Raw genomic sequence first — 41301 nt, forward strand, 5'->3', positions numbered from 1 at the left:
CCTCCTCGGTGCCCAGCGTGCCGTCCTCGCCGGCATGCGGATTGAGCCCCGACATGGCGATGCGCGGCCGCGACACGCCGAAATAGCGGCGCAGGCTGGCGGCGACGATGCGCGTCGTCGACGTGATCAGCGGGCTGGTCAGCTGCTCGATCGCATCGCGCAACGCGACGTGGATCGTCACCGGCACCACGGCGAGAACAGGCGACCACAGCATCATGACCGGCTGTGGCGTGGCTCCGCCATCCGCGGCGAGCTCGGCGAGAAATTCGGTATGGCCGGGATGCGAGAAGCCGGCGCGGTAGAGGACGGCCTTGGCGATCGGGTTGGTCACGACGGCGCTGGCGCGTCCGGCCCTCACGTCGGCCACGGCCTCCCGGATCGAGCCGATGGCCGCCTCGGCACTCGTCATGTCCGGGCGGCCCGGCAGGGCCGTCACGGCGTGCCCGGTGGAGACCACGGGCAGCGCGGTCGCAAACGCCTGCGCCGCTTGTTCGGGACGAACCTCGTCCACAGTGACGGGGAGGTCGAGCAGCTTGGCGCGCTGAGCCAGGAAGGCCGGATCACCGCGCACGTAGAAGGCGGGGAGTCCGAGCTCGGTGCGGCGCAGCCACGCCTGCAGGGTGATGTCGGGGCCGATGCCTGCCGGTTCCCCCAGGGTCAGCGCGAGCGGCTTCGTCATCAGCGATATTCGATCATCGCCGCCTTGCGGACTTCCTGCAGATAGGCCTTGGAGGTGGCCTCGTATTTCTTGGTATACATCTGCTCCTTGATCTCGCGCTTCTTCGGCGTGTCGATCGTGGTCGGAGTCCGCGAGCAGAGCGCCACCATCTGAATGCCCTGCCGTGTCGCTTCCGGCGGAGTCAGGTGGCCGATCGGCGTGTCATCGAGCAGCTTGCGCAGATTCGGCGGAATGTCGGCGGACGTCTTGACGACGATCTCCTTGATGACCGCATTCGCCGTCGTCTTGAAGATGTTGTTGGCTTCGGCGCAGGTCTGCACCCGTGAGCGCAGCGCCTCCGCCTCCTTGTGACGTGCTTCCATCAAGCCCTGGTTCGAGGAGTTCGACACGATCAGCACGATCGGCTGCATCTTGTACTCGAACGCTTGGCCCTGCTGATCGCCGTCGCCGCCGGCGGCGGCGACAGCCGCGGCGACGTCCTTGTCGGAGACGAGCAGCCGCTCCTTGTAGCGGCCGCGCACCAGGCTGCTCCAGACGATCTCGGCCTTGATGCGGGCCTTCAGCGTCTCCGGCCGCACGCCCTGGCTCTCCAGCGATTTGGTCAACTGTTCCGGGTTGAGCCGCATGCGAGAGCCCATGCCGGCAAACGACTGGTCGACGTCGGAGGCAGTCGGCTCGACGCCGTACTTCTTGCCCTCCTTGATCTTCACCTTGTCGTCGATCAGCTCGTCGATGATCTCCTGGCGGGACTGATGCTTGCGAGTGCTCAGGAAGTTCAGCTTGGTGCGCTGCTCGATGTCATAGTCGGTGATGGGATCGCCATTGACCATGACGACGATGCTCTGAGCGCGAGCCGACATCGTTCCGATGCCGCAGACGAGTGCGGCAAGAGTGCAGATGGCCAGGGCCCGAAGGCGAGGAGAGAACGCGATCGTCATGACCAAGCTTCGCTGTCGCTATTGATCCAACTGGAAACCGCGCCACGGCTCCCGACGAGGGACTTTCGAACCCCACGGAGCGGCCCGTCGGAGACTGGCGCGCGCTACTGAAGGCCCCCAGCCCCGGTTCCCGTGGACGAGGAATTGGCCAGCGTCCGGAGTCCGATCTGGAGCATATAGGCATGGCTCAGAACGGGGGGAGTGGTGCCTGCCGTATAATTATACGACGTTACATAGTTGGCGGCCAGCACGAAACAATCATCCACATAGCCGGCGCCGATCACATACTGGTTGATCTTGTTGGCTGCCAGATCCCAGCGCGCTGCACCCGTGACGACCCAGTTCGGCGCCACCTTGACCGAGCCGCTGCCGAGGATGCCCTCACGCCGGTCGAGATAGCCGAGCGCCGGATCGGCGGCATAGTTGCCGTAGGTCAGGGCCACCGACCAGCGGTCGAAGTTCGCCTTGGCTTCCGCCTCGAAGCGCTGGATGTTCAGGGTCTGCTGGTCGAACCGGCTGCGCATGCTGAACGTGTAGGTGCGGTTCGGCGAGTAATCGACACGCGCCACGTAGTCCGAGACGTTCTTGTCTAGGCCGGAGCCGATGGCGGTGTTGTTGGCATCCTGCACCGCGAACGAGTTCATCCCGAACAAATGGTAGGACTGGCCGAACAGCACGTTGATGGTGCCGCCGCGGTCGAACTGCGTCGTCGCCTGGACGCCGACATTGGCGCGGCCGCCGCCTTCGACGCGGTCGTAGCCGGAGAACTTGTCGACGCTGAACAGGTTGCTGGCGTCGAACACCATGCTCTGGGCGTCCTCGTTCGGCAGCCGGCCGGCATAGGTTTCGTTCGGCCGGATGATCACTTGCGCGATCGGCTCGATCGTCGTCGTGCCCCATGGCTGCACGTTGATGAACGGATAGCGATATTCCAGGCCGACCGTCGGCATCAGCCGCAGCGCCTGGGTGTCGCCGGTCTGCAGGAAATTACCGACGCCCGGCTGGTTCGAGACGTTGGCGTTGATCGCATCCGCGCGCAGGATCGCGAACGGCGTCCAGATCTGGCCGTAGGGATCCGTGAACGACCGCCGCCACTCCGCCTGCGCGGTCAGGCGGGTGTAGGTGCCGGGCGTGGCGCGCAGCAGGCACTGGTTGGGCAGACGCGCCCGCGGATCGGCAGACACCGTCGTACACAGCCCGGCGGTGTTGGCGGTGGTCGTGATCGGATCGAACACCGCCGTCTGGCGGCTCAGATTGACGAAGTTGGTCTTGTAGCTGAACTCGCCGCCGAACACGGGGTAGTTCAGCACGTTCGAGTAATCCAGCACCGGATAGACCACCGGCACGGTCTGCTGGTTGCCCGAGAAGCTTAGATAGTGGATCGCCCTGACGTCAAAGAAGCTGCGACTGCCAACGCCGGTCAAATACAGCTGCGAGATCGCCTCGGTCGGCAGGCTCATGAACGAGTTGAACGGGTCGCGGTACTGCGCCAGCCGGTAATCCGACAGGAACATGTAGTCGGACAGCAGGATGCCGTCCCAGCCCCAGACCCACTTGTCGTTGAGCGCGAACTGGCCCTTGGTGTCGACGCCGCCGCGGAACTGGCGATCGCCCGGCTGGCCGGCGAAGGCGTTGCGGTCGAGCTGATCGATGCCGTACAGGCGCACCTGATAGCCGCCATTGCTGAGGCGCTGGCGGAACTCGGTCTGCAGCAGCACGCCCTGCTTGGAGGTGATGCGCGGCGTGAAGGTCGCGTCGTAATCCGGCGCGATCGCCCAGTAATAGGGGATGTCGACGCCGAAGCCGTAGCCGCCGGTCTGGGTGACGCCGGGCATCAGGAAGCCGCTCTTGCGCTTCACGGTCGGATCGGGCGTCGAGAAGTAGGGGATGTAGGCCAGGGGAACGCCGAAGAACTCGAGCTGGGCGTTCTCGAAATACAGCATCTTCTCGGTCTGGTCGTGGATGATGCGCGCACCCTTGACCTGCCACAGCGGCGGCTTCTTCGGATCGTCCTTGCAAGGCGCGCAGGCGGTGTACACGCCGTTCTCGAAGACGGTGTAATTCCCCTTGGAGCGGTCGGCGCGGGTCGCCGCCATCCGCGTCTGGTCCTCGGTCTCGACGCGCAGCGAATCGACGAAGCCGTCACGATAATCGTCGGACAGGTCGAGGCTGTTGGCGTAGGTGATCTTGCCGTCGGCGTCGGTCATGCGGATGTTGCCTTCCGCATGCAGACGCTTGGTCTTCTGGTCGTAGATCACCCGGTCGGCCTCGACCGAGGTGCCATTGTAGAACAGCTGCACGTTGCCGACCGCCGACACGCGCGAGTTGTTGTAGTCGTAATCGACCTCGGTCGCCTGCACCAGCATCTGGTTGTCGTTGGCGACGCGCGGCGGCGGCGCCTTGGGCGGGCGCGGATTGTAGGTGAAGCCCTGCGCGGCGGCAGGACTCGGCGCCACGACCCCGGTCGCAGCCGCAACCATCAGGCCGAGCCCGCAGGCCAAAACGAATCCAAGCACGCCAGACCCGGCGCGACGCACGCGCACGCAACCGCGGCGCGCAACGGCATGCTGCCGAAGCGCGGCGAGCGCTGTCTGACGGACGGCAACGAACGACACTAGCCGTCCTCCTGGTAGAGCAAAGCCATGAAACCGGTGAGGCCGCCGACGAACACCGGCAGCCACGCCGCAGCGATCGGATTCATCAACTCAGCCTTGCTCAAATCTTCAGTTACTTTCGACAGAACGTAGAGCAGAAACCCGGCGCCCACGCCACTCAAAACCATTTTCTGTACGCCACCCATTCGGAAGAACCTGAGCGACACGGACGCAGCCAGCATGACCATCGCAGCCAGCAAAAACGGCTGCGCGATCAGCTTATGATACTGCAGTCGGTACCCCGCGGTCGCGAAGCCTGAGCTCTCCGACGAACGGATGTATGTCGGCAGTTGCCAAAACGACACAGTTTCGGGGGTGGAGAAGCTGTTTCGGACCTGCGCCGGCGTCAGGCTGGTCGGAAGAATGAACGTCGGTTCGTCGACAGGGGGCGCATCGAGGGAGAATCGGCGCACCGAGCGGAAGACCCACCGGCCTTCTTCGAGGGTCGCCTCGCGGGCTTCGATTCGCTCCTTGAAGTGCTTGTCCGTATCAAAACGGAACAGGGTCAGTCCGGTCAGGCGGACGCCCTGCTGCTCGCTGCGGGCGGCATTGATGATCACGGAGCCGTCCGGGTTGATCTGGTTGAGCCAGAAGCCGGCCGCATCCTGCACGCCGCCGCCGGGGGCCGCGCCGAACAGCTCGGCCTCCATGCGCTTGGAGAGCTCGCGCAGATTGGCCGACATCGGGTTGTAGAGGGTCGTGGCCATCAGCCCGAGCACGATGGCGCTTGCCAGCGCCGGCGCGATGAACTGCCAGGCGGAGACCCCGGCTGCGCGCGCCACCACGAGTTCGAGCCGGCGCGACAGCGCGAGATAGCAGGTCATGGCGCCGATCAGGACGCAGAACGGCATCATCTTCTCGAGCAATTGCGGCACCCGGAACAGCGACGTTTCCGCCACCATCAGCGCCGAAGCGGAGGCGAGCCCGGAGGTCTTGCGCACCATCTCGATGTAGTCGACGAGCACGAGCAGGATGAAGATGCTCGCGAACACGCCGACCGCCGAGACCAGGAAACGGCCGGCGAAATAGCGCCCGAGCGTGTTGGTGACCATGCTCATGCGGTGGCCGGCCTTCCGAACAGGCGTGCGATCCGCGCGTTCGAGCGGTTGATGGCTTCCATCAGCCGCGCCGGCGGCTCGACCACCACGCCGCCGATGATGATCCAGATGCTGAGGCCGAGCACGCCGAACAGCATGAGGTACTGCACCAGCGCCGCCATCGGCGTCTTCACCGTCATGACCGAGCAGGCGAAGCCCGCCATGCGCACGCCGAAGACGGCGAGGATCGCGCTGCCGAACGAGAAGTTGCGGCTCTGGCGTGTCGTCCGCGGCGCGCCCAGGAATGCGAAGGTGAGGGCTGCGAAGGCGAACGGATAGATCGGTGCCAGGAAGCGGTCGTGCAATTCCTGCCGGAATTGTCCCGGGATCTGCTTGTAGATCGGATCGTTCTCGGCGGGGGCCATCAGCTCCCAGAGATAGCGCTCGCGGATGCCGAGCGTGACGTCGCGGCCCTGATTCGAAAACTTCGACATGTCGAAGGCGTAGCGGGCGAACGCGACCATCGCCGGCTCGCGCTTGCCGAGCTCGAAGCGTTCCAGATTGCCGTCCTCGAGCACCAGGAACGAGCCGTCGGCATTCTTCACGACGGTGCCCTTCTCGGCGATGATCGTGATTCGCTCCTTGGGGTCGCGGCGGTCGTCGATCAGGATGCCGGACAGCTCGCCGCCGGGTTGGCGCTCGCGGATCCGGATGGTCAGGTTCTGGTCGAGCTGCGCGAACCGTCCGGGCTGCAGGATGTTGGCGAGCACGTCGGCGGTGATCTCGGCATCCCACTGCTTGATCCGGCGCAGGCCGTCGGGGGCGAAGAAGGCGGCGATCACCGTCACCAGCACGGCCACCGCGCAGGTGGCATAGGCGAACGGCACGAACAGCCGGATCGGCGACATGCCGGCCGCGTTCATGACGATGATCTCCGAATCGGTCGCGAGCTTGTTCAGCGTGTGCGAGACCGCGATCATCAGCGCAATTGGCGCGATGACGCCGAGCAGGGAAGGAATCACGAGCCCGGTGATGCCGAGGAAGGTCAGGATCGTCTGGCCCTGGCTGGTCATCAGGTCGATGCCGCGCAGCGCCTGCGTAATCCAGATCACGCCGGTGAGGCTGATCAGGACCAACGCGAACGACGCCAGCGTCGTGCGAAAGATGTACCTGTCGATGGACCCCATCGTCTGCGCTCGATCCCCAATCAGCAGTCCCGGAACGAGCGCTGCAGCCCCCCTTGAAACGGGTCCCCCAAGGCCGCTGTCGCCGTGACGTTCCAAGAGCAGTGAATATCATTACCATCTCGTTGATCCGTCGACAAAATGGCTGTGGCGTGGCGCCCCGAAAATACGGTCAAAATTTCATGATTGTGACTGGCCCGCCACGCGGCGCTTGGCAGCCGCGGCCCGGGCAGGTCATACTGCTCCCAAGTTGGGTTCCGAACTGCCGCCATCCGCGTCTGGTCCTTGAGGTTTTCGGCCGGGCGTGGCGGCTCATCACGTCGAAATTTGGAGGATTGCTTGATGTCCGACGCCGTCAAGGTCGGCTTCGTCCCGCTGTCGACCGCCCCGCGCGGCATCGTGGTGGCGTTCTGCGATGACACCCTGCGACTCGGAGTCGCGACCGAGAAGGCCCTTGGGGGAGCCTCGGACCTGATCAAGCGCGCGGCCGCCACAGCCCGGTTCAAGGGCAAGGACGGCGCGGTGCTGGACCTGCTGGCTCCTGAGGGAATCAAGATTCAGCGCTTGATCGTCATTGGCACCGGCAAGGGCTCAGATCTCAAGGACAAGGATTTTCTTAAATACGGCGGTACTTTAGCCGGAAAGTTGAACTCCGGAACTGAAGCGGTCGCGGTGCTGGCCGAGTTGCCTTCGGGACCGCTGTTGCCGGATCAGGTCAGCTCGCTGGCCACCGGGATCCGGCTGCGGGCCTATCGGTTCGATCGCTACAAGACCAAGAAGAAGGACGAAGAGGGCGCCGTCAGCGCCAATGTCTCGATCGCCGTGGCGGATGCCGCGGCGGCCAAGAAGGCGTTCGCGCCGCGGTCCCACGTCACTGACGGGGTGATACTGGCGCGCGATCTCGTCAACGAGCCGCCGAACGTGCTCTACCCGGAGGAGTTCGCCAAGCGCGCCGCCGCCTTGCGCAAGCTCGGCGTCACCGTCGAGATCCTCGACGTGCCTGCGATGAAGAAGCTCGGCATGGGCGCGCTGCTCGGCGTCGGCCAGGGCTCGGCACGGCCGAGCCGCACCGTCGTGATGCACTATAATGGCGGCAAGCGCGGCGAGCAGCCGGTCGCCTTCATCGGCAAGGGCGTGTGCTTCGACACCGGCGGCATCTCGATCAAGCCGGCCGGCTCGATGGAGGACATGAAGGGCGACATGGGCGGCGCGGCCTGCGTGGTCGGCCTGATGCATGCGCTCGCCGCGCGCAAGGCCAAGGCCAACGTGATCGGTGCCATCGGCCTGGTCGAGAACATGCCGGACGGCAATGCGCAGCGTCCAGGCGACATCGTCACCTCGATGTCGGGCCAGACCATCGAGATCATCAATACCGATGCCGAGGGCCGGCTCGTGCTCGCCGACGTGCTCTGGTACGTCGCGACCAAGTTCAAGCCGAAGTTCATGATCGACCTGGCAACCTTGACCGGCGCGATCATGGTCGCGCTCGGCACCGATCATGCCGGCCTCTTCACCAACAATGATGATCTCGCCGACAAGCTGTTCAAGGCGGGGCAGGAGACGGGTGAGAAGGTCTGGCGCATGCCGCTCGGCCACGAATACGACAAGCTGATCGATTCGCAGTTCGCGGACATGAAGAATACCGGCGGACGCCATGGCGGCTCGATCACTGCTGCGCAATTCCTGCAGCGCTTCGTCAACGACACGCCGTGGGCGCATCTCGACATCGCCGGCACCGCGATGGGCGCGCCGAAATCGGAGATCAACCAGAGCTGGGGATCGGGCTATGGCGTCCGGCTGCTCGACCGGCTGGTGTGGGATTCCTACGAATCCAAATCCGACGCCAAAGCTGAAGCCAAGTCCGGCGCCAAGGCGTGATGCGGGACGATGACAGAAGTCCTGTTCTACCATCTGCAGAACATGACCATTGAAGGCGTGCTGCCGCCGCTGCTCGAGAAGTCGCTCGAGCGCGGTTGGCGCGTCGTGGTGCAGTCGACGTCGGAGGAGCGCGCGGATGCGCTCGATGCGCATCTGTGGACCTATCGCGACGATTCGTTTCTGCCGCATGCCACCTGGCGGGTGGCCGATGTGGCCGACCAGCCGATCGTGCTCGCGGTGGAAGAGAGCAATCCCAACGGCGCAAACGTCCGTTTCCTGGTGGACAACGCGCCGCTGCCATCGGACTCGCACAGCTACGAGCGCATGGTGCTCGTATTCAACGGCGATGATGCGGACGCGCTCGCGGCTGCGAGATCGGCGTGGACCGATTGCAAATCGCGAGGATTCGAGGTCACCTACTGGCAGGCGGATGAGCGGGGGCGTTGGCAGCGCCGGCAATGATGCGGAAGTCCGTGAAGCGCCAATGATGGCAGCGCGGCGCGATTCATGATAAACTGCCGATTTACCGGCAGAGCGTTGGCAAAGTCACGAACGTGCCGCAAAGTGATGTTGGGACAACACGTTAGAGTGTCCACAGGTTGCAATTCAGCAAGGTTCATCGTGCGAGACCACAACAAACAGCTGACGCGCGCTCTGGCGTTCCTTGTGCTTGCCCCGGTCGTCGCCGGATGCTCGAGCACGCCCGATTTCCTGTCCAAGGACGCCGAGTGGTTCAACCGGCCGCAGCGCCTGTTCATCAGGAACATCTCGATCGACGCGCCGCCGCTGACGCCGGATAAGCCGGTCACGGCTGAGGACCTTGTGAGCGCCGAAGGCGCATGCCCGGGCATGGCGCCTGCGGCCGGTGCTGCGGGCGCGAACGCGCTGGCGAATGATCCCGCCGCCGCAACGCCAGCCGTCGGCGGCACCGTCGCACTCGGCCATACCGAATGCGACGTGGTGCGCGGCATCGGTGCACCCGACAACGTCAACATCTCGAGCAATGGCGGTGAGCGCGTGGCCACGGTGACCTGGCTGCGCGGCGCGCGCTCCGGCGTCTACACGTTCAGCTCCGGCCGCCTGACCTCGGTCGAGCGAGCGCCCGATCCGGGACCCGCGCCGAAGACGGTCAAGCCGAAGGCGAAGAAGCGCGCGACCTGAGTGTGCGCTGAAGTTGCCGAGAGAGTAGTTCGTCGGACGAACGTTGGTTCGTCGCGGATTGCTCGATCAGCCGGTTGCCTCGTCATACAACGTGCTCGCTTCCAGCCATTGCTCCTCGGCGCGCGCCAGCGCGTCGGCGGCATTGGCCCGTGCCTTCGACAATTGCGCCGCCTGTTTCGGGTCGCGTGTGAAGATGTCGGGCAGCGACAGCGCGCCGTCGATCTTGGCGATGATCTCGGTGATGCGGGCGATCTCGGCTTCGACCGCCGTGATCTTCTGCTTCAGCCCGCTCCGCCTGTTGTCGCCGCGCGGCCGCTCTGCTTTCTCGGTCACCTGCGGACGTTCGGTCTCTCGGGTGCCGGCGCCGCTGCGTGACGACAGGACCATGCGCCGGTAGTCATCGAGATCGCCATCGTAGGTCTTCACCGTGCGGTCGGCGACGACCCAGAGGCGGTCGGCGCAGGCCTCGATCAGATAGCGGTCGTGCGAGACCATGATCACGGCGCCGGGAAATTCGTTGATCGCTTCGGCGAGCGCGGCGCGGCTGTCGATGTCGAGATGGTTGGTCGGCTCGTCCAGGATGATCATGTTGGGGCCGAAGAAGGTCGCGAGCCCGAGCAGCAGCCGCGCCTTCTCGCCGCCCGACAGGCTCTTCACCAGCGTGTCGGCGGCCTTGCCGGAAAACCCGATCGCGCCGGCGCGCGCGCGCACTTTCGACTCCGGCGCGTCACCCATCAGCTTGCGCACGTGACTATACGGCGATCCGGTCTCGTCCAGCTCATCGAGCTGGTGCTGGGCGAAATAGGCGATCGACAGCTTGTCGGCGCGCGTGACCTTGCCGGAGAACGGCGCGAGCCGGCCGGCCAGCAGCTTCACCAGCGTGGACTTGCCATTGCCGTTGGCGCCGAGCAATGCGACGCGGTCGTCATTGTCGATGCGTAAGGTGACGCGGTTGAGCACCGGTTGCGCGGGGTCGTAGCCGACCGAGGCGTTGTCGACCGCGATGATCGGCGGCGACAACAGTCGCTCCGGTGCGGGGAACGTGATCTCGTGCACGTCCTGGGTGACGAGCGCGGTGATCGGCTTCATCCGCTCCAGCATCTTGACGCGGGACTGCGCCTGGCGCGCCTTCGAGGCCTTGGCCTTGAAGCGCTCGACGAAGGCCTGCAGCCGCGCGCGCTCCGCTTCCTGGCGCTTGACCGCCTTGGCATCGAGCATCTCGCGGGTGGCGCGCTGCTCCTCGTAGGAGGAGTAGCTGCCGCGGTACAGCGTGAGCTTGCAACGGTCGAGATGCAGGATCTGGTCGACGGAGGTTTCCAGCAGATCGCGGTCATGGCTGATCACGATCACCGTGCGCGGATAGTGCGCCAGATGATCCTCGAGCCACAGCGTGCCCTCGAGGTCGAGATAGTTGGTCGGCTCGTCCAGCAGGAGCAGGTCGGGTGCGGCGAACAGCGTGGCCGCGAGGGCGACCCGCATGCGCCAGCCGCCGGAGAATTCGGCGCAGGCTCGCGCCTGATCCGCGGCGGAAAATCCGAGGCCGCTGAGAATCGCGGCCGCGCGCGCCGGGGCGGAATGCGCGTCGATGTCGACGAGGCGGGTCTGGATCTCGGCGATACGGTCTGCGTCATGGGCGGTCTCGGCCTCGTGCAGCAGCGCGTGCCGCTCGAGGTCGGCCCGGAGAACCACCTCGATCAGGCTTTCGGGCCCGCTCGGGGCTTCCTGGGCCAGGCTGCCGATGCGCCACCGCGGCGGCACGCTGATGCTGCCGGTCTCCAGCGACAGTTCGCCGCGGATCGCTTTGAACAGGGTGGACTTGCCGGTGCCGTTGCGGCCGACCAGCCCGACGCGCGCGCCCGGCGGAATCTGCACCGAGCTCTGGTCGATGAGAAGCCGTCCGGCGAGGCGGATGGAGATGTCGGTGATGGAAAGCATGCGCGCCTTGTCACCGCGCGCGCGGCCAAAGGCAACCGCTTTGTCGCGGTCTCAGCGGCCGGATAGGCTCGTCCCGGCCTCGTCGCGCTTGCGCAACTCGTTCATCAGGTCCGCAAGGGAAGCTGGCAGGTGAGAGCCGTCCGGCGGCAGGCTGCGTTGCAGGCGCTCGCCGACGGCCTCGCAGATCGATCGGCTGGTCTTGCGATCGAGAGCCTCGCTGAAATTGGCGGTGCGGCCAGACATGACGGAATTCCACGAGCAGTTGCAGGACGATGCCGTAACAAGTCGTGGCCGCTCGATTTGTTTCCGGCTCCTGACCGGAATACCCCGAAATGAGGTTGAAACTGCACAAAAAAAGCCCCGGCGTGGGGGAGACGCCGGGGCGATGCGAGTTCGGTGCGGCGGGGGGCGGGTGCCGCGCCGAGGCTCGTATCAATAGCAGCGGTTGATCAGGCGCCAGCGCGGTCCCCACGGGGTCGGAACCACGCGGCGCACATAGCAGCCTCCATAGCCGTAGCTGTAGGCCGGGCCGCCGACGAAGAAGCGGGGGCCGTAGAACGGACGGTGCCAACCGCCATGCCAGCCGCCTCCGTGCCAACCACCGCCATGCCAGCCACCGTGCCAGTGAGCCGAGGCGGCGGTCGGGGCGAGGGCGGCTGCGCCGAGGGCAACGGCGGCCGCCGCGATGAGGGAGAGTTTGCGCAACATGATCGTCTCCTGGATGACAGCGTTGGAGGCGCCGAAATTGTCCGACGGATGAGGCTGGGAGAGGGCGGCCACCGGAACGCTGCTGGCTCGTCCTCGCCCGATACCGAACACGTTAAGACATGACAGCTGAATGATGGTCGCACGAACCCTTCAGGCTATGTTCAGAAACGTGAAATTGTCGTAAGGCGTTGCGCCTCCGGGCTGGGTCCCGGTCGCTTGCCGTCGACCAATCGCGTCGATATAAGCCCGCAACCCACCCAAATCCCGCACCTCCAAGGACGACATCATGGCGATTGAGCGCACCTTTTCGATTATCAAGCCCGACGCGACCGAGCGTAACCTCACCGGCGCGATCAATGCGCTGATCGAGAAGGCCGGCCTGCGCATCGTGGCTCAGAAGCGGATCCGCATGACCCGCGACCAGGCCGAGACCTTCTATGCCGTGCACAAGGCGCGGCCGTTCTTCGGCGAGCTGGTCGATTTCATGATCTCCGGCCCGGTCGTCGTCCAGGTCCTCGAAGGCGAAGGAGCCATCCTGAAGTACCGCGACGTGATGGGCGCGACCGATCCGTCGAAGGCCGCCGACGGCACCATCCGCAAATCGCATGCGAAGTCGATCGGCGAGAACTCGGTGCACGGCTCGGATGCCGCCGAGACGGCTGCGGTCGAGATCGCGCAGTTCTTCGCCGGCAACGAGATCGTCGGCTGAGCCATGATCGCTGCGGCGGAGCCTCGCTCCGCCGCATGCCGACGTGCTCAATCTTCGTTGAACCGATCTGAAAGGCTTGGCCGTGAACTGGCTGTCGCAACTCGCTGATCCCGCCACTTTCGGCCATTTGCTCGCTCAATTCGAGGCCGACCTGCAGAGCCCGGGCTTCTGGCTCGCGCTCGGCAAGATCGTCTGGATCAACGTGCTGTTGTCGGGCGACAATGCGCTGGTCATCGCGCTCGCCTGCCGCGGCCTGCACGGCAAGCATCGCGTCTGGGGCATGGTGGCCGGCTCCGGCATTGCCGTCGCACTGCGCATCGCCTTTACCGGCATCGTCGCCACCCTGATGGCGCTGCCGTACCTGAAGCTGATCGGCGGGCTGGCGCTGATCGTGATCGCCGCCAAGCTGCTGGTGCCCGAGGACGAGAACGACGAGATCGCAGCCGGCACGACGCTGTGGCATGCGGTCCGCATCGTCGCGCTTGCCGACCTCGTGATGAGCCTCGACAACGTGATCGCGGTGGCTGCGGCCGCGAACGGCCAGGCGTCCCTGCTGATCATCGGCCTCGCCATGAGCATCCCGCTGATCATCGCCGGCGCCGCGCTGATCATGCTCGTGCTCGATCGGGTCCCGCTGCTGGTCTGGCTCGGCGCGATGTTGCTCGGCTGGGTGGCCGGCGAGGTGATCGCGACCGATCCCGCGATCGAGCCGATGCTGCACCATCTCCTCGACGGCACCGTGGTCATCAACATCGAGGCGACCTCGGCGCTGTTCGCCGGCAAGACCAATCTCGCGAGCCACGTCGATGTCATGGAGGCGCTGATGTCGCTGATCGGCGCCGGTGTGGTGCTGATCGCCGGCTCGATCTGGCGCGGCCGCGCGCTGCAGCGCCAGGCCGAGAGCGAGCTGGTGCCGGCGCGCGGCGTCGATCTGCCGTAGCTGATCGTCAGGAGGCGTCGCGTCCGACCGGGCGGCGTCAGGACTCCGCATCCAGCCGATCGAGGAATTCGCGAACGGTGTGGACCGATCCCGTCGCGGCTGGCTGGTAGCCGGGCAGGGCAGCGACGGCGCGATGGAATTCGTCGCCCTTCATCACCTCGAGCACCCGCCGCATCGGGTCGGTTTCCAGAAACGATTTATGGCAGGCGAAGAAATAGTCCTCGGTGAGGATACGGATGAAGTCGAGTCCGAATTGCCGCGCGGCGGCCTCGACGCCGAAGCAGACGTCGGCCATGCCGCTCGCGACATAGGCGGCGACGGCTGCATGGGTGAACTCGATCTGCTGCGCGCCATTAATGCGCGCTTCGTCGATGCCTTGTGACGCGAGCAACTGATCGAACAACAGGCGGGTGCCGGAATCATGATCGCGATTGACGAAGCGCGCCCTGCCGTCGGCAAGATCGGCCAATGAACGGATGGACAGCGGATTGCCGCGCTTGACCATCAGCCCCATTTCACGGGTCACGAAGCTAATGACGCAGTCCTGCTTGGGATCAAGCCAATCCCTGCAGGCCCGGATGTTCTGGGCACGCAGCTCGCCGCGCGGCAGATGCAGTCCCGACAGGTCGCATTCGCCTTGCGCCAGCGACGCCAGCGAATGCTGGCTGCTGACATAGCGGACATCGACCCCGACGCCTGGCTCGCGATCCAACAGCTCGCGCAGCTTGGCGACGGCAAAGCCGTGGCTGGCGTGAACGCGGATCACGCCGGGATGCGGCTGCAGGAACGGCTTGATCTCGGTCACCAGCTCCTGCGCCAGATTGTCGAGCTGCGGGCCGAGGCGGGCGTGCATGCGCTCGCCGGCCCAGACCAGCTTGTCTCCGAACGTGGTGAGCTTCGATCCCTTGCCGCGCTGGGTCTCGACCAGCGGCACGCCGAAGAATTCAGACCACTGCTCGATCAGATTCCAGACGTGACGATAGGACAGATGCGCGTCGCTGGCCGCGCTGGTGATCTTACCCGTCCTCCTGATTTCGCTGAGCACGCGGAGCATCACGACGATGCTCTGCGGGCCGTCGTCCTTGTAGAAACGCCAGACAGGTTCGATCGCGATCCGCAACATCAGGGCCCGCTTGTGAAGTCGGCTTCATATGACCGCCGGCCATAGGCAACAGATATCATATTTACGAACAGATATTTGTTCTTACCTTCATTGGTATACAACAAACGGAGGAAATATGATGTCGATTGCATATGATTACGAGCGCGGCTCGAGGACGACGTCTTATCTGACGAAGCCGTTCCAGCTCCTGATCGGCGGCCGGCATGTTCCCTCGGTTTCGGGACGCACCTTCACCTCGCTCAATCCTGCAACCGAGCAGGCGATTGCGACGGTCGCCGAGGGCAATGCCGAGGATGTCGATCTCGCGGTCGCCGCGGCCCGCAAGGCCTTCGAAGGGCCGTGGCGAACGATGCGTGCGGCGGAGCGCGGCGCGATCCTGCTGAAATGGGCGCAGCTGTTGCGCGACCATGCCGACGGGATCATCGAGCTCGAAAGCCTCGATGCCGGCAAGCCCGTGTCGGCGATCCAGCGCCAGGATCTTCCCGCCGCCATCGATACGCTCACTTACTACGCCGGATGGGCCGACAAGATCAGCGGTGAAGTCGTCTCTACGCGCGATGATGCGCTGACCTATACCGTGCGCGAGCCGGTCGGCGTGGTCGCGGCAATCGTGCCGTGGAATTTCCCGCTGATGATCGGGATGTGGAAGCTCGCGCCGGCGCTGGCCTGCGGCTGCACCGTCGTGATGAAGCCCGCCGAGCTGACGTCGCTGTCGGCGCTGCGGATCGGGGAGCTCGCGCTCGAAGCCGGACTGCCGCCCGGTGTTCTCAACATCGTGACCGGCCCTGGGCGCACCGTCGGCGAGGCGCTGGTCAACCACCCCGATGTCGACAAGGTCACGTTCACTGGCTCGCCCGGCGTCGGCCGCGGCATCATGAAGGCGGCGGCCGGCAACTTCAAACGCGTCTCGCTCGAGCTCGGCGGCAAGTCGGCCAACATCATCTTCGACGATGCGAACATCGAGGCCGCCGCGAAGGCTGCGGCCAGCGGCATCTTCTTCAACACCGGGCAGGTGTGCTCGGCCGGATCGCGGGTGCTCGTGCACGAGCGCGTGTATGACGAGGTGGTCGAGCGCCTGACCGAGCGCGCACGGGCGCTGCGGATCGGCGATCCGCTCGATCGCGCAACCTCGCTCGGACCGGTCATCTCCGAACGGCAGATGAAGACGATCCTCGACTATGTCGACATCGGACGCAACGAAGGCGCCACGCTCGTCACCGGCGGCCAGCGCGCGGCCGCCCGCGGCTATTTCGTCAGCCCCGCCGTCTTCGCTGGCGTCACGCACGACATGCGGATCTCGCAGGAGGAGATCTTCGGACCCGTGGTCAGCGTGATCAAGTTCAGGGACGAGGCCGAGGCGCTGCGGATGGCGAACGGCACGGCTTACAGCCTGGCCGCGGGCGTCTGGAGCCGCGACATGGGGCGCGTCCATCGCTTCGCTAAGCGCCTGCGCGCCGGCACCGTGTGGATCAACACCTATGGCTACACTGATGTGCGGCTGCCTTGGGGTGGCGATCGTGACTCCGGACTGGGCCGCGAGCACGGCACGGCCGCGCTGGACAACTTCACGGAGCCGAAGTCCGTCTGGATGAACCTCGCGGTGTGAGCCAGGCGTCGGTTGACGCGGACGGCCGCCATTCGCATCGGCGGCCGTCTGCGCGATCCAACGGATCAGTCGGCCTTGGCGCCGGTCGGCGGCCGGCGTGTCGGCGTCTCCGATGGCCTGTGAGAAGCACGATGGCCGTCGTGTTTGTTGCCGTTGCCGTCTCCGATCGCTGAGTCGGTCAGTAATCGTCGCGGCAGGATCACAAGCCAATCCACAGTGCTGCGGCACGGTGCCGCGCCTTTGACAAGTACCGCAGGGCGTGGTCGTCTGCTTCTTATAATGAACCCGTTCGCGTCGCCGCGACACCACTACGTCGAGCTCCACTGATCGGGCCCTGATTGGAATTGTTTCGAATTGGACTTGCGCATGTTGACTGCAGATGAGATTGCGCTCGTCAAGTCGTCGTTCGACTTGGTATTTGCCAATGCTACACAGATGACGACGACGTTCTATGATCGCGTGTTCGAGCTCTTGCCGGAATGCCGCGCGATGTTTCCAGCCGACATGGACGTGTTGAAGCGCGATTTCATCGCGACGCTCGCGGTGCTCGTCGGCAGCCTCGATCAGATGACCGGACTTCTGTCGAGCACCGACATCCTCGGCCGCAACCATGCGCGCTACGGCGTCAAGCCGGAGTACTATCCGGTGGTCGGGGAGGCGCTGCTGTGGAGCCTCGCCAAGGGGCTTGGTCCGCATTGGAATAATGAGGTGGAGCAGGCCTGGCGCAAGGTCTACGGCATCATCGCCCAGCGGATGATCGCAATTTCGGTCGGCGCTCGGCGGCCCTGATCCGGATCTAGCTGCGCACGATCGAGCCGGAGCGGCCGACGAGACGCGCGAGCTGCTTGAAGCGTCCGCCGACACGGTCGGCGACGAGGTCGACCATCTGGTGCTCGAACACCAGCATCAGCTTGCGATCCTGGGTGCGGAAATGCGTTGCGGGCAGCACGCCGGGCCGCGCCGCCGAGATCAGATGCGCGACCCGAAACGCGGTGCCGAGCAGGCGCGCACGATCGATCTGGGCCGGGCTCAGCTGCTCGGTGAGGGCAGGCGCCGCCGCCTCGTCGCGCAGGCCCTCGTAGCGGAAGAACACCGACAGCGCGACGAAGATGCGGCCCTCGTGGTTGATCGAGCCGAAATTGCCGTTCAGAACGATGCCGTAGGTCTGCTCGCCGCGATGGTCCGGATGCATGCGCCAGCCGATGTCGGACAGCAGGCAGGCGGCGTGCCGCAGCCGGCGCTCGTCCTCGGTCTCGCGCATGTGCATCACGCGGAACAGGCGGTCGGTCCAGTCGATCAGCTCGCGGGCATGCTGGGCCGAGCGCGACAACAGCTCGTTGAGGCCCTGCGCCGCGCAGAGCAGCCCGTCCTTGGCGCGCTCGGCGTCGGGAAGCTTGGAGTAGAGCAAGCCCTCGCGCACGCCGAAGGTCGAGAACACGACCGTCGTCGGCCTGGCGACGCGGATGATGTGCTCGAGCACCAGCGCGGCATAGGCAAGCAGCGGGCGCCGCGCCTCGGCGATCGCTTCGATGTCGGCCAGCATGTCGGCGGCGACGAGACGGCGCAGCCGGCGCACGAAGGCCAGCGCATCGGCCGCCGGAATCGCATAGCCGTGCATCACCCCGAGCGGATAGCCGCTCTGGATGATGTGGATGCGCGCCAGCGCGCGCCAGGTGCCGCCGACCGCGTAGAAGGTGCGGTTCTGGCCGGCCAGCAGTTGCGGCAGGTCGGTCAGCGCCTCGCGCGCGATCCGCTCCGCCTTCTTCAGCGATTTCTCGGCGAGATCCTGCAGCGCCAGGCTGCCGAGCGGCAGGGTGACGCCGCTGCGGACCTGATGCCCGCGCACGTCGATCAGCTCAAGTGAGCCGCCGCCGAGATCGCCGACGATGCCGTCGGGCTTGTGAATGCCGGAGATGACACCGAGCGCCGAATAGCGCGCCTCTTCGGGGCCGGTGAGGATCTGGATCGGGGCGCCGCAGATCTTCTCGGCCTTGGCAATGAAATCAGCGCCGTTCGAAGCATCGCGGCAGGCGGCGGTCGCGATGGCATGAACTTGCCCCACCCGCTGCACCTTGCACAACGCGCGGAAGCGCTTCAGCGCCGTCAGCGCCTTGTCGACGGCATCGGCCGCGAGCAGGCCGGTGGTCTGGACCTCGCGACCGAGCCCGCACAGCGCCTTCTCGTTGAACACGGTGACGAGACTGCGTTCCATCGCCTGGTAGACGACGAGACGGACCGAGTTCGAGCCGATGTCGATGACACCGACGCTCGCGGCCCTCGTGCCGGGCCGCTTCACCACGGCATGTCCCGGCGCAGAAGGCCCCGGTGCAGACAGCCCCTATGAAGGAGGGCGTTCATTCCGGCGCGTGAGCCGGCGCGGCGATGATTCCTTGAGCGACTTTCCACGGCCGGACAGACTCGGATTCGTCATGAAGTAATTGTGCAGGTTGAACGGCTCCTCGCCCTTCGCGGCCTTCATACGCGTTGACGACCCATCCGGCAACAATTGCCAGCTCTGCTCGGTGTCCTTGAGGTTCGCGACCATGATCTGTTCCAGAACCTGCTGATGCACGGTAGGGTTCTGAAGCGGGCACAGCACCTCGACGCGGCGGTCGAGATTGCGCGGCATCATGTCGGCCGAGGAGATGTAGACGGCGGCCTTGGCGCTCGGCAGGCCCTGACCCATACCAAAGCAGTAGATGCGGCCATGCTCGAGGAAGCGGCCGATCACCGATTTGACGCGAATGTTCTCCGACAGTCCGGGGAGGCCGGGACGCAGGCAGCAGATGCCGCGCACGATCAGCTCGATCGACACGCCGGCCTGCGAGGCCTCATACAGCGCGTCGATGATGTCGGGATCGACCAGCGAGTTCATCTTCATCCAGATCACGGCGGGCTTGCCCTGGCGGGCGAAGCTGGTCTCGCCGTGGATGTGCTCGATCATGCGCTTGCGAAGCGTGAGCGGCGACACCGCCATCTTCTCGATGTCGATCGGCTCGGCATAGCCGGTGATGTAGTTGAACACCCGCGTCACGTCGCGGCCGATCACCGGGTCGGAGGTGAAGTAGGACAGGTCGGTGTAGATGCGCGCCGTCACCGGGTGATAGTTGCCGGTGCCGGTGTGGACATAGGTCGTGAGGCTGCCGCCCTCGCGGCGTACGACCATCGACAGCTTGGCATGCGTCTTCAGCTCCAGGAAGCCGTAGACCACCTGCACGCCGGCGCGCTCCAGATCGCGGGCCCAGCGGATGTTGGCCTCCTCGTCGAAACGCGCCTTGAGCTCGACCAGCGCCGTCACCGACTTGCCGGCTTCGGCAGCTTCCACCAGCGTGCGCACGATCGGCGAGTTGTTGGAGGTGCGGTACAGCGTCTGCTTGATTGCGACGACGTCCGGGTCGCGCGCCGCCTGCTGCAGGAACTGTACGACGACGTCGAACGACTCGTAAGGGTGATGGACGATCAGGTCCTTCTGCCGGATGGCGGCGAAGATGTCGCCGCCATGGTCGCGGACACGCTCAGGATGGCGCGGCACATAGGGCACGAATTCGAGGTCGGGCCGGTCGACCCGCGTCAGTTGCGACAGCTCGTTCATCGCCAGCACGCCGTCGACCAGGAACACCTCGTCATCGGTGGTCGAGAGCGCATTCTGCACGAAGCGGCGTAGCTCCTCCGGCATGTTGGCCTCGATCTCGAGCCGGATCACCGAGCCGCGACGGCGCCGCTTCAGCGCGGTTTCGAACAGCCGCACCAGGTCTTCGGCCTCTTCCTCGATCTCGATCTCGCTGTCGCGGATGATCCGGAAGGCGCCCTGGCCCTTCACGGTGTAGCCCGGAAACAGCCGGCCGATGAACAGGCCGGTCGCCTGCTCGAGGGTGATCAGGCGGATCACGCCATCCTTGGAGCCGGGGAAGCGGATGAAGCGGTCGATCTTGCCGGGCATTCGAATGAGGGCGTTCATCGGACGCCCGTCGGCGGAGCGGATCAGCTGCAGCGCCACTGTGAAGCCGAGGCTCGGGATGAACGGGAACGGATGCGCCGGATCGATCGCCAGTGGCGTCAGCAGCGGGAAGATGTTGGCGAGGAAGTGGTCCTCGATCCAGGCGCGCTCGCTCTTGGTGACGTCCTGGCCGTCGACCAGCACGATGCCGAGCTCGCCGAGAAACTTGCGCAGGTCGCGCCAGATCGCCTGCTGGTCGATCGCGAGCTGTGAGACGGTCTCGTTGATCAGCTTCAACTGCTCGGTGGGTGTCAGCCCATCCGGGCTGCGCTCGGCGATGCCCTCGCGGACCTGGGCGCGGATGCCGGCGACGCGGACCATGAAGAATTCATCAAGGTTGTTGGCGGAAATCGACAGGAAGCGCACCCGCTCCAGGGCGGGATGGCGCGGATTGACCGATTCCTCCAGAACGCGGCGGTTGAAGTGAAGCCAGGACAGTTCCCGGTTGATGAATCGCTCGGGGCTCGAGGCAATCTCGAAGGACGGCGCCGCGACCGATTCTTTCTCTGAAATTTCAGTAACTTGCTCGGTATCCATCGGAATTCGATCCATATCCATCCAGTCGCGAATGGTCGACCGTAGCCCAATCTGGGTAACCAGGGGATGACGTTGCCGGCACCATTGAGGTTCCGTCGCCAACCGCCGTCAAGATGGCCGCCGGTCACAGCGGGCGGAGCAGCTCCGCCGCCAGCGCCCGGGTGACCGGCCGTCCGAGCCGCAGGGACTCGTTGTCCAGCAGCGCGATGGTCTGGCGTGCCGCCGCATAGGAGCGCTCGATGTGGCTTGCGAGATAGCTGACCACGGTCTCGTCGATCGCCAGTTGCCGGTCGGCGGCCAGCTTGACGATCAAGGCACGGAACAGCTGGTCGTCGGGCGGCAGCAGCGTGACGACCGGGACGGCGCGCAGCCGCGACCTCAGATCGGCCAGGGCGATGGGCAGGGCCGCCGGGGCCTCGCGCGCCGTGATCAGCACGAAAGCCTCGTCCTGGCGGGCCAGGTTCAGCAGGTGAAACAGCGCCCGCTCGTCGAGATCGGTTGCCGTCAGATCCTCCAGCACCAGCGCGCCGGTGGCGAGCGCCCCAGGGACCGCGCTCGCCTCGAGGGCATGCGCGGACAGGGATCGGGCTCCAGCCTGCTCGGCCCAGATCGCGGCGAGGTGGCTCTTGCCGGAGCCGTCGGGGCCGACCAGGAACATGGTCCGCGCCGGCCATTCCGGCCAGGCGTCGACCAGAGCGAGCCCGGCCGCGTTGCCTGGACCTTCGAAGAAATTGTCCCGCGTCAGGCTCTCCGCATGCGGCAGTGCGAAGGCCAGCTGACGAGGGGGGATATGGCCGGCCAAGGTCGAATTGCTCCGTATCGTGGGGTGCGTGAGGTCAGGACGGGCCCTCAGCGGAGGATCACCGGACCTCGATGGTGCTCATGTGGCGCACCCAGTCGACGAGATACAGCCCGACCGACACGAGGGTAAAGACCGTGACCAGCGCCATCAGCACCACATCGTAGGGCTTGGGCTCGAAGCCGAAGCTGAGCGAGGCCAGCACGAGCGCTGCGAATCCGACCTGGGCGACCGTGTTCAGCTTGGACACCATCAATGGCTTCATCGCGACCGGCCGGTCGAACAGCCAGGACACGATCACCGCCGAGACGATCATGATGTCGCGCGAGACCACCAGGATGACGATCCAGCGCGGGATCGCGCCCCAGATGCCAAGCGTGACGAAGATCGAGACCAGCAGCGCCTTGTCGGCGAGGGGATCGAGCAGGGCTCCCAGTTCGGACCGCAGGTTGAAGCGCTTTGCCAGGAAGCCGTCCACGGCGTCGCTCACCCCCGCGACCACGAAGACCAGAAACGCGATCTCCATCTCGCCGGCCGCAATGGCCCAGACGACGATCGGAACCAGCAGGATTCGACCGAGCGTGATCAGATTGGGGATACTGTGGGGAATGGTCACGCAGCGGGTCCCGACGACAACGATCAAAAGACAACCCGATTCCGAAACAGGGCGAACCGGTACGGTTCCTAGATAGTATGGGGACGAGCCCCTTGCGAGCCATTGCGCGCGGCCGGATTCCGACGTAACCAGCGGCCAGATTAGGGGTTTTTACCATGACCGAGCGCAAGAACGGGCTCACTTATGCAGATTCGGGCGTCGATATCGATGCCGGAAACCGTCTGGTCGATCTGATCAAGCCCATGGTGCGCGCAACCGCCCGCGCCGGCGCGGATGCCGAGATCGGTGGCTTTGGCGGCCTGTTCGACCTCAAGGCCGCCGGATTCAAGGATCCGGTGCTGGTCGCCGCGACCGACGGCGTCGGCACCAAGGTGAAGATCGCGATCGAGACCGGGCTGCATGGCGGCATCGGCATCGACCTGGTCGCCATGTCGGTCAACGATCTCGTCGTGCAGGGCGCCGAGCCGCTGTTCTTCCTCGACTACTTTGCCTGCGGCAAGCTCGACCCGGAGGCGACGGCCTCGATCGTCGCCGGCGTCGCCGAAGGCTGCCGGGAATCCGGCTGCGCGCTGATCGGCGGTGAGACCGCGGAAATGCCGGGCCTCTACAAGGACGGCGACTACGATCTTGCCGGTTTCGCGGTCGGCGCCGCCGAGCGCGGCACGCTGCTGCCGTCGCCGGACATCGCGGCCGGCGACGTGGTCCTCGGCCTCGCTTCATCCGGCGTGCATTCCAACGGCTACTCCCTGGTGCGCAAGATCGTCGCCCAGTCCGGCCTCGGCTTCGATGCGCCGGCACCGTTCGCGCCGGTCCTGACTCTCGGCGCGGCGCTGCTGACGCCGACCCGGCTCTATGTGAAGTCGTGCCTTCGCGCCATCCGCGAGACCGGTGCGGTCAAGGGGCTCGCGCACATCACGGGCGGCGGCTTCACCGACAACATTCCGCGCGTGCTGCCGAAGCATCTCGGCGTCTCGATTGATCTGACGGGCCTGCCGGTGCTGCCGGTCTTCAAATGGCTGGCGGAGCAGGGCGGCATTGCCGAGCGCGAGCTCTTGCGCACCTTCAATTGCGGGATCGGCATGATCGCGATCGTCAAGGCCGAGGCCGTCAATACCGTCATCGAGGTATTCGCCGCCAATGGTGAGCACGTTGCCCGGCTCGGCGAGGTCGTTGCCGCCGCGGGCGATGAGCGCGTGATTTACACCGGCGCCCTCGATCTGGCCCTGTGAGACGAGTGAGCCGATGAAGCGCCGCGTCGCCATCCTGATCTCGGGCCGTGGGTCGAACATGGCCGCGCTGATCCACGCGGCGGCGCAGCCGGATTTTCCGGCCGAGGTCGCCATCGTGATCTCCAACCGAGCCGATGCGGCCGGACTGCAGAAAGCGCAGGAGAACGGCGTCGCGATCGAAATCATCGAGAGCAAGCCGTTCGGCAAGGACCGCGCGGGGTTCGAAGCCAGATTGCAGCAGGCGCTCGATGCACGCGGCATCGAGATCATCTGCCTGGCCGGTTTCATGCGCCTGTTCACGGCGGAGTTCGTGCAGCGCTGGTACGGAAGGATGCTCAACATTCATCCGTCGCTGCTGCCATCATTCCCCGGCCTCGATCCGCACGGCCAGGCGCTGCGTGCCGGCGTCAAGCTGTCAGGCGCCACCGTGCATTTCGTCATTCCGGAGACGGATGCAGGTCCGATCGTGATGCAGGGCGCGGTCGTGGTCAGGGACGACGATACGCCGGACACGCTGTCGACGCGCATTCTTGGCGTCGAGCATCGCATCTATCCCGAGGCGCTGAAGCTGCTGGCCAAGGGCCTGGTGCGGCTCGAAGGCGATCTCTGCCGGACGTCGTCCGTGGTGCAGGCCGATCACGCGCTGATCTGGCCCGTCGTCCGTTAGCTGTCGCCGGACGAAAAAAATCCCCGGCGGGGCCGGGGCACATCAAGGCTGACGAAGTCTGATCATCCGCGGCAAGCGAGCGTGACGCGGAACTCGTGAGTTGGCTTTCGAACGCGCGCTGTGGCGCCCTCCGCCGGGACGATGCTCACGAGAGCTTCAGGTTCTCTGCCGACGTCTTGCCGCGGCTCTCCACCAGATCATATTCGATCGTCTGGTTCTCGTTGAGCGTGGTCAGTCCAGCACGCTCCACGGCCGAGATATGGACGAACACGTCCTTGTCTCCGCCAGCCGGTTTGATGAAGCCATATCCCTTGGTCGGGTTGAACCACTTCACGCTGCCCTTGTAGGTCGGCATCGCTGTCTCCTCGTCTAGACGAAAAAAAGACGCGGCCACGCTCACGCGTGCCACGCCACAAACGGGCTTCCGGGGATCTGCTCAATTTCCGAAGTCGCGAAACGCACAGTCGAACGGCCAATCCGATTGTGCTGGAGATTGCAACACGATTTTCCGCCGATATCAAGTTTGGCGGATCGATGAGAACGCGTCGCGACGTCACGTCACCGGCTGCTGCTGCACTGCGTGGCTTGTGGCGCTGGAACCACAAATCCTTGCGGTGCAGCCGCGGCATGGTCAATCTCATTGACCGCGATCGGGAACTGCGGACAAATCGACGCGGCAATATGAAGCGAATTCGAGCGGGCGGCGAACGGGGCATCGATGCGCGGGGCATCTCAGGCCAAGCGGGGCAGGCGACGGTGCACCCGTGTACCCGGGGCGGCGCTGCTGGCCATCGTCGCCTTGGGTATGGCCGTCGCGTCTTCGCCGTGCGCCGCGCAGGCCGGCCTGCCGAGCATAGCCGCTAGCCCGACACCAACGCCGAGCCCATTGCCCAGTCCTGCACCCGGCGCGATCAGCTCCGAACGCTCGTCCGGCCAAACCGTGCTCGATCTCGGCTCGAGCTTCCTCGAACGGCTCGGCACCCAGGCCACGCAGGGCGTCACCCGGCTGCAGCGGAGCAATCCGGGGGGCGGGGGTGCGCCGGAGGCTTCGGAACAGGCTCGGTTCCGGACTTGGGGCGAGATGTATGGCGTGACGGTCCGCAGCAATGCGCAAGGCGACTTCGTTGGCGACAAGAGGACGACTTGGGGCGGTGTCGCCGGTATCGGCATGCGCCTCGTGCCGGGCGTGAACGTCGGACTATCCGTTGACCAGAGCCGGACCAGGGTCGATGTGCCGCTGGCGCTGCAATCGGCGACGCTCGATCTCACACAGTTCGGGTTCAACGCCTCGGTCGACCGGGGACCCTGGACCTGGGCGATCGCGATCGTCCATGGCTTCGGCGGGATCAATGCGCGGCGCGACACCAGCCTCGGTGCGGCGACGTCGGTCTACGGCGCCCACATCACGGGCGTGCTGAGCGAGCTCGACTACTACTGGAGCATCGGTGAGAGCCGGATCGTTCCGAAGCTCGCCTTCGAATACACCCGCGCCACGACCGCGGCATTCCAGGAATCGGGCGGGCTCGATCCGCTGTCGGTCAGCGGCACCTCGCTGGAGCGCGCCCGCGTTCTCGTCGGCGCCGAATTCGGCCGCTACTTCATCGTCGACGGCAGGGTCCTCGACGTCTCGGCCTATGGCAAGCTCGTCGACAATTTCAGCCAGAATCTCGGCGCGGTGACCGTGAGCCTCGGTCCGCAGAGCATCACGCTGCAGGGCCTTGGCGAGGGCCGTTACGGCGCCGACGCCGGCGCGGCACTGTCGCTATCCTTGAACCGAACGTCACGCCTCTATCTGAACTACGATGCGAAGCTGCGTTCGGCGCTGCAGTCGCATCAGGGGACGCTCGGCGTCGAGTTGAAGTGGTAGGTCGTCAGACCGGTTTCGGCGCGACGTAGCCGCCGAAGCCGACGACATCCCGCGCGGACGCCATCAGAGGCACGAGCTCCAGCGGATGGATGAACTCGTCCCGGAAGCAGGCATGGACCTTCGGATCGAAGATGCGCTTCAGCCAGTCGATGACGACCTTGTGCCGGTCGGAGTTGCGAAACTCCTTGTGATAGGTCAGCCACAGATCCATGTGGTAGTTGATGCCGAGATCGACCGGAACGAGCGGCGCCCCGAGCGCGACCGCCGATGTCGGCAGGAAGCCGATGCCGGCGCCGCGCTCGACCGCGTAGAGCACGGCAACGCTGGAATTGGTGGAGATGCCGACGATGCCCTCGAGCGACTCCAAGCCGAGGATGCGCGCATAGCCCGTCTCGTCGAGCTGCACGCCGTGCTGCTTGATGATGCGGTGGTTCTTGAGATCCGCCAGCGATGTCGGCAATCCATGTGCGTCGCGATAGGCTTCCGACACGAAGCCGTAGATGTGCAGACGGCCGAGCTTCACAACGATCACGTCGGGGTTGGTCGGCCGTTCGAACTGAATCGAGATGTCAGCCTCCAGCCGCGACACGTCGGCCTGCTGCATCGCGCAGCTCAGATCGACCGTGATCCTGCGATAGGTCTTCTGGAAATCGATCAGTCGCGGCAGGATCCAGAAATTGCCGGGGCCTTCGGTCACGGCGACGCGCACCGACCCTTGAGTGTCGGTCGACAGCGAGGCGCGCCGGAAGATGTTGAAGCTCAGCCGCTCCATCTGCTCGACGTCGAACAGCAACGATCGTCCCTCGTCGCTGAGCGACAGGCCGGATTGATCACGGATGAAGAGCTTGAATCCGAGCTCGTCCTCGAGCCGGTCGATCTTGCGCATCAGGGTTGTGCCGGTCAGTCCGAGAACATCCGCCGCGTTTCGGAAGCTGCGGTGACGTGTACAAAGCAGAAATGCTCTCAAATCCTCCCATGAAGGGTTAAGCGTTTCGTCAGACTTCCTGTGCTGCGTGGATGCAGCACCCCGATGCAAATGTTGCCGCATACACTCCAGCCCCGACAAGTATGATGACGTTATCAAAGCCAAGCTGGAAACATAGATGCAGAACCTGCACCGCGGAAGCACAGAATTCACGCTGCGACATCAGCTCGACGCGCTGCCGCGGACGGATCGGGTCACGGCTCAGGCGGTCACGCTCGATCGGCTCGGCGAGCTCGCGGCGCTCGCGCGCCGGGAAATACCGGGCGTTCGTGCCTCGGAACACGAACTTGCGGAGTTCTTGCGGCACGATCCGGACTCGATCTTCGCGCTCTACCGCGGCAGGAACTTGCTCGGCGGCATAGCCTTCCTCTATCTCAACTGCTCAGGCCTCGATGCGTTGCTCCTGGATGAGTTCAATTTGAATGATCCGCCGCGCAGATTTCTGGCGCGGCCGGACGAAGACGTAGCTGCCATCTATGTCTGGGCGCTCGTGGCGCAAGGGCGAGGAGCAATCGGCCTCGGCAACGTCGCGCAGGCGCTGCAAGGCGCGAGATTTCGCGCCGCCGATTACTACGCACAACCGTCGAGTCCGGAAGGGCGCGCGTTTCTCGGCGCACTCGGCTTCACGCCGGTTCCAAGCTTTCAGCCCGATCTCTGGTGGTATCAGCGGCCGTGGAACCGCCTGCCCGAGATGATCGCGCCTTCGATCCAGTCGATCACGAGTTTCGGACAAGGGAGCATCGCGGATGCAAAGCATTAGTTCGGCCAGGGCGGCAAAGACAAATCCGCGCGCGATCACGGTGCGCATCGCGCGTGATCCGAATGACCTCATGCTCGTCACGGCGATCCGCTCGGCGGTCTACCTGACCGAGCAGGATTGTCCGATGGAAGAGGAGTTCGACGGCAACGATCTGGTTGCAGCCCACTTCCTCGGTTTCGTCGGCAACGAGCCGGCTGGATGCGTGCGCGTGCGCTTCTTCGGCGACTTCGCCAAGGTCGAGCGGCTCGCGGTGCGCCATCAGTACAGGCGCTCGCGACTGTCGTTCAAGCTGGTTCGCGAGGCGCTCGACTATTGCAGGCGCAAGGGCTTCAAGAAGGCCTATGGCCACGCGCAGGATCGTCTCGTCGATTTCTGGGCGCATTTCGGCGCCAAGCCGCTCGGCCATAATCGCAAGCTCACCTTCTCGGATTTCTCATACACTGAGATGGTGCTGGACCTTGAGCCGTGCGACGACGCGATCACGCTCGACAGCGATCCCTACATGATCATTCGTCCGGAAGGGGACTGGGACCGGCCGGGCGTGCTCGATCTCTCGGCCGGCCGGCCGGCGTCCTCGCCCTTGCGCGACTTCGCCGCAGCGAGACAGTGATGTCGAGCCGAGATCTGTTCGGTGCCACCGAGGTGGATCCGCCGGTTCTCGTCTGCGCCGATCTGCAATGCGAATATCTCGCCGAGGGACGCAGGCATCTGATCGCCGATGGCGATGTCGTCACGGCGCGGTGCCGGCAGTTGATCGCGCTCTGGCGCGACAACCTGTGGCCGGTCGTCCATCTCAAGCGGATCGCACAGGCGGCCTGGTTCAATCCGGCCTCCAACCTGACGAACTGGCTTCCGGACTTCAAGCCGACCCCAGGGGAGCTTGCGTTCGAGCATCCACTGCCGTCGGCCTATAGCTCGGCTCGGTTCGCCGAGTACATGGCGAACATGCGCAGCATGCGCTGCGTGCTGCTCGGCTTCTCGCTGGACGAGACGATCCTCTCGACGGTGGTGGACGGTTTTCACCGCAGCCACCGCTATCAGGTGATCGGAGACGCCGTCGCATGCCGGCAGGCTTGTGCCGGCGACGCTGCGTTGTACAAGCTGGTTGTAACCAAGGTGATTGGCAATTTTGCCGGCGTCCTCGACAGTGCCGAGCTTATCGGCGCCGGCGGCCGGCTCGCGGTGTGACCGCGGCGGATATTGGCGGTATCATCCTGAGGCGAGTCGTTCGGCCAGATCGATAATCATACGGCGATCGGCCGGATCGCTGATCTTGTTGAACGCGACGACGAGGCGAAGGGCCTCGACGACGTGCAGGTCGACCGGATTCTCGCTGAGCAGCCGCAGCAGCTTCTGTTCCGGCGGTTCGCAATCGTCTTTGCTCACGCGGCAGCTCCAGGACCGAGACCACGACATGACCCGAGAGGAAGAGCTCAAAGAGCTGGCGAGCAGCCTCCAGGCGGCCATCGCGAAAGCGCGCCAGCTCAATCTGCCGACCAGCGCCTACATTCTTTCGATGGCTCTGGTTGAGGTGTCTCAGACAATCGAGGCGGAGTTGAGGGGGCAGACCAGCGCCGAATGATGGGCAGCATTATGGGCGGCCGTGCCGCCTGCTGCAATCAACTGGGCAAACTCCGGAAGACGTAGCCGCTGCGATGCCCGTCAGGCCCGGTCGACCCGGACGACGCGGCCCTTCTCGATCGCGAGCGCGAGCTTGCCATGCTTCAGCGCCAGCGCGGCCTCGCCGAACAGCTCGCGGCGCCAGCCCTGCAGCGCAGCAACGTCGGCATTGTCGTCGGCGGCGATCTGCTCGAGATCGTCGACGGTGGCGATGACCTTGCTCGCCACGGCATGGCGCTCCGAGGTCATGCGCAGAAGGACCTTGAGCAACTCGACGATCGCAGAGCCATTGGAGTTGTTGCGCGGCTTTTCCAGCTTGGGCAGGGCGGCGAGATCGCGCGCCAGCCCGCGCTGCACGGCGGCGACGATGTCGGAGCCCCATCTTGAGCGCTCGAAGCCCTTGGGCAGCGAGCGCAGATTGCCGAGCTTCTCGATCGTTGTCGGGGCATGGGTGGCGATGTCGCCGACCGCGTCGTCCTTCATCACGCGGCTGCGCGGCACGTCGCGGCTCTGCGCCTCCTGCTCGCGCCAGGCCGCGACCTCGATCAGCACCGCGAGCTCCTTCGGCTTGCGGACCCGCGTCTTCAGCCGCTCCCAGGCGCGCTCGGGATGGAAGTCGTAAGTCTTCGGCGAGGTCAGGATCTCCATCTCCTCGCTGACCCAGTCGCTCCGCCCGCGCTTCTTCAGGTCGGCATCGAGCGCGGCAAACACGTCGCGCAGATGGGTGACATCGGCCTCGGCGTAATGCGCCTGCTCCTTGGTCAGCGGCCGCCGCGACCAGTCGGTGAAGCGGTGGGTCTTGTCGGGGCGGTGGCCGGTGATGCGCTCGACCAGCTGGTCGTAGGCGATGCTGTCACCGTATCCCAGCACCATCGCGGCGACCTGGGTGTCGAAGATCGGGTGCGGCACGATGCCGGCGCGGTGCCAGATGATCTCGATGTCCTGGCGGGCGGCGTGGAAGACCTTCAGGACCTTCTCGTTCGCCATCAGCTCGAAGAAGGCTTTGAGATCGATGCCCTCGGCAAGGGCGTCGATCACCACGGCCTCGTCCGGGCTCGCCATCTGCACGACGCAGAGCAGGGGGTAGTAGGTGGTCTCCCGCAGGAACTCGGTATCGACGGTGACGACCGGGTGCTGGGCGAGGCGGGCGCAGGCGGCCGCGAGGTCCGCGGTGGTGGTGATCAAGTCCATGAACGATCCATGACGAGGCACTTACGCCGTCGTCCGAAAACGCTGACAAGTCAAGGGTGTCGGCAAAGGGGAAGGAACGAAATTCGTCCTCGCTTGTCGGCCCAATCCGCCCGGAACGCAAGCGCTCCGGTGTCAGCTGATCGCTCTATGGTTGACGATGGGCGGTCCGGGGTGGCCTCAGTGATGCCGGACGCGGCCCGACGGCCGCCGCGCCGAGGGCACGGCGAGCACGATCAGGCACAAGGCGATCATCGCCAGACCCATGAATTCGAACACCAGCGCGTCCACGTGCGCGACCTCCCGACTTGTTGCTTCAACTTGTCGGGGCTGCGTTGATCGTTTCTTAAGGACCCGGGCGTGACGCCGGCCATGGTGGACGCGAGGTTAAGGCAGGGAGCTTGCCGTTTACGTGCCGCAGAACGTCTGCAGCACGCGTTCCTGGGGCTGCGGCGGCTCGGCATAGGCGGCCTGGTCCGGCTGGTCGTCGTACGGCCGTGCCAGCACCGCATGAAGCTCCTCGAACGGCGCGTAGTCGTCGTTCTCGACCGCCGCGGTGATGACCGCCTCGATGCGGTGGTTGCGCGGGATGAAGGCCGGATTGACCTTGCGCATGGCCTCGCCCCGCTCCGCCGCCGTCTGCGGTTCCTCCGCGAGGCGCCGGCGCCAGCGCTGAGCCCATTCGTCGAAGTCCGTGGGATCCTCGAACAGGGCGCGGACCTCGCTGAGATCGCCGCTGCCGGCGGCGTCGCTGAGACGGCGGAACGTCAGCGTGAAATCGGCTCGGGCCGCCGCCATCGCATCGAATAATGCCTGCGCCAGCGGCTGGTCGCCCTCGCGTTGCATGAACAGGCCGAGCTTGCGGCGCAGCCCCGCCTGGTGCGCGTCGGTGAACTGGGCGGCAAAACCGTCGAGCGCCGCCTCGGCCTCCTTGATCGCCTGGTCCTTGTCGTCGCCGAACAGCGGCAGCAGGCATTCGGCGAGCCGGGTCAGGTTCCACATCGCGATGCGCGGCTGGTTGGCGAACGCATAGCGGCCGAACTCGTCGATCGAGGAGAACACCTGCTTCGGGTCATAGCCGTCCATGAAGGCGCAGGGGCCGTAATCGATGGTCTCGCCGGACACCGAAGTGTTGTCGGTGTTCATGACACCGTGGATGAAGCCGATTAGCAGCCAGTCCGCGACCAGCCGCGCCTGCCGCGTGATCACAGCGTCGAGCAGAGCGTGGTAGGGCCGCTCGGTTCCGGCGAGGTCCGGATAATGCCGGCTGATGACGTGGTCGGCGAGCCGGCGCACGGCGTCGGTGTCCTGGCGCGCGGCGAAATACTGGAACGTGCCGACCCGGATGTGGCTGGTCGCGACCCGCGTGAGCACCGCGCCGGGCAGCACCGTGCCGCGATAGACCTGCTCGCCGGTCACGACCGCCGCCAGCGACCGGGTGGTCGGGATGCCGAGCGCCGCCATCGCCTCGCTGACGATGTATTCGCGCAGCACCGGCCCCAGCGCGGCGCGGCCGTCGCCGCGGCGCGAGAACGGGGTCGGCCCCGAGCCCTTGAGCTGGATGTCGCGGCGCACGCCGTTGCGGTCGACCACCTCGCCAAGCAGGACCGCCCGGCCGTCGCCGAGCTGCGGCACGAAATGCCCGAACTGGTGGCCGGCATAGGCCATCGCGATCGGCTCGGCACCCTCGGGCACGGTCTTGCCGGCCAGGATCTCGGCGCCCTCCGGCGTCTCCAGCTCGGCCGGGTTCAGCCCCAACTCCGCGGCGAGAGGCCGGTTCAGCTTGATGAGACGAGGCGCTGCGACGGGGGTCGGCGCCACCCGGGCAAAGAAATTGTCCGGCAGCGTGGCGTAGGAGTTCTGGAAGGGGAAATGTACGGTCATGGCTCCAAGATAGGCGGGGGGCGGCCGTTTTTCGAGCCCAAACGGCCGTCAGATGAGCGTTTCAGCGCCTGCTCAATTCGGCATCGGGGTCGACGTTGCAGTGAGGGCCAGGGCGGGCGGCCTTTTCCGCTGCGAAGCCGAAAAGGCCGTTCCTGCGGTTGCCGCGCCGGGGCGGCTCGGCTAAACCCTGCGCGCATTCGGAGCGCGCCTTTAAGGGCTGCGCCGATTCCTTCTCCTCACGACGACCATTCAGGACGACCATGCATCGCTACCGGACCCACACCTGCGGCGCGCTCCGCGAGAGCAACATCGGAGAGACGGTCCGGCTGTCCGGCTGGTGCCATCGCATCCGCGACCATGGCGGCGTCCTGTTCGTCGACCTGCGCGACCATTACGGCATCACCCAATGCGTGGTCGATCCGGACTCGCCGGCGTTCAGCCTGGCCGAGAAGCTGCGCTCGGAATGGGTCGTGCGCATGGAGGGCAAGGTGCGCCGCCGCCCGGCCGGCGCCGACAACAAGAGCACCGACAATGACGATCTGCCGACCGGCAAGATCGAGCTGTACGTGTCCGACATCGAGGTGCTCGGCCCCGCGGACGAGCTGCCGCTGCCGGTGTTCGGCGAGCAGGAGTACCCCGAGGACATCCGGCTGAAATACCGCTTCCTCGACCTGCGTCGCGAGAAGCTGCACCAGAACATCATGACGCGCGGCGCGATCATCGATTCGATGCGCCGGCGCATGAAGGAGCAGGGCTTCTTCGAATTCCAGACGCCGATCCTGACCGCGTCGTCGCCGGAGGGCGCGCGCGACTTCCTGGTGCCGTCGCGCATCCATCCCGGCAAGTTCTACGCGCTGCCGCAGGCGCCGCAGCAGTACAAGCAGCTGCTGATGATGTCGGGCTTCGACCGCTACTTCCAGATCGCGCCGTGCTTCCGCGACGAGGATCCGCGCGCCGACCGCCTGCCGGGCGAGTTCTACCAGCTCGACGTCGAGATGAGCTTCGTCGAGCAGGAGGATGTGTTCGCGGCGATGGAGCCGGTCATCACCGGGGTGTTCGAGGACTTCGCCAAGGGCAAGCCGGTGACCAAGGGTTGGCCGCGCATCCCGTTCGCCGAGGCGATCCGCAAATACGGCTCCGACAAGCCTGATCTGCGCAACCCGATCGAGATGGCCGACGTTTCCGAGCACTTCCGCGGCTCCGGCTTCAAGGTGTTCGCGCGCATGCTCGAGGACCCCAAGAACCAGGTCTGGGCGATCCCGGCACCCGGTGGCGGCAGCCGCGCCTTCTGCGACCGCATGAACTCGTGGGCGCAGGGCGAGGGCCAGCCCGGCCTCGGCTACATCATGTGGCGCGAGGGCGGCGAGGGCGCAGGCCCGCTCGCCAACAACATCGGTCCGGAGCGCACGGCTGCGATCCGCAGCCAGCTCGGCACCAAGGAGGGCGACGCTGCATTCTTCGTCGCCGGCGATCCCGACAAGTTCTGGAAGTTCGCAGGCCTCGCCCGCAACAAGGTCGCCGATGAGCTGAACCTGTCCGACAAGGATCAGTTCAAGCTGGCCTGGATCGTCGACTTCCCGATGTACGAGTACAACGAGGACGACAAGAAGGTCGACTTCTCGCACAACCCGTTCTCCATGCCGCAGGGCGGCCTGGAGGCGCTGCAGACGCAGGACCCGCTGACCATCAAGGCGTTCCAGTACGACATCACCTGCAACGGCTACGAGATCGCCTCCGGCGGCATCCGCAACCATAAGCCGGCGGCGATGGTGAAGGCGTTCGAGATCGCAGGTTACGGCGAGCAGGAGGTGGTCGACCGCTTCGGCGGCATGTACCGCGCCTTCCAGTATGGCGCCCCGCCGCATGGCGGCATGGCCGCCGGCGTCGACCGCATCGTGATGCTGCTCTGCGGCACCACCAACCTGCGCGAGATCTCGCTGTTCCCGATGAACCAGCAGGCCATGGACCTGCTGATGGGCGCGCCGTCGGAAGCCAGCACGAAGCAGCTGCGCGAGCTGCACATCAAAACCAACCTGCCGAACAAGTAGTTCGGCGGACTGAGGTTGATGCTCGAATCTTCGTCATTGCGAGCGCAGCGAAGCAATCCGGGGTGCCACGAGGACTCTGGATTGCTTCGTCGCCTGCGGCTCCTTGCAATGACGATCGTGTGGGGATCGCAGAGCGGTCGTCACGGGTCGCGCATCGTTCACGCGACCGAACGGCCCGGCAGCATCCGTGTCAGGACGCCGTCGCGGCGGACGACGTGATGAAACAGCGCGGCCGCGACGTGCAGGGCCACCACGATCCACGCGATCCATTTGCCGACGACATGGTGGATTGCGTCGACCGGCGGCTCGAACGCCTCCCAGCTGATCCCCCAGCGCGTCTCGATCCAGCCGAATAGCGCCGTCTCACGGAAGTTCGGCAGCGCGAACGCTCCGAAGTCGGTGGCGGCATCGGTGCCGATATAGCCGGTCAGCGGCATCAGGATCAGCAGCACGTACAATCCCCAATGCGCGGCGTGCGCGAGCCACGCCTCGGCATGTGATGCATGCGGCTGATCGGGCTGAACGTTGACGAGCCGCCACAGCAGGCGAGGCAGGACGGACAGGCCGACGATCATGCCCAGCACCCAATGGACGTTGAGCACGGGCAAGGCGTCCGGGGAAGTATCGTCCATGAACCAGATGACATAGTACACGACGGCATAGGCCGCGATGAAGGCCGCGGCGCCGGTCCAGTGGAAGAGCTTGGCGATCGCACCGAACTCCATCGTCGTATTCTTCCATGGCATCACGAACCTCTTCCCACCGCTATGAGCTGCGATCTGCTGCTATCGCCAAAATCGGCAGCGAGCCAGCGATGGGCCGGCGGATCAGGACGCTTCTCCCGTCAATTCAGTCTCACCTCGTCGTTATCGGATGCTGAGCTGCGGCATGTCGTCGCCGGTGACTCGAGACTGCGGCGCAAGATGACCCAGCCTTGAAGGCGTCGCCCGGCATTTGACGGTCTCGCGTTAATGCTGGTTAAGACTGCGAACAACTTCGTCCGGGCATCCCGATGGCGTCCAGGCGGCTCCGGAGACGCCTCGCGCATCGCGCTGAGCTCTTCGACCGGCCGGTGAAGCCGGTCGCCATGCCCCGCGGCAAACTGTTGATTCTGAGAACTAATCGTTCGTGCCGCCTGTTAGTTCGGCGGGTTGCGCGACACGGCGCGAAACACGATCGAGCGGTGCGCCCCGCTATGAGTTCCAGGCGACCGCGATCGGCCGAATGGATATTGCGGTGTCATGCAACCTGTCTTTAATAGGAAGCCTGTCTGACTCATGGTGTGAACTTAGCCAACCAATCACAAGAAGACGGATAGTTCAAAATGACCGTTCGCTGGTGTGCGCTCCTTCTCGGAACCTGCTTCTTCGTCCCTGCCGCCTCCGCTGCTCCCATTTCCCCCGATGTCGTTCGTGATCTCGCCGCCCGCGTCGGTCCGGTCGTCGGCCAGGCCGCGACGTGCCGCGAGATCGCCCAGGGGCGCGTCCAGACCATCATCGATCAGTTCAGCGAAGTGATCCGCCAGGGCTCGTCGAACGGCGGCGAGCGCGATGGACTCATTCGCACCTTCAACAGCTACATCGCCGAGGGCCGCGGCCGGGTCGCGTCCTCGCAGGTCAGCTGTCAGACCGCAGAACGCCAATTGGCGGAGCTGGAGCGGTCGCTCAGCCAGCAGCAGTCGGCGGCTCCGTCGCTGTCCTTCGCGCTGGCGCCCTCGACCGCAGCCGCGTCGACGCAGCCCACGGCCAACCTGCCGCCTCCGCTTCCGCACGGCGTCAGCGACACCGAGATCCGGTTCGGCACCGTCATCCCGTTCTCCGGAGTCCGCAAGGAGTCCGCGCGCCAGATGAAGCTCGGCATCGAGACCGCCTTCAATCGCGCCAACGACGCCGGCGGGATCAACGGCCGCAAGCTGCGGCTGATCGCTGCCGACGACGGCTATGATCCCACGCGGACGCTGGGTGCGATGACGCAGCTCTACGAGAAGGACCAGGTGTTCGGCTATATCGGCAACATGGGCACCGCCAACAACGCGGTGGCGATCCCCTACGCGCTGGAGCGCCGCGCGCTGTTCTTCGCGCCGTACAGCGGCTCCGCCGTCGTCCGCCGCGATCCGCCCGACCGCTACGTCTTCAACTATCGTGCGAGCTATGCGGAAGAGACCGCGGCGATCGTGCGCTACCTGATGAAGGTCAAGCGCATCCCGGCGAAGCAGATCGCCGTATTCGCGCAGAACGACGCCTATGGCGACGACGGCGCCAACGGCGTCGCCAAGGCATTCCGCGCGCTCGGCATCACCGATCCGATCATCCGCTACGGCTTCCCGCGCGGCTCGCTGGACGTCGACGAGGCCGTCGGCAAGCTGAAGGCGCAGACCAAGCCACCGATCAAGGCCGTGATCATGATCGCGACCGACCGCGCCGCGGCGAAATTCATCGAGAAGACCCACGAGGCGGTTCCAGGGCTGATCTACGCCAACATCTCGGCGGTCGGATCGTCGTCGCTCGCCGCGGAGCTGAAGCTGCTCGGCTCGAAATACACCAATGGGGTCATCGTCACGCAGGGCGTTCCATCGGTCGCCGGCTATTCGAGCCTGGTGCTCGACTACAAGACCGCGCTGGAAAAGTACTTCCCCGGCGAGGCGCCGGACTACACCTCGCTCGAGGGCTTCATCTCGGCGAGCATCCTGATCCAGGCGCTGAAGCAGACAACGCCGCTCGAGACCGAGCGGCTGGTCGACACGCTGGAGTCGATGCAGAGCATCGACCTCGGGCTCGGCAGCAAGCTCTCCTTCGGACGCGCCGAGCACCAGGCCTCGCACAAGATCTGGGGCACCGCGCTCGACGAGACCGGCACCTACCAGGCGATCGAGCTGGAATGACGGGCGGGGGGCGGCACGACGCAGCCGAGCTTGTCGTCCCCCGTCAGCGCCGCAGTGCAAACGACGTCCCCCGGCCGGCTTGTGGCCGGCCGGGCGACACGGATCCGACCTCGAGACCATGGTGAGCCGGAACTGTTCGACGGATACTTCATTGACTTGCAGGCGCAACAACCGTGAGCGACCGCAATGTCCATGCGAACACAGATTTCGGCGATGGTCTTCATGATGGTTCAGGCCGTGCTGTTCGGTGCGGGAGTTCTGACGATTCTTCTTACGCCGCTCAGCAATCACGCGATGCTCGCAATGGCGGTCATGATTGCCCTGAGCGTGGTGCTGTCAGCCATCGTCTCGTGGCAGATCGCACCGCGGCTGCGCGCGCGATATTGGCGCCGGCGTGGAATCAACCACGATATGATCTCGGGCTAACGCCAGAGAGCAACCGGCGACCGCCCTGGCTCAGCCTCCCAGCTATCTTCTGCGTCCGGTTGTCATCTGCTCTGCGGTGCAGCATCGAAAGAGCAGGTGTCGTTCGAACCAACGCTGACCCGCACGGTTAGACAGCCTTCTCTTGGAGGATGAACCATGCGCGTTCCGACAGCAGCGACCGTCCTATTGATATCCTCTTGTCTCCTCTCCGCGGGAGCGTCCGCTCAGCAGGCCGACAGCACGCCGGGAACCGGCCAAACCCAGGCCGTTCCGGTGCAGCCGGAACGTACGCCCCAGCAGTCGGACCGGGCTCGTGAACGCGAGCGCCAGAGTGCCGAAGACACGCGGGTGAACCGCGACTGGACGGCACAGCAGCGCGACGACGACCGCATGGGCATGGATCGCATGGACATGGATCGGATGCGCCAGCACCGCATGGGCCGGATGATGGATCAGGACATGGATCATCGCACCACGGGCCGAAACGCGCGAATGCAGCGCGATGATGACGACATGGATCGTCGCGCGCGCAGCTCCGAGGGGGATCGGCCCTACCGGCGCGTCAAGATCTGCTACGAATACGAGAACGGCGACGAGCTCTGCCGCTATCGCGATTAGCCTGGCAAAGGCGGCCGCAACGCATCGGCTTGCGTGTGCCGGCGCCACAAGCGCCGGCGTGCTGCGGCACGTTTGTTTGGAAGTATAATTTGTGTTGGAAGCGCAACTTCGCGCCAGCTGATCTTGGCGTCAGCTCGTGCGCCGCGCCAACAACAGTGCGCCGCCCAGGCTGCACATGACGGCGCCTGATGCCTGCCGCATCCGCGTCACGAGGCTCGGCCGGTGGGCGAGACGATGCCGCGCCTTGGCGGCCCAGAACGTCACGACCAGGTCGACGCTGGTGTTGAGCGTTACCGAGATCAGCCCGAGCACGACGAACTGCGCGCCGACGTGCCCTGCAGGATCGACGAATTGCGGAATGAAGGCGAGGAAGAACGCCGCCGTCTTCGGGTTCAGCGCCTCGACAATGATGCCCTCGCGAAACGCGCGCCGGCTGCCGGTCGGCGTCACCTCGGCCGGCTGGGTGACCCGGGCCTCACGCCAGGTCTTGATGCCGAGCCAGATGAGATAGAAAGCACCGGCGATCTTCAGTGCGGTGAACGCTTCCGCGCTCGCCATCATCAGCGCGGACAGCCCGACCGCGCCGGCGAACACGTGCACGAGGCCACCGAGCCCGAGCCCCACGCTGGACGCCAGCCCCTCGCTCCGCCCGCCGGCCAGCGTGCGCGCCACGATGTAGAAGATGCCCGGCCCCGGCGTCAGCGCGACGATCAGCGCGGCGGAGACGAACAGCAGTAAAGTTTGGAGTTCGAGCATGCGGGTGTCTTTATCGGGGAGGGCAAGCGTTTATCGGTCTACCCGCCAGGCGAGGCAAAACCTGTTTGGCGACGACGTCTCATCCTCACGGAAAGGATGACTGCCGGCGCGATAGCGTCGATTATCGAGAGTTTGTCAGGTTAGCCTTGGGACGAGCACACGTGAAATTGGCTTGGTTGCATACCCAGATCTCTGCGTCTTTGATTGCACCACACGTAAGTGGAGAAGCTAGTTTCTCTCTTTGAATGCATGTTGCCGACTCCCTCCTAGCGTCGTCGCAAACCTTCATTGCCTCAATACACGCGAGCGACGTTTGAGCGCTAGACTGACACGCTGCGCACGTCAGAAAGATAAAAAGCAGCAAACGAGAGGGCATATATAGAACTCAGGGCATGTTTGGTTCGGTCGAGGCGGCCGGAGCGATATCAATCCAGGCGAGCAAATGTTATCTCGCTCTCACCGAAATTGGCTCCGTCGATATTATCGGTACCGTAGCGATTAAACGACATATTAACCTGTAATCCGACGACAATCTTCCCATCTCGGTTCAGATGAACCTTGGTGGAGCCCGAGTACGGGGCACGAATTTCGTCTGAAAACAAGGCGTCTCCCCCGCGGCCTATTGAGACGGCAGAGCTATCCTCATTCGCGGGCGTTATCGTGTACTTGAAGACAGGACGGCATCCGTAGCCCCCATCTCCAATGCCTTGGATAGTAGTGGTGACGACAACAAGATACGTGCCAGGCTTCAATCGTTCAGTTACTGCTTCTTTTGGGCTTTTGCCCGGTCCAAAGTGACCGGCTTGAAGCTTCACCGCTTCTTGTGTTTTACAATCTCTGCAAGTGACTGGTTGGGTTTCGGCGGGTAGTGAGAGGACGCCGCGAGTTCCGTTCCTGATGTTTATAGCGAGATAAAACGGGTCGCTGCGGCTTCGTTCGAAGAGCAAGCTTGTCCATTTTTGCGCGAACTGCCTCGGTATTGGATTGATTGGCTTCGCACCGACAAGCTGCACGTTTGCAGTTACGCCGGGTTTCCCCTCCGCTCCTGCTTTCCAATACGCGTCCACTGCGACTTTGTTTGCCGATAGGAAGGATGTCCTCAAGACCAGAGTTTCTTGCACCGAATTTTCGATGCATTTGCTCCAGGCATCGATGGCAGCTGTTTGTGTCGAGGAGATCGCAACGTCACGACTGATGGTCTGTGAATAATTGTAATGATATCGCTTGTTCAGTTCGATGCGGCGCTCGGTGTATTTCTTCCAGTCGCCGTCAAATTTTAGATCGTCGTCGCCAACAGGTATCGACAGTTTGACGCCGGCACTGTTGCTCACTGAATCGAAGGTCTTTTGATCTACTGTGTTTGAGATGGCGAGTGCCAAGTTAAGATTGCTTCGATCGACGAAGGTGTCTTTGACCAGAACGGAATCGCACGCGACTAGTTGGTCTGCGGCTAAGGCCGATTGGCTTCCGCCGCACAAGGTTGCAAGAACGGATCCGACGACAATTGCTCGCATTAGAAATTCTCCCAATATCAGTAGAGCGACAAGCGCCAAAAAACCTTCCAATCATGCATCGATAGGGGTGGGTTTTGCAAGTGGTGAATGTGGTGCGATCGAAGTCGTTTTGAGATGTCTAAGATCGTTGAATGATGGGTCTTCTTTCCCTGGGATCAGAGTAGTTGCGTGGTTCGCAACGCAGCACGACTTGCAGTTTTTCAGCAGTCGGGCAATTCCCGCATCCCCATCATGCGCAAACTGCCCGTCGTGTTAGTTTGTCGCAATCATTCCGCTTGCACCGTCGAGGCTGGGCAAGAACTCAGTGTTCACGGTAAGATTTGGGGGCATGACGAATCGGCCGTTCAAGAGCGGCGA

Annotated in this window: 41 protein-coding genes (1 of these 41 running past the window's edge); 19 read left to right on the forward strand and 22 right to left on the reverse strand. The window is 64.8% G+C overall.

Annotation, left to right across the window (positions count from 1 at the left end):
• The 5 genes from pdxA to lptF all read right to left on the reverse strand — a co-directional run.
• Positions 1–679, reverse strand: the 5' portion of a protein-coding gene (gene pdxA / locus QX039_RS02460) for a 4-hydroxythreonine-4-phosphate dehydrogenase PdxA (protein WP_315739406.1). The gene continues 323 nt to the left of window position 1, outside the view; the window shows 679 of its 1002 coding nt (coding positions 1–679); the start codon lies at positions 677–679; its stop codon lies off the left edge, out of view.
• On the reverse strand, positions 679–1617 hold the full coding sequence (locus QX039_RS02465; RefSeq protein ID WP_315739408.1) for a SurA N-terminal domain-containing protein: 939 nt from the start codon (positions 1615–1617) through the stop codon (positions 679–681). Before QX039_RS02465 ends, pdxA begins: the two co-directional genes overlap by 1 nt.
• A 104-nt stretch (positions 1618–1721) precedes the next feature.
• Entirely contained in the window at positions 1722–4232 is a 2511-nt protein-coding gene (locus QX039_RS02470; RefSeq protein ID WP_315739409.1) for an LPS-assembly protein LptD, read from the reverse strand.
• Entirely contained in the window at positions 4232–5329 is a 1098-nt protein-coding gene (gene lptG / locus QX039_RS02475) for an LPS export ABC transporter permease LptG (RefSeq protein WP_315739410.1), read from the reverse strand. The genes QX039_RS02470 and lptG overlap by 1 nt, the downstream gene beginning before the upstream one ends.
• A complete protein-coding gene (lptF, locus tag QX039_RS02480) occupies positions 5326–6495 on the reverse strand; it encodes an LPS export ABC transporter permease LptF (protein ID WP_315739411.1) in 1170 nt (389 codons plus the stop codon). Before lptF ends, lptG begins: the two co-directional genes overlap by 4 nt.
• 339 nt (positions 6496–6834) lie before the next feature.
• Between lptF and QX039_RS02485 the strand changes: the two genes are divergently transcribed.
• From QX039_RS02485 to QX039_RS02495, 3 genes are all read left to right on the forward strand, one after another.
• On the forward strand, positions 6835–8370 hold the full coding sequence (locus tag QX039_RS02485; RefSeq protein ID WP_315739412.1) for a leucyl aminopeptidase: 1536 nt from the start codon (positions 6835–6837) through the stop codon (positions 8368–8370).
• A 9-nt stretch (positions 8371–8379) separates the two neighbouring features.
• Positions 8380–8832, forward strand: a complete 453-nt coding sequence (locus tag QX039_RS02490; protein WP_315739413.1) for a DNA polymerase III subunit chi — start codon at positions 8380–8382, stop codon at positions 8830–8832.
• Positions 8833–9036: 204 nt separating this feature from the next.
• Positions 9037–9531: a hypothetical protein gene (locus QX039_RS02495; protein WP_315739456.1), complete on the forward strand. Its 495-nt coding sequence runs from the start codon at positions 9037–9039 to the stop codon at positions 9529–9531.
• Positions 9532–9597: 66 nt separating this feature from the next.
• Here QX039_RS02495 and QX039_RS02500 read toward each other — a convergent pair whose 3' ends face one another.
• The 3 genes from QX039_RS02500 to QX039_RS02510 all read right to left on the reverse strand — a co-directional run bounded on the left by QX039_RS02500 (position 9598) and on the right by QX039_RS02510 (position 12174).
• Positions 9598–11466 carry an ABC-F family ATP-binding cassette domain-containing protein gene (locus QX039_RS02500; RefSeq protein ID WP_315739414.1) on the reverse strand — a complete coding sequence of 623 codons (1869 nt, stop codon included), beginning with the start codon at positions 11464–11466 and terminating at the stop codon, positions 9598–9600.
• A 51-nt stretch (positions 11467–11517) separates the two neighbouring features.
• Positions 11518–11709, reverse strand: a complete 192-nt coding sequence (locus QX039_RS02505) for a hypothetical protein (RefSeq protein WP_315739415.1) — start codon at positions 11707–11709, stop codon at positions 11518–11520.
• Positions 11710–11898: 189 nt separating this feature from the next.
• On the reverse strand, positions 11899–12174 hold the full coding sequence (locus tag QX039_RS02510) for a sulfur globule protein precursor (protein WP_315739457.1): 276 nt from the start codon (positions 12172–12174) through the stop codon (positions 11899–11901).
• 286 nt (positions 12175–12460) lie between these two features.
• Here QX039_RS02510 and ndk point away from each other — a divergent pair, with 286 nt between their 5' ends.
• Positions 12461–12883 carry a nucleoside-diphosphate kinase gene (gene ndk / locus QX039_RS02515; RefSeq protein ID WP_315739416.1) on the forward strand — a complete coding sequence of 141 codons (423 nt, stop codon included), beginning with the start codon at positions 12461–12463 and terminating at the stop codon, positions 12881–12883.
• Between the two features lie 82 nt (positions 12884–12965).
• On the forward strand, positions 12966–13823 hold the full coding sequence (locus tag QX039_RS02520) for a TerC family protein (RefSeq protein WP_315739459.1): 858 nt from the start codon (positions 12966–12968) through the stop codon (positions 13821–13823).
• Between the two features lie 37 nt (positions 13824–13860).
• Here QX039_RS02520 and QX039_RS02525 read toward each other — a convergent pair whose 3' ends face one another.
• On the reverse strand, positions 13861–14946 hold the full coding sequence (locus QX039_RS02525) for a substrate-binding domain-containing protein (protein WP_315739417.1): 1086 nt from the start codon (positions 14944–14946) through the stop codon (positions 13861–13863).
• A gap of 118 nt (positions 14947–15064) precedes the next feature.
• Here QX039_RS02525 and QX039_RS02530 point away from each other — a divergent pair, with 118 nt between their 5' ends.
• Complete coding sequence (locus tag QX039_RS02530; RefSeq protein ID WP_315739418.1) at positions 15065–16552, forward strand: aldehyde dehydrogenase family protein; 1488 nt, start codon at positions 15065–15067, stop codon at positions 16550–16552.
• A gap of 366 nt (positions 16553–16918) precedes the next feature.
• The gene (locus QX039_RS02535; protein ID WP_315739419.1) at positions 16919–17341 is read left to right on the forward strand and encodes a globin family protein; all 423 of its coding nucleotides are present in this window, start codon (positions 16919–16921) and stop codon (positions 17339–17341) included.
• A gap of 7 nt (positions 17342–17348) precedes the next feature.
• On the opposite strand, the gene ppx is transcribed toward QX039_RS02535, so the two are convergent.
• The 4 genes from ppx to QX039_RS02555 all read right to left on the reverse strand — a co-directional run bounded on the left by ppx (position 17349) and on the right by QX039_RS02555 (position 22501).
• On the reverse strand, positions 17349–18848 hold the full coding sequence (gene ppx, locus QX039_RS02540; protein ID WP_315739460.1) for an exopolyphosphatase: 1500 nt from the start codon (positions 18846–18848) through the stop codon (positions 17349–17351).
• A 42-nt stretch (positions 18849–18890) separates the two neighbouring features.
• Positions 18891–21086: an RNA degradosome polyphosphate kinase gene (locus QX039_RS02545; RefSeq protein WP_315739420.1), complete on the reverse strand. Its 2196-nt coding sequence runs from the start codon at positions 21084–21086 to the stop codon at positions 18891–18893.
• A gap of 124 nt (positions 21087–21210) precedes the next feature.
• The gene (locus tag QX039_RS02550) at positions 21211–21888 is read right to left on the reverse strand and encodes a DnaA ATPase domain-containing protein (protein WP_315739421.1); all 678 of its coding nucleotides are present in this window, start codon (positions 21886–21888) and stop codon (positions 21211–21213) included.
• A 58-nt stretch (positions 21889–21946) separates the two neighbouring features.
• Positions 21947–22501 carry a CDP-alcohol phosphatidyltransferase family protein gene (locus QX039_RS02555; RefSeq protein ID WP_315739423.1) on the reverse strand — a complete coding sequence of 185 codons (555 nt, stop codon included), beginning with the start codon at positions 22499–22501 and terminating at the stop codon, positions 21947–21949.
• 155 nt (positions 22502–22656) lie between these two features.
• On the opposite strand from QX039_RS02555, the gene purM reads away from it, so the two are divergent.
• A complete protein-coding gene (gene purM, locus QX039_RS02560; protein ID WP_315739425.1) occupies positions 22657–23730 on the forward strand; it encodes a phosphoribosylformylglycinamidine cyclo-ligase in 1074 nt (357 codons plus the stop codon).
• A 13-nt stretch (positions 23731–23743) separates the two neighbouring features.
• On the forward strand, positions 23744–24397 hold the full coding sequence (gene purN / locus QX039_RS02565) for a phosphoribosylglycinamide formyltransferase (protein ID WP_315739426.1): 654 nt from the start codon (positions 23744–23746) through the stop codon (positions 24395–24397).
• Between the two features lie 145 nt (positions 24398–24542).
• On the opposite strand, the gene QX039_RS02570 is transcribed toward purN, so the two are convergent.
• Entirely contained in the window at positions 24543–24752 is a 210-nt protein-coding gene (locus QX039_RS02570) for a cold-shock protein (RefSeq protein ID WP_315712366.1), read from the reverse strand.
• Between the two features lie 363 nt (positions 24753–25115).
• On the opposite strand from QX039_RS02570, the gene QX039_RS02575 reads away from it, so the two are divergent.
• A complete protein-coding gene (locus tag QX039_RS02575) occupies positions 25116–26264 on the forward strand; it encodes an autotransporter outer membrane beta-barrel domain-containing protein (RefSeq protein ID WP_315739427.1) in 1149 nt (382 codons plus the stop codon).
• Between the two features lie 4 nt (positions 26265–26268).
• On the opposite strand, the gene QX039_RS02580 is transcribed toward QX039_RS02575, so the two are convergent.
• The gene (locus QX039_RS02580) at positions 26269–27312 is read right to left on the reverse strand and encodes a LysR family transcriptional regulator (protein ID WP_315739428.1); all 1044 of its coding nucleotides are present in this window, start codon (positions 27310–27312) and stop codon (positions 26269–26271) included.
• Positions 27313–27367: 55 nt separating this feature from the next.
• On the opposite strand from QX039_RS02580, the gene QX039_RS02585 reads away from it, so the two are divergent.
• The 3 genes from QX039_RS02585 to QX039_RS02595 are packed head-to-tail and all read left to right on the forward strand — an operon-like array spanning position 27368 to position 29197.
• Positions 27368–28009, forward strand: a complete 642-nt coding sequence (locus QX039_RS02585; protein WP_315739429.1) for a hypothetical protein — start codon at positions 27368–27370, stop codon at positions 28007–28009.
• A complete protein-coding gene (locus QX039_RS02590; RefSeq protein WP_315739430.1) occupies positions 27996–28619 on the forward strand; it encodes a GNAT family N-acetyltransferase in 624 nt (207 codons plus the stop codon). The genes QX039_RS02585 and QX039_RS02590 overlap by 14 nt, the downstream gene beginning before the upstream one ends.
• Positions 28619–29197, forward strand: coding sequence for an isochorismatase family protein (locus QX039_RS02595; protein ID WP_315739431.1), 579 nt, complete (start codon positions 28619–28621; stop codon positions 29195–29197). Before QX039_RS02590 ends, QX039_RS02595 begins: the two co-directional genes overlap by 1 nt.
• 21 nt (positions 29198–29218) lie before the next feature.
• Here the strand turns inward: QX039_RS02595 and QX039_RS02600 are convergent, their stop codons facing one another.
• The gene (locus QX039_RS02600) at positions 29219–29395 is read right to left on the reverse strand and encodes a hypothetical protein (RefSeq protein WP_315739432.1); all 177 of its coding nucleotides are present in this window, start codon (positions 29393–29395) and stop codon (positions 29219–29221) included.
• Positions 29396–29423: 28 nt separating this feature from the next.
• Between QX039_RS02600 and QX039_RS02605 the strand changes: the two genes are divergently transcribed.
• Positions 29424–29591: a hypothetical protein gene (locus tag QX039_RS02605; protein WP_315739433.1), complete on the forward strand. Its 168-nt coding sequence runs from the start codon at positions 29424–29426 to the stop codon at positions 29589–29591.
• A gap of 80 nt (positions 29592–29671) precedes the next feature.
• On the opposite strand, the gene rnd is transcribed toward QX039_RS02605, so the two are convergent.
• From rnd to QX039_RS02620, 3 genes are all read right to left on the reverse strand, one after another.
• Positions 29672–30820, reverse strand: a complete 1149-nt coding sequence (gene rnd / locus QX039_RS02610) for a ribonuclease D (protein ID WP_315771023.1) — start codon at positions 30818–30820, stop codon at positions 29672–29674.
• A gap of 405 nt (positions 30821–31225) precedes the next feature.
• Complete coding sequence (locus QX039_RS02615; protein ID WP_315739435.1) at positions 31226–32701, reverse strand: protein adenylyltransferase SelO; 1476 nt, start codon at positions 32699–32701, stop codon at positions 31226–31228.
• A 61-nt stretch (positions 32702–32762) separates the two neighbouring features.
• Positions 32763–32963 carry a hypothetical protein gene (locus tag QX039_RS02620; RefSeq protein WP_315739436.1) on the reverse strand — a complete coding sequence of 67 codons (201 nt, stop codon included), beginning with the start codon at positions 32961–32963 and terminating at the stop codon, positions 32763–32765.
• On the opposite strand from QX039_RS02620, the gene aspS reads away from it, so the two are divergent.
• The gene (gene aspS / locus QX039_RS02625) at positions 32962–34749 is read left to right on the forward strand and encodes an aspartate--tRNA ligase (RefSeq protein WP_315739438.1); all 1788 of its coding nucleotides are present in this window, start codon (positions 32962–32964) and stop codon (positions 34747–34749) included. The genes QX039_RS02620 and aspS overlap by 2 nt on opposite strands.
• Positions 34750–34907: 158 nt before the next feature.
• Here aspS and QX039_RS02630 read toward each other — a convergent pair whose 3' ends face one another.
• Positions 34908–35495 carry a cytochrome b gene (locus QX039_RS02630; RefSeq protein WP_315739439.1) on the reverse strand — a complete coding sequence of 196 codons (588 nt, stop codon included), beginning with the start codon at positions 35493–35495 and terminating at the stop codon, positions 34908–34910.
• Positions 35496–36073: 578 nt separating this feature from the next.
• Between QX039_RS02630 and QX039_RS02635 the strand changes: the two genes are divergently transcribed.
• The 3 genes from QX039_RS02635 (at position 36074) to QX039_RS02645 (ending at position 38674) form a co-directional block, all read left to right on the forward strand.
• Positions 36074–37630 carry an ABC transporter substrate-binding protein gene (locus QX039_RS02635; RefSeq protein WP_315739440.1) on the forward strand — a complete coding sequence of 519 codons (1557 nt, stop codon included), beginning with the start codon at positions 36074–36076 and terminating at the stop codon, positions 37628–37630.
• 222 nt (positions 37631–37852) lie between these two features.
• Complete coding sequence (locus tag QX039_RS02640; RefSeq protein WP_316219505.1) at positions 37853–38056, forward strand: hypothetical protein; 204 nt, start codon at positions 37853–37855, stop codon at positions 38054–38056.
• A 156-nt stretch (positions 38057–38212) separates the two neighbouring features.
• The gene (locus QX039_RS02645) at positions 38213–38674 is read left to right on the forward strand and encodes a hypothetical protein (RefSeq protein ID WP_315739443.1); all 462 of its coding nucleotides are present in this window, start codon (positions 38213–38215) and stop codon (positions 38672–38674) included.
• A gap of 129 nt (positions 38675–38803) precedes the next feature.
• Here the strand turns inward: QX039_RS02645 and QX039_RS02650 are convergent, their stop codons facing one another.
• Positions 38804–39430, reverse strand: coding sequence for a LysE family translocator (locus tag QX039_RS02650; RefSeq protein WP_315739444.1), 627 nt, complete (start codon positions 39428–39430; stop codon positions 38804–38806).
• Positions 39431–39855: 425 nt separating this feature from the next.
• A complete protein-coding gene (locus QX039_RS02655; protein ID WP_315739445.1) occupies positions 39856–40944 on the reverse strand; it encodes a hypothetical protein in 1089 nt (362 codons plus the stop codon).
• Between the two features lie 168 nt (positions 40945–41112).
• On the opposite strand from QX039_RS02655, the gene QX039_RS02660 reads away from it, so the two are divergent.
• Positions 41113–41301 (forward strand): hypothetical protein (locus tag QX039_RS02660; protein WP_315739446.1); only part of this gene is annotated, 189 nt, incomplete at its 3' end.

Origin of the sequence: Bradyrhizobium sp. SZCCHNR1043, assembly GCF_032489675.1 — a bacterium.
Lineage (GTDB): Bacteria > Pseudomonadota > Alphaproteobacteria > Rhizobiales > Xanthobacteraceae > Bradyrhizobium.

Bases quoted from the DNA above. Each gene is read 5' to 3' on its own strand.
- QX039_RS02465 (WP_315739408.1), bottom strand. From the start codon at position 1,617: ATGACGATCGCGTTCTCTCCTCGCCTTCGGGCCCTGGCCATCTGCACT.
- lptG (WP_315739410.1), bottom strand. From the start codon at position 5,329: ATGAGCATGGTCACCAACACGCTCGGGCGCTATTTCGCCGGCCGTTTC.
- lptF (WP_315739411.1), bottom strand. From the start codon at position 6,495: ATGGGGTCCATCGACAGGTACATCTTTCGCACGACGCTGGCGTCGTTC.
- QX039_RS02485 (WP_315739412.1), top strand. From the start codon at position 6,835: ATGTCCGACGCCGTCAAGGTCGGCTTCGTCCCGCTGTCGACCGCCCCG.
- QX039_RS02490 (WP_315739413.1), top strand. From the start codon at position 8,380: ATGACAGAAGTCCTGTTCTACCATCTGCAGAACATGACCATTGAAGGC.
- QX039_RS02500 (WP_315739414.1), bottom strand. From the start codon at position 11,466: ATGCTTTCCATCACCGACATCTCCATCCGCCTCGCCGGACGGCTTCTC.
- QX039_RS02505 (WP_315739415.1), bottom strand. From the start codon at position 11,709: ATGTCTGGCCGCACCGCCAATTTCAGCGAGGCTCTCGATCGCAAGACC.
- QX039_RS02510 (WP_315739457.1), bottom strand. From the start codon at position 12,174: ATGTTGCGCAAACTCTCCCTCATCGCGGCGGCCGCCGTTGCCCTCGGC.
- ndk (WP_315739416.1), top strand. From the start codon at position 12,461: ATGGCGATTGAGCGCACCTTTTCGATTATCAAGCCCGACGCGACCGAG.
- QX039_RS02525 (WP_315739417.1), bottom strand. From the start codon at position 14,946: ATGTTGCGGATCGCGATCGAACCTGTCTGGCGTTTCTACAAGGACGAC.
- QX039_RS02530 (WP_315739418.1), top strand. From the start codon at position 15,065: ATGTCGATTGCATATGATTACGAGCGCGGCTCGAGGACGACGTCTTAT.
- QX039_RS02535 (WP_315739419.1), top strand. From the start codon at position 16,919: ATGTTGACTGCAGATGAGATTGCGCTCGTCAAGTCGTCGTTCGACTTG.
- QX039_RS02545 (WP_315739420.1), bottom strand. From the start codon at position 21,086: ATGGATACCGAGCAAGTTACTGAAATTTCAGAGAAAGAATCGGTCGCG.
- purM (WP_315739425.1), top strand. From the start codon at position 22,657: ATGACCGAGCGCAAGAACGGGCTCACTTATGCAGATTCGGGCGTCGAT.
- purN (WP_315739426.1), top strand. From the start codon at position 23,744: ATGAAGCGCCGCGTCGCCATCCTGATCTCGGGCCGTGGGTCGAACATG.
- QX039_RS02570 (WP_315712366.1), bottom strand. From the start codon at position 24,752: ATGCCGACCTACAAGGGCAGCGTGAAGTGGTTCAACCCGACCAAGGGA.
- QX039_RS02575 (WP_315739427.1), top strand. From the start codon at position 25,116: ATGCGCGGGGCATCTCAGGCCAAGCGGGGCAGGCGACGGTGCACCCGT.
- QX039_RS02580 (WP_315739428.1), bottom strand. From the start codon at position 27,312: ATGCGGCAACATTTGCATCGGGGTGCTGCATCCACGCAGCACAGGAAG.
- QX039_RS02585 (WP_315739429.1), top strand. From the start codon at position 27,368: ATGCAGAACCTGCACCGCGGAAGCACAGAATTCACGCTGCGACATCAG.
- QX039_RS02590 (WP_315739430.1), top strand. From the start codon at position 27,996: ATGCAAAGCATTAGTTCGGCCAGGGCGGCAAAGACAAATCCGCGCGCG.
- QX039_RS02595 (WP_315739431.1), top strand. From the start codon at position 28,619: ATGTCGAGCCGAGATCTGTTCGGTGCCACCGAGGTGGATCCGCCGGTT.
- QX039_RS02605 (WP_315739433.1), top strand. From the start codon at position 29,424: ATGACCCGAGAGGAAGAGCTCAAAGAGCTGGCGAGCAGCCTCCAGGCG.
- rnd (WP_315771023.1), bottom strand. From the start codon at position 30,820: ATGGACTTGATCACCACCACCGCGGACCTCGCGGCCGCCTGCGCCCGC.
- QX039_RS02615 (WP_315739435.1), bottom strand. From the start codon at position 32,701: ATGACCGTACATTTCCCCTTCCAGAACTCCTACGCCACGCTGCCGGAC.
- aspS (WP_315739438.1), top strand. From the start codon at position 32,962: ATGCATCGCTACCGGACCCACACCTGCGGCGCGCTCCGCGAGAGCAAC.
- QX039_RS02620 (WP_315739436.1), bottom strand. From the start codon at position 32,963: ATGGTCGTCCTGAATGGTCGTCGTGAGGAGAAGGAATCGGCGCAGCCC.
- QX039_RS02630 (WP_315739439.1), bottom strand. From the start codon at position 35,495: ATGCCATGGAAGAATACGACGATGGAGTTCGGTGCGATCGCCAAGCTC.
- QX039_RS02635 (WP_315739440.1), top strand. From the start codon at position 36,074: ATGACCGTTCGCTGGTGTGCGCTCCTTCTCGGAACCTGCTTCTTCGTC.
- QX039_RS02640 (WP_316219505.1), top strand. From the start codon at position 37,853: ATGATGGTTCAGGCCGTGCTGTTCGGTGCGGGAGTTCTGACGATTCTT.
- QX039_RS02645 (WP_315739443.1), top strand. From the start codon at position 38,213: ATGCGCGTTCCGACAGCAGCGACCGTCCTATTGATATCCTCTTGTCTC.
- QX039_RS02650 (WP_315739444.1), bottom strand. From the start codon at position 39,430: ATGCTCGAACTCCAAACTTTACTGCTGTTCGTCTCCGCCGCGCTGATC.
- QX039_RS02655 (WP_315739445.1), bottom strand. From the start codon at position 40,944: ATGCGAGCAATTGTCGTCGGATCCGTTCTTGCAACCTTGTGCGGCGGA.